We start from the raw sequence: 56,986 nt of genomic DNA on the forward strand, positions 1-56,986 counted from the left end.
GACCCGGTGACCGGACTCACCGCCTTCCAGACGTCACGGGCCAAGTTCGGTACGGACGGACTGACCTACGAGAAGTCCTTCGGCGCCTACGAGAAGCTCGTCCCGCTCCGGCAGCTCGAACTGGCCTTCGGCGACGACTTCTGGCCCCGGCTGCACCGACTCGTGCGCGAGGAGAACCCGCGGTCCGACTACACGGAGAACGCCAAGCGCTACCGGGCACTGGCCACCTACTCCAGCCGCGTCGCGGGCCACGACCTCACCGACTTCTTCATCGGCACCTGGGCGTTCCCGATCGACGCCACCGGGAAGGCCGAGCTGGCCGCGCTCAACCTGCCGAAGCCGCCCGTCGACCCGAGCGCCCTCAGCGACTGACCGCGCGGAAGAGAAGCGGACAAGGAACCAGCATGGACCTGAGCAGAAGAACTCTTCTCGCCGTCACCGGTGCCACGGCCGCCACCGCGCTCGTCGCGACGGCGGGCCCCGCCGCCGCCACCGGGCGCTCCGGCGGCACGGCGGCGGAGCCCGACTTCGGCGCCCTCCTCCAACGGGCCGAAACCCTCCTCACCGGCGGCGCGTTCGACCCGTCCGACCCCGATTTCGCCGCCGCGGTCACCGCGCTGGACACCACGGCGCGCGGCCTCTGGGACACCCTCGACCGCGCCTCCGGCCGTACCGCGCTGTGGCCGGACCTCGCCCCGGTCACCGACGCGGGCAACTTCGGCCAGAGCTACACCCGGCTGCGCACCCTCGCCACCGCCTGGGCCACCCCCGGCACCTCGCTGGCCGCCGACGCGGAGGTGGCCGACGCCCTCGTCGCCGCACTGCGCTTCGTCCACGACACCGCCTACAACCCCGCCAAGCCGGAGAAGGGCAACTGGTGGTTCTGGGAGATCGGTGCGCCGCGCGCCCTGATGGACTGCTGTGTGCTGCTGCGCGAGAGGCTGCCCGCCGCCGATCTGGCGGCCCATCTCGCGGTCGTCGACCGGTTCTGTCCGGACGCGGACCGGCGTACCAACTCCCCCGCGCTCGCCGAGACCGGCGCCAACCGCACCGACAAGGCCGTGATCGTCGCCCTGCGGGGACTGCTGGGGCAGAACGCGGACAAGCTGGTCTCGGCCCGGGACGCCCTGTCCGACGTACGCGACGGAGGCCGCAACAGCCTCTTCCGGTACGCCGCTTCGGGTGACGGGTTCTACGAGGACGGTTCGTTCGTCCAGCACGACGTGGTCGCGTACACCGGTTCGTACGGCACCGTGCTGCTGAGCGGCTCGGCCTGTCTGCTCGCGCTGCTGGCCGGTTCGCCGTGGGCCGTCGCCGATCCGTCGGTCTCGCTGATGTACGAGGCGGTCGAGCGGTCCTTCACTCCGGTGATCTTCGACGGGCTGATGATGGACGCGGTGCGCGGCCGGGCGGTGTCCCGGGAGCGGGCCGGTGACCACCGGGACGGGGCTTCGGCCGTGGCGGCGATCCTGCTGCTGGCCTCGGGTGCGCCCGAGGCGTACGCCGACCGCTGGCGCTCCGTCGCCAAGGGCTGGCTGACCCGCAACCGCACCGCGCCCTTCGCCTCCTTCGCTTCGCTGCCTCAACTCGCCCTGGCCAAAGCGGTCCTGAGTGACCGTGATGTGCCGACCGGGCCACGCACCACCGGCTCGTACGTCTTCGCCGACATGGACCGGGTGGTCCACCGGCGGCCGGGCTGGGCGTACACCCTGTCGCTGTCCTCGAAGCGGATCTCGGCCTACGAGGCGGGCAACGGCGAGAACCTGCACGGCTGGTACACCGGCGACGGCATGACCTATCTCTACGACGCCGATGACCTGGGGCAGTTCAACGACGGCTTCTGGCCCACCGTCGACCCGTACCGGCTGCCCGGCACGACCGTCGACACCCGGCGGCGCACCGATCTCGGCACCGGCGCGGGCACATCCACCTACCGGCCCGCCAACGCCGTCTCGGGCGGCGCGGTCCTCCACGCCCGGTACGCCGCCGCGGCCATGGAGCTCGTCGGCGCCCCGGGCACGACGCTGCGGGCGAAGAAGTCGTGGTTCCTGCTCGACAACGCGGTGATCGCGCTCGGCGCGGGCATCACCTCGCGCGACGGGCAGCCGGTCGAGACGGTCGTCGAGAACCGCAACCTCGGTACGGACGGCCGGCAGCGGCTTGTCGTGGACGGCTTCCGGCAACCCCTCACGCAGGGCTGGTCCAAGAAGTTCGGCCGGGCCCGCTGGGCGCACATCGAGGGCGTGGGCGGCTATGTGCTGCCCGACGGCGCCGCGCTGCACACCCTGCGCGAGGAACGCACCGGCACCTGGCGCGCCCTCAACACGGGTGCGGACACCGGAGGTTCGACCACGCCGGTCACCCGTCGCTATCTCACGCTGTGGGTCGATCACGGGGCCTCCCCCACCGACGCGGGGTACGCCCATGTCCTGCTGCCCGGGGCGTCGTCAGCCGCCACAGCCGTCTGGTCGCACTCCCGGCCGGTGCGGGTCCTCGCCAACAACGCCACCGCGCAAGCGGTGGAGGTGCGCCGGCAGGGACTGACGGCGGTGAACTTCTGGGCCGCGGGCAGCGCGGGCGGGATCACCTCGTCCGGTCCCGCGTCGGTCCTGGTGCAGCGCCACGGCTCCCGTATCTCGGTCGCCGTCGCGGACCCGGGCCGTACGCTCACCGGCCTCACCATCGAACTGCCGCACCACGTACGTACGGTGGCGAGCGCCGATGACACCGTGAGCGTGGTGCCGGGCCGCCGTCCGGTCCTGACCGTGACGGTCGGTGGCTCCCGCGGCCATACCCACCGCGCCGAACTCGTCCAGTAGCCCACACCCGAGGAGCAGCACCACCATGTCCGTCGCCCCGCATCTGCGTCTGCCGCCGCCCGACCGGCTCCTGTCCTCCCGCACCGGCTGGACCCGGGCCCACTGGGAGGTGACGGCCGACCGGATGCTGGACGCGCTGGTGCCGTACGCGACACCCGGCTTCGCCCAGTACCGGCTGCCCGGCCGGTCCAGCTGGTCGGGTGTCGTGTCGGACGGTCTGGAGGGGTTCGCCCGCTCGTTCCTGCTCGCCGCGTTCCGGATCGCGGGTGCGGGCGGGGCGGTCGACCCGGCGCTGATCGACCGGTACGCGGCGGGACTCGCCGCGGGCACCGACCGCGCGAGCGGCGAGTCCTGGCCGGAACTGACGGACTGCTCGCAGCAGATGGTGGAGGCGGCCTCGATCGCGGTCGCGCTGCACGAGACCCGGCCGTGGATCTGGGACCGGCTGGACGCCCGGGTGCAGGAGCGGGTCGTCGACTGGTTCTCCGGGTTCGTCGGCGGGCGCACCTGGGACAACAACTGGCGGCTGTTCCAGGTGGTGTCCGAGCAGTTCCTCGCCTCGGTGGGCGCGCCGTACAGCCGCTCCGACATCGAGTCCAACCTCGACAGGATCGAGGACTGGTACGTCGGCGACGGCTGGTACACCGATGGGGACGGCCGGAATTTCGACTACTACATCGGCTGGGCGATGCATCTGTACCCGCTGCTGTGGTCTCGGATCGCGGGCCCGGACGACGGGGGCCGGACCGCGGTTCACCGGGAGCGGCTCAGCCGCTTCCTGGAGGACTATCCGCACTTCTTCGGTGCCGACGGCGCACCGGTGCACCAGGGGCGTTCGCTGACGTACCGGTTCGCCGCGCTCGCGCCGGTGTGGATGGGTGCGCTGGCGGACTGCACCCCGCTGGCGCCGGGCCTGACGCGCCGGCTCGCCTCCGGCACGATGCGGCATTTCGTCGAGCGCGGGGTGCCGGACGAGCGGGGGCTGCTGACGCTGGGCTGGTACGACACCTTCCTGCCGGTCACCCAGCCGTACTCGGGGCCCGCGTCCCCGTACTGGGCGAGCAAGGGTTTCCTCGGGCTGCTGCTCCCGGCGGACCACGCGGTGTGGACGGCGCGGGAGCTGCCACTGCCGATCGAGGAGTCCGACCAGTACACCGCGCTGCCCGCGCCCGGCTGGCTGCTGCACGGCACCCGGCACGACGGCATCGTCCGGCTGATCAACCACGGCAGCGACCACAATCCGCCGTACGACCCCGCCGATGATCCGGCCGACGGCGAGGAGGACCCGCACTACGCGAAACTCGCCTACTCCACGGCGACCGCACCGGAGTCGGCCCCGCACGCGATGGCCCGGGGAATCGACAACCACCTGGCGCTGCTCGCCCCGGACGGCACGCCCAGCCGCCGCGGCCGTGTCCACCCGCTGCACTGCGAGGGCCGCACGGCGGCCTCCTGGTACGCGGCCCGGCTGCCGGGCGACGAGCGGACGTACCGGATCGGGACGACGAGTGTGCTGCACGGCCCGTGGGAGATCCGCGTGCACCGGATCGACGCGCCCGAGGGGGCGGCGGCGCGGGAGGGCGGTCACGCGGTGGCGCACGCACAGGCTCCGGTCGCGACGTCCGGACCCGGGTGGGCCATGGCCCGTACGGCCGACGGGCTGAGCAGCGCCGTGGTCGCGCTGTACGGCTGGGGGGATGCGCCGGGCGCCGACGGGGCCGGCGGGGTCGCGGCGGAGGTGGCGGAGGTGGCCCGGGATGTGCAGTCCAACGCGTTCGGGCCGCATTCCGCGATCCCGTATCTGCGCCGGGACAGCCATCCGGGCGGCCGGAGCGTCCAGGTGTCCCTGGTCGCGCTGTCCCGCGACACGTTGCATCCGCAGGCGCTGCGGGATTCGGTCGCGGTGCGGGTGGCCGGCGGTGGGGCGTCGGTGGTGCTGACCTTCCTGGACGGCTCGACGGTCGAGGTGGCGGGCTGATCAGCGGCGCGCCCCTTGTCGGCGTCGAAGTGCCGGGAGCGTCGGCGGCGCGTCGAGGAGTTGAGACCGTCAGCCGCACTTCGAGGTGCGGGGGGAGCGTCAGCGGCGCGTCGAGGTGCCGGGGGCGTCAGCTGCGCGTCGAGGTGCCGGGGGCGTCAGCGGCGCGGGGCCTCCCTGCGGTCGATCTGGCCGATGAGTTCCTGGGCCAGCGACTTGATGGTGGCGAGCCCGGGGCGCCCCCAGGGACGTGGCACGGTGTCGACGGCGCAGACAGTGCCCAGGGCGACGCCCGTGCGGTCGATGAGCGGTGCCCCGAGGTAGGAGCGGATGCCTATTTCGTCGACGACCGGGTTCCCGGCGAAGCGCGGATAGTCGCAGACGTCCTCCAGGACGAGGGCCTTGCGCCGTACGAGGACATGCGGGCAGTAACCGTGGTCGCGGGCCATGTAGCGGCCGCTGCGGTGGCAGCTCGCCGCGGCCTCGCCGAGGTCGGCGCCGCTCCGGTTGCCCGCGGGGGTGTGCAGCCCCGCGAAGAACTGCCGGTTCTCGTCGATGAAGTTGACCATCGAGTAGGGGGTGGAGGTCACTTCGGCGACCCTGTCGGCGAAGGCGTCGAAGCTGTCGAACGAGGCGTCGGCCCGTTCGCCGAGGCCGAGTGTGCGCAGCCGTTCCGCGCGGACGTGGCCGTCCCGGTCGACGGGTGTCAGCAGCAGCCGGCCGGTGGCGTAGTGGGTCACGGATGGGCTCCGAAACTCTGCAGCGGAGCCGGGGCGGAGGTGGCGTTGATCAGGTGCTGGACGAGGGTGACCAGCGCGCCCGTGCCCGAGCTGGCGATCCGGGCGTCGCACAGGACGACCGGCACTTCGGGTCCGAGGTCGAGCGCGGCCCGGACCTCGTCGGGTTCGTAGCGGTAGGCCCCGTCGAACTCGTTGACGGCGACGATGAATCCGATGCCGCGCCGCTCGAAGAAGTCGACCGCGGCGAAGCATTCCGCCAGGCGGCGGGTGTCCGCCAGTACGACGGCCCCGAGCGCGCCTTTGGACAGTTCGTCCCACATGAACCAGAACCGTTCCTGGCCGGGGGTGCCGAACAGATAGAGCACATGCTGATCGGAGAGGGTGATCCGGCCGAAGTCCATCGCCACGGTGGTGGATGTCTTCGACTCGACGCCTTCGAGGTTGTCGGTCGCCATGCTGACCTGGGTCAGCAGTTCCTCCGTGCTCAGCGGGGCGATTTCGCTGACCGCGCCGACGAAGGTCGTCTTGCCGACGCCGAATCCTCCCGCGACCAGGACTTTGAGGGCGACGGGGAAGAACACGGAGGTTCCGGTGCTGTCAGAGCTGTCGTCGTAGACCATCGAGCACTGCCTCCAGCAGGTGTCGGTCGGTGGGCATGTCATGGAAAGCGGGGGCGTGGGCGGTGACCGCGCCGCAGTCGACCAGGTCGGAGAGAAGGACCTTGGTGACGACTGCGGGCAGCCGGAGGTGTGCGGCGATCTCGGCGACGGACATCGGGCCGTCGCACAGGCCCAGGGCCACGGTGTGTTCGGGGCCGAGGGGCGACTGCGGCTCGCTCCCGGTGGCCATGATCAGGGAGAGCAGATCGAGCATGGTGGACGGCCGGGTGCGGCCGTTGATCACGGTGTACGGGCGGATGAGCCGGCCGGCCGCGTCGTCGAGCAGGGGCCCGTCCTGCGGGGCCGGCATCCTCACAGCCCCGGAGTGAACGGCGCCCCGGCCGACTGCCGCAGCGGGGTCATCAGATAGGGCCGGACGCTCTTGACCAGCATGGCCATCTCGTAGCCGAGCACCGCGGCGTCCGCCTCGCGTCCGGCCAGGACGGCCAGGCAGGTGCCCGATCCGGCGGTGGAGACGAACAGCAGCGTGGAGTCCAGCTCGACGACCACCTGCCGGACGTCTCCGTTGTCGCCGAAGCGGGCCCCGGCGCTCCGGCCCAGTGAGTACAGCCCGGCGGCCAGGGCCGCCATGTGGTCGGCGCTGTCGGAGTCCATGCCGTGGACGGACTTCACCAGCCCGTCGGCGGAGAGCAGGACCGCGCTGCGCGTGTAGGGCACGCGTTGGACCAGCCCGCTCAGCAGCCAGTCCAGGTCCGAGACCTGACCGGACGGCATTTCGCTCGCCATGGTGCATCTACTCCTTGAAAGTGGTGTCGTCGCGGGGTTCCGGGACGGACGGACCCGGTACGGATCGGTCGGGGGCGGCGGGGTCGGGCGCGGGAGGCCCCGGTTCGGGGCTGAAGCGGCCCGGTTCGGCGAGGTAGGGCTCGGACGCCTGCCATACGGGCTGTTCCGGTAGGTGCCCTTCCTGCACGAACGTCTCCGGCACGGGCTCCGGCACGTACTGCTCCGGTACGTGCTGTTCCTGCACGTACTGCTCCGGCACGTACTGCTCCGGCACGTACTGCTCCTGGACGTGCTGTTCCGCTACGGCCGGTGCCGTGAGACCTCGGACGGGCAGCGGGGCCGGCGACTGCGGCGGAGCGTCCAGCGCGCTCGGCACCGCCGACCCGAATCCGGCGCCCTCGTCGTACGGGGCCGAGGCGGCTGCCTCCTCGGAGACTTGCGCCTCGGCGAGACCGACCCCCCGCCGGAAGGCCGCCATCAGCCCCGGGTCGTGCACGGCGTACTCGTCCTCGACACGCGGGACGGGTGCCTCCCTCAGCTGCGGGACCAGGTGTTCCTGGTTGGCCCGCCGGGGAAGCTCGGGGCGGGACGGGGCGGGCACGGGACCGTCAACGTGTTCGGCCGGCACCGGACGGTCGACGCGTTCGGCGCGCAGCGGCAGCGGTGGCGCCTGCTCCTCGCGCCGTGTCTGCTGCGGTGGCCGGTGCGAGTGGCTCGGCGTCGGCCCGGAGGGGAAGGACGGTGGCTGCGGCGTCCGTCCCCCGTCCTCGGCGGGTGGCCGGTGAACCGCCCCCGGTGGGGGGACGGGGGCGGCGTCGGCGGGTGCCGGGCCGTCGCCGTCGATGCCGAGCAGGCACTGCGGCAGGACCAGTACCGCCTGTGTCCCCCCGTAGATGTTGCTCTGGAGGCGGACCGCGATGCCGTGCCGGCGGGCCAGCGCCGAGACGACGAACAGGCCGATCCTGCCGTCCTGGAGCAAATGGCCGACATTGACCTGGTCGGGGTCGGCGAGCAGGGCGTTCATGCGTTTCTGTTCATGGCCCGGCATCCCGAGCCCGCGGTCCTCGACCTCCAGCGCGAGCCCGGCCGTGACGTGCTGGGCGCGCAGCAGGACTTGGGTGTGCGGAGCCGAGAACACCGTGGCGTTCTCCACGAGTTCGGCCAGCAGGTGGATCACGTCGGCCACGGCGTGCCCGCGCAGGGTGCCGTCGAGCGGCGGCACCAGTTTCACCCGGGGGTACTGCTCGACCTCGGCGATCGCCGAACGCAGCACCTCGGTGATGGTGACCGGGTTGCTCCACTGCCGACGGGAGACCGCCCCGCCGAGTACGGCCAGGTTCTCCGCGTGGCGGCGGATCCGGGTGGCCAGATGATCGACGTGGAAGAGGCCCTTGAGCAGGTCGGGGTCCTCGACCTCGTGCTCCAGCTCGTCGAGGATCTGGATCTCGCGGTGGACGAGTGACTGCAGTCGCCGGGCGAGGTTGACGAAGACCTCGACCTTCTGTTCGTTGCCCGCGTTGCTGAAGAGCTGGGACGCCTGGACGACGGCGGCCGCTGCCGCGTCGTGGGCCCGGCCCAGTTCCTGGCCGAGCAGGTCGAAGGCGTCGCCGCCGGGGGCGGCGGGCGGCTGGGGCCGTCGGGCGGGCACCGGATCCCCGTCGCGGAGCTGTTCCATCACCTGTTGCAGCTCGGCCTGCCCCTGGGCGCTGATGCGGCGGAGCACCAGCACCCGGTCGAGCACGCCGGAGGCCACCCGGTGGGCCCCCAGATAGGCGGCCGCGACGGCGGCGACGGCCAGCGCCGCGGATCCGCCGAGCGCTGCCCACAGGCTGCCGGACGGGCTGACCGCGCTGGAGCGGATGGTGAAGATGACGGCGGCGGCGCCGCTCAGCAGGGCGGCGACCGTCGGCAGCAGGGCGGTGCGCAGCAGTTGGGGGCGTATACGGACCTCGGGTGGCGGCTGCGCAGCGCGCGGCCTGCTCGCGGCCGAGTGGGAGCGTGCCCCGGGGCGGCCGTGCCGCCCGCCCTCTCGGCGTTCCGGTCGCGCGTCGGGTGCGCGAAGTTGAGACATCAGCGTCCTCGGTACATGGGGCACCAGGAATCGGCGTTCATGCGGTGGCACCTACGGTGGTCGGTCAGACTCGGGGATCGGTCGGGCAGGCTCACGGGATGGGAGCCCACTGTTGATCACCGGGCACACACGGTAGTCGTCAATCACTCATGTGCGACGGGCAGTTGTCGAACTTGCCCGCCATCCGTCCCGCTCTGGTATGACCTCTCGCACGAGCGACCGATTTACGCCGCATTGACACCCGACTCCCGGCACCCCACCCGGGGCCTCTGGCGCCGCCCCGGCAGCGCCCCCGTCCGGGGCCGCACCCACGTCCGGGGCCGCGCCCGCGGGTGCACCGGGTGCCCCTCACGCCGTACCCCCGGACCGAACGGCCACTGGGGTGCTGCCGGGCCTCACGACCTGAGCCGTGACGCCCGACAGCACCCCAGTGCCCGCTCTTCGCCCGTTACGCCGTCGGAGCGACCTCGGCATGTCCGGAATCCGCTTCGGCCGCGGAGGAGGCTCCCTCCGGCTGCCCTCCCGCACCGCCGGACGCCAGGGCGGGCACGCCCTCCGCCATCCGCGCCGCCCCTGCGGGCCGGTACTCGATCGGCTGCGGCGCCACCGCACGCCACCACGGCTCGGCGGGGACGTGTTGCCCGCCCGGCTCGAAGGGCTCACCCGGACGGGGCAGCGCCAACGGCTGACCCGCGTCGTCGGCCGCGGCGAGCGTCCCCTCGCCGGGCTCGGCCCACGGGTGCGGGGCGAGGTTGAAGGTGGCCCAGTGGATGGGCAGCACGACCCCGTGCGGGCGCCCGCCCTGGAGGTCCAGATGGGCGCGCATGCCCTCGGCGGGCGTCATGTGGATCTCGGGCCAGTACTCGCTGTACGCGCCGATCTGGATCATCGTCGCGTCGAACGGGCCGTGCTCCGCGCCGATGTCCTCGAAGCCCGGGAAGTAGCCGGTGTCGCCGCTGTGGTAGATCCGGTGCTCGGGCCCCGCGACGGCCCAGGACGCCCAGAGCGTGTGCTGCTGATTGCGCAGACCGCGGCCGCAGAAGTGGCGTGCGGGGGTGGCGGTCAGGCTGATCCCGGCGACCTTCGCGGTCTCGTTCCAGTCGAGCTCGTACATCCGGTCGGCGGGCACCCCCCACCGCTCCAGGTGGGCGCCGACGCCGAGCGGGACCGCGAAGACCGTGTCCGTGCCCGCCAGGGCCCGGATCGTGGGCAGGTCGAGATGGTCGTAGTGGTCGTGGGAGATCACGACCACGTCGACCGGTCCGAGCGCCGCCAGCGACAGCGGCACCGGGTGCAGCCGCTTCGGCCCCGCGAAGGCGAATGGGGAGCAGCGCTCGCCCCAGACCGGGTCGAACAGGACCCGGCGTCCGTCGATCTCGGCGAGGACGCTGGAGTGCCCCATCCAGGTCAGCCGCAGACCCGTGGCGGGCGGTGCGGCCAGATCGGCGAGGGTGGTGGCGTGGACCGGCACGGTGCCGGTCGGCGCCCGGTGGACCCGCTGCTGCTTGTGGAAGTAGATCTTCGCGAATTCCAGCGTGGACCCGGACGGCCTCGTCCGCGCTCCCACCGGGTTCTGGAACACTCCGTCGGCGAAATTCGGCGAGCGGCGGATGCGCTCCATCCGGGCTCCGGCCGGATCGGCACCGAAGGCGTCGGTGCGCAGGGAACGCAGTCTGGTACGGAGCGGAAGCAGATAATCGGCGCCGGTCACAACATCTCCTGAGGGAGTCGGTGTCGTCTCATTATGGTCGGGCAGTACGACAGGGCGAGAGCGGAGCGGTGAACGGAGCAGTGCGGCGCGCGGTACGGCGCGTACGGTGAGCGGCCGGTGATCCCTCAGGCACGCGGCTGCCCGTACACATGCTCGACGTGCAGGGTCAGCAGGACCCGGCCGTCCCTGACCATCGCCTGCCGGTAGTCGTCCCAGTCCGGGTGCTCACCGGCGACGTCGCGGTACAGCGTGATCAGCGCCTCCACCGTGGCGTCGTGCGGATCGGCGGCGGGCGGGGTCAGCTCGGCGGTGCCGTCCGCGACCGTCCAGGCCCAGCGGTCGGCGCTGGTGACGTGGTAGCTCGCGCGCGGGTCGCGGCGCAGGTTCCGGGTCTTGGCCCGGCCCTCGGTGATCGAGACCCGGATGAGGTGCTCGTCGGGGTAGTAGGCGTGATTGACGTTGGACAGCTGGGGCCTTCCGTCCCGCTTCAGCGTCACGAGCACTCCGCCGTCGTGCTCACCGATGAGCCGCAGCAGCGCTTCCTGTGCGGGTTCGAATTCCGTCATGCCGACTCCAACGTCCATGCGCGCCCGAGGATTCCGCTCGGTTCGCGCCCCGATGTCACATCCGCGGGACCGTCGTACGTCTCACCGGTGACGTGTCCGAGGCCGGCGCCCCGGGGCCCTGCGCCCCGCGCCGTGCCGCATCTCGCACCGGGAGACCGCCATGACCGCCCGTATTTCGCTCGACCCGCCGCACCCCGTCCTCTAGCGTGCCGTGTCCTGGTACTCCAACCGAACGTACGGCAAAGTCATCGACCCCGTACGGGCCACCGCCCACCACGCCGAGGTGCTGTGGGCGGGCCTGCGCTTCGAGCTGTCCGCGGGCCACTGGAAGGCCCCGGACCCGGATGACGGCCACCCCGCCGCAGGCCGGGGACGTGTTCGTCGACCGGTTGCCGGGCGCGGCGGCGCCGGTGGAACCGACGACCATGATCTCCGCCGAGAACATGCGCTCGCGCACCGATGCCGCGCCCGGCCCGACCGGCCAGGGCTTCGAGGACCACGGCGACAGCCCGTCCCGGCGGGGGACCGAACGGCCGGCCGTCGGTGGGCACGGTCGGCCGTTTATCGCTTTGACAGGGGCGCCGCCACCTCCCAATACTGAACGACGATTCAGTAGCGCGACGCGTTCGCGGAGGGAGGCAGCATGTTTGATCAGACCGGATGTACGTCGCTGACCGGCGGCGAGGCAGTGGTCCGCGCGCTGGCGGCACATGGCGTGACGCAGGCGTTCGGCATCCCCGGCACACACAATCTGGAGATCTACCGGCACCTCGGCCCGTACGGCATCGGCCATGTCGCACCCCGCCATGAGCAGGGCGCGGGCTACGCCGCCGACGCGTACGCGCGGGTCACCGGACGGCCCGGCGTCGCGATCACCACGACGGGCCCCGCCCTGCTCAATATCGCCGCGGCGGTCGGCCAGGCGTACTCCGACAGCGTTCCCCTGCTCGTCGTGTCGCCCGGCATGCCCCTGCGCCACCCCCGGCAGGCGACCGGACTGCTCCACGAGATGCGCAGCCAGACCGAGGCGCTGCGCGGGGTCGCGGCGTTCAGCCACCGGGTGTCGTCGGTCGAGGAGATCGGCTCCGCGGTGGCGCGGGCGTTCGCCCTGCTGCGCCACGAGCGCCCGCGCCCCGTCCATGTCGAAATGCCGCTCGATCTGCTGGAGGCCGTGGAACCCACAGGTCCGGTGCGGCTCGCCCCGCCCGTGGCCCGTCCGGGTGCGGAGGCGTCCGCGGTGCGCGAGGCGGCGCGGGTCCTGCGGTCGGCGAAGCGGCCCGCGCTGGTGCTCGGCGGCGGGGCCAGGCAGGCCGCTGCCGCGTGCCTGACGCTCGCCGAACTGCTCGGCGCCCCCGTCGTCACCACGGCCAATGGCAAGGGCATCGTCGACGAGACGCATCACCTGGCGCTCGGGGTGTCCCTGCACAGCCCCGCCGTCCAGCGGTGGCTGACCGGCTGCGACGCGGTGCTGGCGATCGGTACGGAACTGGCGGAGTCCGACCTCTGGTCCGCGCCGCCCGCCCTCACGGGCACCCTGATCCGGGTCGATCTGGACCCGGCCCAGATGTACGCGGGGCTGCCCGCCGGACAGCCCCTGGTCGGAGACGCGCGGACCACGCTCACGGCGTTGCTGACGGCGCTCACGGAGCCGCCGCCCGCAAACGATCCGGGGCCGGAGAACGGCACCGAGGACGGCCACAGGACCCGGGAAAGCAGCGCGGACAGGCCCGGGACCAGGACCGGCGGCACAGGCGCGGACACCAGCGCGGACAGGTGCGGGCCGCCGGACCGTGCCGGTTCCGTGGTGACCCTGCGCGCCGCGCGGGACGCCGAGACGGCCGTCCGCGACGCCCGGTGGCTGCCGTATCTGCGGGCGGTACGGAGCGTGCTCGCCCACGACGCGGTCCTCACCTCCGACAGTGCGCAGTGCTGCTACTACGGCGCGCTGCCGCACCTGCCCGTCGGCCCCGAGGGGCGCTACCTCCACCCGACCGGCTTCGGCACCCTCGGCTACGCCCTGCCCGCGGCCATCGGCGCGAAGACGGCGTACCCGCGACGTCAGGTCGTGGCGCTGAGCGGCGACGGCGGCCTGCAGTTCTCCGTGCAGGAGCTGGCCACGGCCGTGCAACTGGGGCTGCCGCTGCCCGTCGTCGTCTTCGACAACGGCGGCTACGGCGAGATCCGCGACGGAATGACGGCCCGCGGGGACCGGCCGGTCGCCGTCGACCTGCCCGCCGTCGACCTGCCCGCGCTGGCCCGCGCCTACGGCGGCCGGGGCAGCCACGCCGACTCGCCCGAGGCTCTCGCCCGCGCCCTTTCCCTGGCCCTGACCACCCCGGGGCCCACCGTGATCACCGTGACCGAGGAGCCTTCCCGATGACCGCCGCGAAGCCGCAGAGCCCGCTGATCTCCCTCACCTGGACGGACCATGTCACGGACCGCCGGGGCTACTTGGTCGTCGACCGGCTGGTGCGCGGCGTCTCCAGCGGCGGCCTGCGGATGCGGGAGGGGTGTACGCAGGCCGAAGTGGCGGGACTCGCCCGCGGCATGACGATGAAGGAGGCGCTGCACTACGACGCCGACCGTACCGAGGCCCGCTACATCCCGCTGGGCGGCGCCAAGGGGGGCATCGACTGCGACCCCCGTGACCCCGAGGCGTACGGCGTCCTCGTCCGCTTCCTGCGGGCGGTGCGCCCGTACATCGAGAACGTCTGGACGACCGGTGAGGATCTCGGGCTCACCCAGGAGCTGGTCGACCGGGCGGCGGCCGAGGCCGGGCTCGTCTCCTCCGTCCAGGCGGTCTACCCGCTCCTCGACGACGAGGCGGCGGCCCGCAAGCGGCTGGCCGACGCCTTCGAGGTGACCGTGGACGGCATCGGGCTCGACGCGCTGGTCGGCGGATGCGGCGTCGCCGAGTCGGCCCTCGCCGCCCTGGACCGCGCGGGTGTCCCGTACGAGAACGCCCGGGTGTCCGTCCAGGGGCTCGGCACGATGGGCGGGGCCACGGCACGTTTCCTCGCCCGAGCCGGTCTCAGGGTCGTCGCCGTCGCCGATGTGAAGGGCACGATCGCCAACCCGGCGGGGCTGGACATCGAGGCGCTCCTGAGCGCGCGGGACGCCCACGGGACGGTGGACCGGGGCGCGCTGCGCGAAGGGGACCGGGAACTGCCGGGCGACGCCTGGCTGACGACGGACGCGGAGGTGCTGGTCCCGGCCGCCGTGTCGTACGCCATCGACGCCACGAACCAGTCCGGCATCAGGGCGCGCTGGGTCGTGGAGGCGGCGAACATGCCGGTGCTCGCGGAGGCCGAGGAACTGCTGATGGCGCGCGGGATCACGGTACTGCCCGATGTCGTGGTCAACTCCGGTACGAACGCCTGGTGGTGGTGGACCCTCTTCGGAGACATCGAGGCCGACGCCGAAGAGGCGTTCGGACACACCCGCCGGGCGATGCGGGAGCTGATCGACCGGATACTGGCCCACGCGGAGGCCCATGGCACCACACCGAGGGCAGCGGCACACGCCCTTGTCGCCGAACGGCTGCCGGTGATGGCCGAGCGGTTCGGCTGGTACCGGTAACGGCTCCCCCCGCAGTCCCCGGCCGGGCGGACGGCGGCAGCTACGGCACAGCCCCGTACGTTGGTTAGGGTGGCTGTGTGGCGAGAGTGCGGTTGGGTGTGGCGGAACGGCGTGAGGAATTGCTGCGCGCCGCGGTGGAGCAGATCGAGGTGCGCGGGGTCTCCTCCGTACGGATCGCCGATGTGGCCTCCGTGCTGGGGGTGAGCAACGCCCTGGTGCTCTACCACTTCTCGACCAAGGAGAAGCTGGTCGCCGCCGCGTTCGCGTACGCGGCGGAGGCCGACCTCGCCCACCTGCGCAAGCTGCTGGCCCGCCGTACCAGCGCGGTGCGACGGCTGCGGGCGGCCGTCCGCTGGTACGCGCCCACCGGACAGGCCAAGGGCTGGCGCCTGTGGATCGAGGGCTGGGCCGCCTCCCTGCGCGAGCCCGCGCTGCGCGAGGTGGCGGGCGAACTCGACCAGCAGTGGAAGGCGGAGCTGGCCGCAGTCCTCGAAGAGGGCGCTGCCGCCGGTGAGTTCCGCTGCGAGGACCCGGTATCGACGGCCTGGCGCCTGACCGCCCTGCTGGACGGTCTTGCCGTGCAGATGATGTCGTACGCGGGTCCGCTCTCCCGCGCCACGATGCTGCGGTGGACCGACGAGGCTCTCGCCCGCGAACTCGGCATCGACCACCAGACCTTGATCGCCTGACACCTCTCCCCTCCGGCCGCCGTGCGCCTCTTCCCTCCGCCCTGCCCTTCCCCTTCCCCTGCCCTCGCCCCTCCCCCGCCCTCGTCCCTCCCCCGGGCCGTCGTGCCGGGTCAGGTCTGACGTACCGGTGCGTAGGCCGATCCGTCGATCCCGAAGGTCCAGGCCACCCCGTCCTTCGCCGTCCTCGTCGTGGGCGGCACCCGCAGCCAGTAGGTGCGGTGCGTGCCGTCCGGTTCCGGGGTGGAGTTGACCACTTCGACCATCACCACGTCCTCGTCCCCGTCCAGCGAGATCCGCCAGAGGATGCCCGTCTCGTCGCGGTGGACCGGTTCGGCGCGGGACTCGGTGAGGTAGCGGTCGTAGCCGTAGTACTCCAGCATCACGCGGCGCAGCTCCGCGTTCTCCTCGGCCCGTATCCGCTGTGGGGTCAGCGTCGCCAGTTCCGCCAGGAACGCCGCGGGAACCGGCATGCCGCGCCAGGCGTACAGCGCGAAGCCGTCCGCGTAGGCGAGCGCCGGGCCCTCCCCGTGGTCGAGCCGCCCCGCCTCGTCGCGGTGGAGCACCTCGGGCCGCTCGCTGATCACGACGGCGTGCTCGTAGGGCCACCACCAGCCGGCGTTGCGCGCTACCTCCGCCAGGCCGGTCAGCCGGTCGCCGCGCCCGTCGAAGGCGGCGAGCCAGGCGGCGTCGTGCTGCCCGAGGACGGCGTCGAGCAGTCGCAGCCGGATGGCGGACTCGTCCTCGGGCCGCGCGGCGAGGTCCGCGACGACACCCGTCCGTATCCGTTCGGCGAGGGCGCCCGTGGTCTCCCAGAGCTGGGCCCCCGTGGCGGACCAGAGCGCGGACCAGCCCGCGGCGCCCAACTCGTCGTACATGCGGCGCCGTTCCTCGGCCCAGGGCCGGGTGCGGATATCGTCGCGCACCGAGCGTCCGGCGTCGGTCAGCTTCGCCACCGCTTCGACCGCCGCGCGGGGCGAGTCGGCCCAGATGATGCGCTCCGGCTCGGCGAGACCGGCGCTGCGGTAGGCGAGCCGCACCCCGTCCTCGGCCGCGGCCCGGTCCGCCGCGCCCGTCGCCGCCGCCACGGCCCGCCAAGAGTTCACGTACTGCATCGGTTGTCCCGTCCCCTGTTTCTCGATCTCGGTCTCGGATCTCGGATGTGAGATCTCCGTGCTCGGATGCCTGCCGCGCCGCCCGGTCGTCGGCCGCGGCGGCCGGATCAGTCCGCGACGATACGGATCGCGCCCGGCGCGTACTCCCGCTGGCGCACCACGCGGAACCAGCCCTTCGGCAGCGAGATCGCCGCGTGCTCCTCGTGCACCACGCGCCCCCCGTCCGGGAGATGGAGCAGCATCGGCCCGAACTGCCCTGCCTCCCTTATCAGTCGGCCGGGACCCTGCACCGCATGGGCGTGTCCGGTGACCTCGCCCAGTGCGAGCACCAGGCGTCCCCGGCCGTCGCGCAACTCGCCCGTCGCCTTCAGGAAGTGGGTGGGCACGGCCGACTCCTCCACCGCCACGATCAGTACATCGCCCTGCCGGTACACAGACGTCTCCCCTCGGTCGCGGCACCCGCTGTGCCGAACACGAGGAAAACGCTACGGGGAGGGTCTGACATCGATACTCGTAGCGGGTTCCGGTGGTCGTGGCTCAGGGTCTGACCGACGTCCTGCTGGACTGTCCTGCGACTGTTCTGTCCGGCCGCCGGGATCCGTTCGGTCGACCGGCTGCGGTGCGTGTGCCAGGTCCCGGTCACCGCGTTGTCAGTGGGGCTTGATAGACCTTGCGGACAACAACCGTTCCCAGCCATCAGGAGCTCAGGGCCATGTCCGGTGTGGACCACCTCAGCGAGCTGTGCGGCCTTCCGGCCGTCGACTTCCAGCACAATGCCACCGAAACACCCCGTCCGGCCGCCGACGCCGCCGCGTGGCGCATCAGCGTCGATCCGTACGACGACGAGGAGGCGGACCGCACCTGGGAGCAGGAGTTCTCGGCGTTCCTGGAAGCCGTCGATCCGGCCGGGGTCCGCGCCCTGATCATCGGGCAGTGGGGCGAGTCGTACGAGGACAAGTCCGACGTCCCGATCGGTCTCGTCATCGCCGCGGCCGACCGGCTGACCTCGCTGGAGGCGGTGTTCGTCGGAGACCTGATGCTGGAGGAGGCGGAGATCTCCTGGATCGAGCAGTCGGACGTCACCAAGCTGCTCGCCGCGTTCCCCTCGCTGGTGGAGCTCGGGGTGCGCGGCGGCAGCGAACTGGAGTTCCCGGCGACCAAGCACGAGCGGCTGCGCTCGCTCACCATCGAGGCGGGCGGGCTGCCCGTGCAGGTGGTCCGCGGCGTGCTCGACAGTGAACTGCCCGCGCTGGAGAAGCTCGACCTGTGGCTGGGAGTCTCGGCGTACGGCGGCGATGCCGATGTGGCGGACCTGGCGCCGCTGCTCTCCGGCACCCGCTTCCCCCGGCTGCACCACCTGGGCCTGCGCAACAGCGAGGTGGAGAACGAGATCGCGGCGGCCGTCGCCTCGGCCCCGGTGGTCGCGCGGCTGCGCACGCTCGACCTGTCGAACGGCACGCTCGGGGACGAGGGCGCGGCGGCGCTGCTCGAAGGCCAGCCGCTCACCCATCTCGACGTGCTCGACCTTCACCACCACTTCCTGTCCGAGGCGATGGAGCGCCGGATCACCGAGTCGCTGGTGCCCCACGGGGTCCGGGTCGATCTGTCCGAGCGCAGCAAGCCGTGGGGCGACGGCGGCCCCGAGGGCCGGTACACGGCTGTGGCGGAGTGACACGGTGTCCGGCATCGCACACCCCGAGCTCTTCCACGACCTGCCGGTCCTCACCCTGCCCGGACCTGCCGCGGAGCAGCCCGAGGAGCTGCCGGCCGCGCACGCGGTCGCCTGGCGGCTGGACTGCGGCTGGGAGGGTTCGCTGACGTTCCCCGTCCTGTGGCAGCACTTCCTGGACTCGGTCGACAGCGAGCAGGTCGAGGCGCTGGTGATCGGTCCGTGGTGGCAGGGGCACTACAGCGAACTCAGCCCCGTGGTGGAGCTGATCGCCGCGGACGCGGACCGCTTCCCGGCGCTGCGCGCCCTGTTCCTCGCGGATGTGGAGCGCGAGGAGTGCGAGGTGTCCTGGCTGAAGATGTCGGACATCACTCCGGTGCTCACCGCTCTTCCCCTGCTGGAGGAGCTGGTGGTGCGCGGCGGCGGTGACTCCGCCGCCGATGAGGCGGGGCTGCGGTTGTCGCCGGTGCGGCACAGCGCTCTGCGGTCCCTCCGCTTCGAGTCCGGCGGTCTGCCGTCCCATGTCGTGCGGGCGGTCGCCGCATCCGAGCTCCCGGCGCTGGAGCGGCTGGAGATCTGGCTCGGGACCCGCTGGTACGGCGGCGACGCGCAGGTGGAGGACCTGGGCCCGCTCCTGTCGGGCGGCACGTTTCCGCGATTGCGGCATCTGGGTCTGCAGAACAGCGAGATCCAGGACGAGATCGCGGCGGCGCTGGCCTCGGCGCCCGTGGTGGCCCAGTTGACGTCGCTGTCGCTCGCCATGGGCACCCTCGGCGACACCGGTGCGCAGGCGCTGCTGGCGGGGCAGCCGCTGAGCCATCTGTCCACGCTCGACCTGCGACACCATTACCTGAGCGACGGGATGCTCGACCGTATCCGTCGGGCGTGCGCGCCGGCTTCGGTCAACGGTGAGGAACCGGTGGACTACGGGGACCCCGAGGAGGACGAAGAGCGCTATGTCGCGGTCAGCGAGTAGCCCCGCGCCGCGCTTCACGGTCGTCGGCAATCCGGACAACCGCCGCGTCGCCCTGTTCCAGGAGGCCGTGCGCGCGGCCGGGCTGCCGGACGCCCGTGTCGTGTCCTGGCTCCAGGTGCTCGCCGGTGAGGCGGCGTTCCGGCCTGCGGAGACCGTACGGATGGACTCGCCCGGCGAGGACCCCGAGGTGGAGCGGCTGCTGCGCGGGGTCGGCGATCCGACCCGGGTGGAGGGGTCGGCCCGTTGGTACGCCTCGTTCCTGACGGCCGTGCGGGAGGTGGCGCGGGCCGCTTCGGCGGCGGGCGCCGATCTGCTCGGCGCTCCTGGGGACATCGCGGCACTGTTCGACAAGCGGCTGTGTCATGCCGTGCTGGACGGTGCCGGGATTCCGGTGCCCGCGTCACCGACGTCCGGTGCGGGGGCGCCCGTGGTGCGGGGCTGGTCGGATGTGCGCGAGCTGATGGCCGAGCACGGCATGCCGCGGGTGTTCGTGAAGCTCGCCCACGGCTCGTCCGCCTCGGGGGTGCTGGCCGTGGAGACGGCCGGCCCCGGACGGCTCCGGGCGAGCACGTCGGTGGAGCGGGACGCGGAGGGGCGGCTGTTCAATTCGCTCCGGGTGCGCCGGTACACCACGGAGCGGGAAGTGGGCGCGATCATCGACACGCTCGCCCCGGACGGGCTGCACATCGAGCGCTGGCTGCCGAAGGCCGCGCAGCGGGGGCGGGCCGCGGATCTGCGGGTCGTGGTGGTCGGCGGACGTGCGACCCATGCCGTCGTGCGCACCAGCACTTCCCCGATGACGAATCTCCACCTCGGCGGCGCCCGCGGCGATCTCGACGAGGTCCGGGCCGCCGTCGCGGCGGCGGGCGGCAGTTGGCGGGACGCGCTCGCGATGTGCGAGCGGGCCGCCGCCTGTTTCCCCGGGACGTTGTGTGTGGGCGTGGATCTGCTGCCCGCGACCGGCTGGCGGCGGTTCGCCGTCGGCGAGGTCAATGCCTTCGGTGATCTGCTGCCGGGTCTGACCGGTCTGCCGGGCAGCGGCGCCGAGGGGCTGGACACCTATGCGGCGCAGGTCGCCGCCGTACTGGAACGAGCAAGGAACCACCGTGTCGTCGCTGCCCCCTGACCCCACCCACGTCAATCCCGTCCCCGCCGATCCCGTCCACGTCGATCCCGTCCACCGTGGCCAGGACGTCGGTGGCCAGGATGCCGGTGGCCAGGACACCGACGACCCGGACACCGACGGCCCGGACACGGGTGAACCCGACATGAGTGACATCGTCGGGAGTCACGATCTGCTGTTCGTCACTCTCGACACCCTGCGTTACGACGTCGCCGTGGAGCTGGCCGCCGCCGGACGCATCCCGCATCTGGCCCGGCACCTGCCCGGTGGTGTCTGGGAGAAGCGCCATGCGCCGGGGAGCTTCACCTATGCCTCGCACCAGGCGATGTTCGCCGGTTTCCTGCCGACACCCGCCACGCCGGGGCCGCACCCGCGGCTGTTCGCGGCACGTTTCGCGGGCAGCGAGACGACGGCGGACGGCACGTTCGTCTTCGACACCCCCGATCTGCTGTCCGGCCTCGCCGCCGTGGGCTACCGCACGGTGTGCGTCGGGGGCGTCGGCTTCTTCAACCGGCAGGGCCCGCTCGGCTCGGTACTGCCCGGCATGTTCCAGGAGAGCCACTGGGAGCCCGGTTTCGGTGTCGCCTCGCCCACCTCGTTCGAGGAGCAGGTGACCCGCGCCGAGGAAGTCGTCGCCGAACTCCCGCAGGACCAGCGGCTGTTCCTTTTCGTCAATGTGTCGGCGCTCCACCAGCCCAACTGGTTCCACCGGGCGGGCGCCACCCGTGAGGCGGGCGACTCCCGCGCCACGCACGCCGCCGCCCTGGAGTACGTCGACCGGCACATCGGCCGGCTCTTCGCGGCGGCGAGCAGCCGCCGCCGCTGCTTCGCCATCGTCTGTTCCGACCACGGCACGGCCTACGGCGACGACGGCTTCACCGGCCACCGGCTCGGTCACGAAGCCGTCTGGACCGTGCCGTACGCCCATTTCTTCCTTGAGCCCGGGGACGCAAGATGACCAGCACGACCCTTCCCTCGACCGCGGCGGCGACCGCCGCCGCAACCGCTGCCACGGCCCTTCCCGCAGTCAGGCCGTACGAGAGCTATGTCTACGCCTATCCGCACAAGACGGCCTACCGGCCGCTCACCGGCCGGCCCGCGCTGCGTGAGCTGTGGGCGGCGGAGCCCAAGGACGCGCTCTCCCTCTATCTCCACATACCGTTCTGCGAGGTCCGCTGCGGCTTCTGCAATCTGTTCACCCGGATCGGCGCTCCCGGGGAACTGACGACGCGCTATCTCGACGCGCTGGACCGGCAGGCCGTCGCTGTCCGGGACGCGCTGGGCGACCGGGAGCCGGTGCGGTTCGCCGCCGCCGCGTTCGGCGGTGGCACACCCACGTTCCTGACCGCCGCCGAGCTGGAGCGGCTCTGTGACATCGCGGAGAAGCGGATGGGGGCCGGGCTGCGTGCGGTGCCGCTGTCCGTGGAGACCTCGCCGTCGACCGCGACGGCGGACCGGCTGGCCGTGCTCGCCGACCGCGGGACGACCAGGATCAGCATCGGTGTGCAGAGCTTCGTGGACGACGAGGCGCGCGCCGCGGTGCGCCCGCAGCGCCGCGCCGAGGTGGAGGCGGCTCTCGGCCGGATCCGTGATGCCCGTATTCCGGTGCTCAACATCGACCTGATCTATGGCATCGACGGGCAGACGGAGGAGAGCTGGCGGACCTCGCTGGACGCCGCGCTGGTCTGGCGGCCCGAGGAGCTGTATCTCTACCCGCTGTACGTACGCCCGCTGACCGGACTCGGCCGTCTCGGTGCCGCGGAGCCGGCCGCCGAGGAGCTCGCGTCCGCCGCCTGGGACGAGCAGCGGCTGCGGCTCTACCGGGCGGGCCGCGACCATCTCCTGGCCCGGGGCTACGAGCAGGTGTCGATGCGGATGTTCCGCCGCGCGGACGCCCCGCAGGAGGGCCCCGACGACTACGCGTGCCAGACCGACGGCATGATCGGGCTCGGCTGCGGCGCCCGCTCGTACACGGCGTCCCTGCACTACTCCTTCGACTACGCGGTGGAGATGCGGGAGATCCGCGGCATCATCGACGGTTTCACCGCCACGGAGGACTTCTCCCGCGCCGAGGTCGGGCGGTACGTGGACGCCGGCGAGGCGCGCAGGCGCCACCTCCTCCAGTCGCTGCTCCAGGCCGCGGGGCTGCGGGCGGACGAGTACCGGCAGCGCTTCGGTACGGATCCGCGCGAGGACTTCCCGGCCGAGCTGGACCGTTTCGCGGCGCGCGGCTGGCTGGACGGAAGCGCGGGTGAGGGTCTGCTGCGGCTCTCCGCCGAAGGGCTGGCCCACTCCGACGCCGTGGGCCCGGAGCTGTTCTCCCCCGCGGTGCGGGCCGCGATGGCCTCGTACGAACGGAAGTAGCACCGCCATGGACCTGACGATTCTCTACCGGGGCCCGCTGGCCTCGTGCGACTACGACTGTCCGTACTGCCCGTTCGCCAAGCGGCGCGACAGCCGGGAGCAGCTGACGGCGGACCGGGCGGCACTGGAGCGGTTCACCGCGTGGGCGGCGGAGCAGACCGGTGACCGGCTGTCCGTGCTGTTCACTCCGTGGGGCGAGGGGCTGGTGCGGTCCTGGTACCGGCGCGCGCTGGTCGAGCTGTCGCTGCTTCCGCATGTCGGCCGGGTGGCCATCCAGACCAATCTGAGCGGCCGTACCGACTGGCTGGACGGGGCCGATACGGACCGGGTCGCACTGTGGTGCACCTACCACCCGGGTCAGACGCCCTTCGAGCGCTTCCTCGGCAAGTGCCGGGAGCTGACCGGGCGCGGGGTCCGCTACAGCGTGGGGGTGGTCGGTTTCGACGATCATCTCGACGAGGCGCGGCGGCTGCGGGCCGCGCTGCCCGACGAGGTATATCTCTGGGTCAACGCCGCCGAGGGGCACACCTACACGGACGAGGAGGCGGACCGCTGGACGGCGCTGGACCCGCTGTTCCCGTACAGCAGGCATCCACACCGATCGGCCGGGCTGCCCTGCCGGACAGGTGAGTCGGTCATCTCGGTGGACGGCGACGGCACGGTGCGGCGGTGTCACTTCGTCCGCGCGGAGCTGGGCAATCTGTACGACGGCAGCTATCGGCGGGCGCTGGGTCCGCGGGCCTGCCCGCTCGGCGTGTGCGACTGCCACATCGGCTATGTGCATCTGGAGACGCTGCCGCTGTACGACGTCTTCGCGGGCGGTGTGCTGGAGCGGATACCGGCTCCGGGCAGCGGGATCACGCCGCCGGACGGGCTCGTGGTGCCGAGCCCGTCCCGGCGTGCCCTTCCCCTGACGGTCCTGCGCGACGCCCCTTAGCGGGGAGACAGCTCCGGTCAGAGGGGAAGCAGGTCCGGGCGCTTCGCCTCGGCGTGGTCGCCGGAGGACTCGCCGCGCAGCCTTCGGCCGATCCACGGGACCAGGTAGTCGCGCGCCCAGTGGATGTCGTCGCGCCGTTCCTCGAAGGTGCCGCGCTGGGCCCGCGGCGGCCACGCCTGGTCCGGATCGGCCGGCACGTCGACGCCGAGGACCTGTGCCGCGCGCAGCGCGACCCGGGTGTGCCCCTCGGGCGACAGATGCAGCCGGTCGTCGTCCCAGGCACGCCTGTCCTGCACCGAGCGCAGGGACCACAGGTCCAGTACGGGGCAGTGGTAGCGGTCCGCGATGGCCCGCAGATGGATGTTGTACGTCGCGATCTTGCCGCGCATGTGCCGCAGTACCGGCACGCCCCGGGTGTCGAATCCGGTGGTGACCATGACGGTGCCGACCGCGTTGCTCAGATCGGCGACCGCGCGCTCGAAGCGCTCGGCCAGATCGTCGGGGTCGGTGCCCGGCCTGATGATGTCGTTGCCGCCCGCGCAGAAGCTGACCATGTCCGGGGCCAGTTCCTTGGCACGGGGTACCTGCTCCTCGACTATCTGGTCGAGAAGGCGTCCGCGTACGGCGAGATTGGCGTACCGGAAATTCCCGTGCGGGTAATCCTCCGGGCTCGTCGCTGCATCGGGGACCGGGAGCTGGTCCGCCAGCAGCACCGCGAAGCGGTCAGCCCAGCCGACAAAGGTCCCGTCGGGGCCGGGGTCTCCGACGCCTTCGGTGAAGCTGTCGCCAATCGCCGCGTACGACCCGATGGTGCCTGGTTGATTGATTCTCGAATCGTCTGCCACAAGCGCATATCCTGCACCTTCGAATGTGACCTACGCGACCGTAATACGGGGTTGACGGGTGGTGAGATAGACCACCCGGTCAGTTTTTGGTAAAGCCGGAATAAGTGCGGGGGCGGTGCGCTCGTGCGCACCGCCCCCGCGAAAACCGCTCGTTACCGCTCCATCAGATGGAGACGCCGTGCTGGCGCAGGTACGAGATCGGGTCGACGTCCGAGCCGTAGCTCGGGCCGGTGCGGACCTCGAAGTGCAGGTGCGGGCCGGTCGAGTTGCCGGTGGAGCCGGAGAGGCCGATCTGCTGGCCGCCGGTGACGGTCTCACCCACGGAGACGTTGAGCGAGGACTGGTGGGCGTACTGGGAGTACATGCCGTCGGTGTGCTTGATGACGACCTCGTTGCCGTACGAGCCGCTCCAGCCGGCCGAGACCACGGTGCCCGGACCGATGGCGCGGACGACGGTGCCCGAGGCGGCCTGGAAGTCCGAGCCGGTGTGGTAGCCGCTGGACCAGCTGGCGCCGGAGGCCCGGTACTGGGTGGTGACGTTGGCGTTGGCCACCGGGGTCGTCCAGCCGGAGCTGTTGCTCTGGGAGGCGCTGGTGTTCGTGGAGGTGGTGGACTTGCCGGCCGCGGCGGACGAGTCCGGGGAGGACGTGGTCTTCGGCGCGGGCTTCGCCTTCGGGGCGGCCGGGGCGGCCTTCTTCGGCTCGGCCTTCGAGGGGGCCGGCGCGGACTGCGCGGCGTCCGGGGCGGCGGCGGAGCCGGACGCCTTGGCGCCGAGGGTCAGCTTCATGCCGGGGAAGATCAGGCTCGGGTTCTCGCCGACGACGTCCCGGTTGTCCTGGTACAGCTTCTGCCAGCCACCCTTGAGCTTCTGCTCGGCGGCGATCTTCGACAGGTAGTCGCCGGAGACCACGGAGTAGGTCTTCGACGCGGTCTGCGTCTTCACCACGGCGGCACCGGGGGCGGTGTGCGCGGCGGCGACCGAGGCGGCGGCGGGCGCGACCTTCTCCGCAGCGTGCGCTCCGGTGGCACCGATCAGCGGGAGGGCGAGGACGGCGCCGCCGGTCCCTGCGGCGAGGACACCGCGGGCGATCGGGCCGGTCTTCGTACGACGGTGCTTACCCTGTGCGGGCATGGGGGAATTCCTCTCCGGCGCCTACGAGGTGAGCTGTCGGGTTCGGACTGGAGATGCCCGGTCGCTGGCTGCGACTTCACCCCGAGCCGGTCCGGATCTCTCCGGGCCGGCGGCTTACCTGGGTCCCCCGCTCCTGCCACGCGTATGTGGGTGGATGTGAATTCCGGGCGGCGGCAGGATTAGGCGGTCCGTCCGGATTGACGGTGACCGTAAACGAGTCAGGACGACGGGAACAAGCCATCGGTTGCGTACCGGAATCCCCAATTCAATTTCGGTTCGGATTTCCGGTGACACTCCGTGGATTACGGATCTTGAATTTCCGCGCGGCGCCCGGATTACCTCCGGGCGCCACCACCACACACCGTCACGGATATGATCCCGCTCACCAGCGGGCCACCATCTCCCCCACAAGTGGGGCATGTTCCACTAAATACACCAATACGGACATGTCATGGCCATCACCTCTGACGCAACCTCAGCACCCGCGCGTCGAGATCTCCCGTCAGCCCCGTGTGCAGCCCCCGGTGCAGCAGCACCGATCCCTCGTACACCGTCCCGGTGTCCTGGCAGACGTACGCCGCCGAGGGGTCCAGACCGCGCAGCCGCAGAGCCGGGGGGCGCTGCCCGTACCGCTGCGCTTCGAGCCACATCAGCACCACGGTCTCCTCGCCCCGCACGTACTGCACCGCGCTCAGCCCGCCGCGCGGAGCCGCGAGCCGGTGCAGGGCGCCGTGCTGCACGACCGGGCGGATCTCCTTGTACAGGGACACCCAGTCCCGCGCCTCGGCCAGCTCCCCCTCGCTCCACTCGGTGAGGTCGCCGCCGACCCCGAGCACCCCCGCCATGGCACTGACGAAGCGGAAGCGCAGCGAACTCGCCCGCCCGTTCATCTGCTCGTTCGGGCTGTCGGTGACCCAGGCGGCCATCACCCGCGCCGGGTGGATCTGACCGAAGCCCTCCTGGATGGCGAGCCGGTCCAGCGGGTCGGTGTTGTCGGAGGTCCACACCTGATCGGTCCGGGCGAGCACCCCGAGGTCGACCCGGCCCCCACCGCCCGAGCAGGACTCGAAGGCCACACCCGGGTGTGCGGCACGCAACCGGTCGAGCAGCGCGTACAGCGCGTCCACATGCTCGATCCAGAGCTTCTGCGGATACTCCTCGCCCGGCCAGCCCGCATCGGTGAAGCAGCGGTTGAAGTCCCACTTCACATAGTCGATCGGAGCACTGGAGAGCAGGGTGTCGAGCTGTTCCCACAGATATTCCTGCACGTCCGGCCGGGCCAGGTTGAGCACCAGCTGATGACGGAACTCCGTCCGCGTCCGCCCGGGGACATGCTGGACCCAGTCGGGATGGGCCCGGTAGAGATCACTGTCGGGGTTGACCATCTCCGGCTCGACCCAGATACCGAACTGCATGCCCAGTCCGCGCACCTCTTCGGCGAGCGGCCTCAGCCCACCGGGGAAACGGTCGGGGTTCGGCGTCCAGTCGCCGAGTCCGGCCCGGTCGCTGGTGCGCTGCCCGAACCAGGCGTCGTCCACCACGAACAGCTCGACACCCATCTCCGCGGCCCGCACCGCGAGCTCCCGCTGCTGCTCCTCGACGATGTCGAACCCGGTCGCCTCCCAGGAGTTGTAGAGCACCGGGCGCAGCGCCTGGGCATTCGGAATCACATGGGCCAGCTGCCAGGCGTGCCAGGCGCGGCTCGCCCCGCCGAATCCCTCGGGGCTCCACAGCCCGGCGAAGACGGGTGTGGTGTACGACTCCCCCGGCGCGAGCCGCAGCAGCCCGGACTCGTCGTAGCCCGCGCCGCCGGTGATCTGCACGAGGCCGTCGGGCAGCTGGTGCACGGCGATCCGCCAGGACCCGGACCAGCCCAGCGCGCAGCCGTACACCTCGCCGTGTTCCTCGGTCGCCGCGGCGTCCGCGTCCAGCGCCACCCAGGGCAGATGCTGGTGTCCGGTGTGTCCCCGGCGGCTGGAGAGGATCTTCTCGCCGTACGTCAGTTCCGACCGCACCAGCCGGGACTCGGCCGCCCAGCTGCCGTGGAGCTGGCTCAGCCGCCAGCCCTCACGGGCCGGCAGCGTCCAGGTCGCCGCGTCGGCGCGCAGCAGCTCCAGGGGCGGGCCGTCCGGCCCGGCATGCGTGACGGTGGCCCAGCGCTCGATCACGTCGGAGTCCCCGCGCATCCGGTAGTGCAGGGTCAGCGCGAGCCGGTGGACGGGGTCGGTGAAGCCGAGCCGGAGTTCGTCACCCCGCGTCTCGGCGTCCGCGAACGCCCACTGCGTACCTCTGACCTCGGCGGTCCGTACGGAGAGGGCCGGGCGGACGAATCGGGGTCCGCCCTCGACCGGGTACTCCTCGCGGCCGTCGAGCGGGGACTCGAAGCCCGGACCGGGCGGGAAGGGCTCGGCCGCCAGCGCCTCGGCCGCGGCCATCGTGAGTCGCGGCCCCCAGTGGAGATGGAGCAGCTCGTCGCGGTCCGTGAGGTGGAGCGCGTAGCTGCCCGTCGCGCCGCCGAGCACCCAGGTACGGCCCGTGACACCAGTCTCGATCATCATTCCCCCACGTTCGAACAGTTCCGCACATCATCAACCATTCACACCGTGCGGGGCAATGCCCTCACGGCACGACTGGCCGACATGTGGCGGACCGTCGCGCGGCAGAGCGCCGCACGGTCGAGACGATTGCCTGAGGAACCGATGTCGTATCGTCACGAGAGTGCCCTCGTCGGCGAGCAGCGCCGACGCCAGACACCCCAGGAGCCACCCGTGACGCAGCAGGTGCCGCAGGTCCCGCCGACAGAAGCCGAGCTGACCGGAGTGCGCAATTTCCGGGACGTGGGCGGGCTCCCGACGACGGACGGGCGCCGTGTGGCGTTCGGGCGGCTCTACCGCAGCGGTCACCTTGCGCACGCCACGGAGCAGGACACGGCGATCCTCGGCGGGCTGGGTCTGCACACCGTCTTCGACTTCCGCAACGCCGCCGACCGGAGGCTGGACGGCCATGACGTGGAACTGGCCGGGGTGCGCAATGTCAGCATCCCGCTCTCGGACCCGGCCGACGGCGCGGAGTTCTGGCGGCTGGTCCGCGACGGCGACATCGAGCAGCTGCGCTCGATCCTCTCCGGCACCAAGGGCGCGGACCGCATGATCACCTCGTACCGGTCGATCATCAGGGACCGCACCGCCGAGCACAGCCGGGTGCTGCACGCCCTGGCCGAGGACAGCGTCCCCGCCCTGATGCACTGTGCCGCGGGCAAGGACCGCGCCGGTCTCTCGATAGCCGTGTCGCTGCTCGCCGTCGGCGTGGAGCGCGACGCCATCGAGACCGACTACCTCAAGTCCAACGACGCGCACCGCCGCTACCGGGTGCGGCGCACCGACATGTCGGAGACGGGGATGTCCCAGGAGGTGCTGGAGCTCCTGAACCCGCTGTTCGGCGCGCACGCCGAGTACCTCGCCGCGGCCTTCACCGCCATCGAGGAGACCTGGGGAACCACGGACCGCTACCTCACCGAGGGCCTGAAGATCACCCCGGAGACCCGGGAGCGGCTGCGCGGACGCCTGCTGGACCCGGCGTAGGCGCGCCCCTCTCCTCAGCGGATGGCGTCGGGCGGCGGATCGCTCCGGACCGTGTCCGCGCATTTCCGCCCGGCGGGCAGGACTACTTGTTGCCGCCGGCCACGGCGAACAGCAGGTAGAGGAAGCCCGCGATGACGTGTCCGGCCACCAGATAAGCGAACAGCCGGATCACGACTCCGCGCGGCATCTTCCGCTCATGCGGGTCGTAGTTCTTGGGCCGCTGCGGGGTCAGGGGGTCGTAGTGCTCGGAATCGGACATGACAGTCCTCTCTGCCGGCCTCACGGCCGGTGAAGCGAAGGATGGAGCAGGTGCGGCGACGGGGCCGACGGCCCGGTCAGCGCCGATGGATCCCGTTGCCGAGACACAGCTCGGCGGCGGGGCTCTGCATCAGTGAGTGGACGAAGAGGAGCTCCGCGCCGCCGCGGTCGACGGCCGCGATCCGGTGCGGGGTGAGCGAATCGAAGTGCGCGCTGTCGCCGGGGTCGAGGTCGTGCACCGTCTCCCCCAGGACGACCCGCAGCCGGCCGTCCAGGACGTACAGCCACTCCTCGCCGGGGTGGACCCGCACGAGATCGCCCTGGGCGCCGTAGGGCACGCTCACCCACAGTGCCTGCATGGCACGGCCGGAGCCGCCCGCCTGCTGATACATCCAGCCGTCGGCCTCGGCGCCCTCGAAGCGGCTGCCGCGGACGATCGCGTCACGTTCGGGAGGTGTCTCGCCGAGCAGCTCGGAAACCGTCGTACCGTAGATACGGGCGAGCCCGAGCAGCATCGGCAGCGAGGGTTGCCTGCGGCCCGTTTCGAGCCGGGAGAGGTGGGCCGGGGAAAGCCCTGCCCGCTGGGCGGCGCTCTCCAGGGTGAGACCGCGACCGCGGCGCAGTTCGCGCAGGCGGGGTGCGACGCCGGGGAGCTCGTCCGCCACCCCTCCGTCCGGAGGATTCATACCTTCATTGGGCCAGGAACTTTCCTCCGAGGCAAATTTCTTACCTCCGAGGCAAATCCCCCGGACGTCGGCCCGGTGCCCATCAGCGGTGAGCCGTCCTCCGTCAGCGGCCGGCCGTTCTCGGCCAGCGACCGGCGGTCAGCGGTCAGCGGTTGACAGTCAGCGGTTGGCGACGGCCTGCTTCACCAGGGTCCGCCCGAAGTCCCACATCAGCCCGCCGCCGTTGTGCGCGTCGTCCATGACGGCGGTGAACGCCGCCACGAAGCGCTCCACCTCCGGCTCCCCGATGACCAGCGGCGGAATCAGCTTGATCACTTCCAGATGGTCGCCGGACACCTGTGTGAGGATGCGGTGCTTCCGCAGCAGCGGCACGACGACCATCTGCGCGAAGAGTCCCTTGCGGGCCGCCTGGAGCATGGTCCAGCGGCTGCGGAGCTTCAGCGAGGCCGGCCGGCCGAACTCGATGCCGATCATCAGCCCGCGCCCGCGCACCTCGTGCAGCAGCTCGTAGCGGTCGACGAGGGCGGCCAGCCGCTCCCGCAGGAGATCGCCGGTGCGCCGGGCGTTCGCGACGGTCTCCTCGTCCTCCATCACCGCGAGCACGGCGAGCCCCGCCGCCATCGCCTGGGCATTGGAGCCGAAACTCGCGGAGTGGACGAGGACCCGGTCCATGGACGAGTAGACGCGTTTGAAGATCCAGTCCTTGCCGAGGGTCGCCCCGACGGGCACATAGCCGCCGGAGAGCGCCTTGGCGACACAGACCAGATCGGGTTCGACGCCTTCCTCGTGCTGGTACGCGTAGAAGTCGCCGGTCCTGCCGAGCCCGGTCTGCACCTCGTCGGCGATGAGGAGCGCCTTGTGCCGGTGGAGCAGTTCCTGCGCGGCCCGCAGGAAGCCCGGCGGCGCGGCGTGCACGCCCTTGCCCTGGACGGGTTCCACCACCAGGGCCGCCACATCGCCGCGCTTCAGCTCGCGCCGCAGGGCGTCGAGGTCGCCGAGCTCGATCGCGGTATCGGGCAGCAACGGGGCGAAGCCGTCCCGGAATCCGTTCTCGCCGTTGACCGAGAGCGAACCGGTGGTGAGTCCATGGAAGGCGTGGGTGCAGTAGAGGACCCGCGGTTTCCCGGTGGCGTAGCGGGCGAACTTCAGCGCCGTCTCGACCGCCTCCGTGCCGCTGTTGCCGAAGAAGACCCGGTCCAGATGCGGGCTGTGGGTGAGCAGCTTCTCGGCCAGCAGTCCCGGCAGCGGCTGGCAGTCGAAGCGGGTGAGGTCGGCAAGCGAGGCGTCCAGGACGTCGTGCAGGGCCTTGCGGACGACGGGGTGGTGCCGTCCCAGGCCCATCACCCCGAATCCGGCGAGCATGTCGAGGTAGTCGTTGCCGTCGGCGTCCCAGAAGTACGCGCCCTCGGCCCGCTCGTACACCTTGTCGAAGCCGATGGTGTGCAGCATGCGCGGCAGTTGGTGGTTGAGGTGCCGTGCGTGCAGTTCGTAGCCTTCGGCGCCGCGTTCCGCGAGGAGCCGCGTGAGGTCGAAGCCCCCGGGTTCGCCGTCCTTCATTGCCCGTTCTCTCCTTCGGCAGGTCCAGCTGGGCCGCCGGCCCGGCCCGGACGCGCCACGAGGGGCGGCGCGTCGCGAGCGGCCGGGCCGGCGGGACAGGGAGAACCGGCGTCCCGGTTCTCCGGCGGTCAGGACGTCACCGGTTGCCGGTGACGGTCTCCCGTGCGGCCCTCAGGGACTCCTTCAGCGACCCCATGGTGGCGAGCACCGCCGTGGGCTCGTATCCGCAGTGCGCCATGCAGTTGGCACAGCGCGGGTCCTTGCCCCGGCCGTACTTCTCCCAGTCGGTCTCCTCGATGAGCTGACGGTACGTCGGGACGTATCCGTCGCTCATCAGGTAGCAGGGGCGCTGCCAGCCGAAGAGCGAGTAGTTCGGGATCGCCCACGCGGTGCAGGCGAAGTCCGCCTTGCCTTCCAGGAAGTCCAGGAAGAGCGGCGAGTGGTTCAGCCGCCAGCGGGCCCGGTTGCCGCCGGCGAAGGCCTTCTTGAACAGCTCGCGGGTCTGCTCGACGCCGAGGAAGTGCTCCTGGTCGGGTGCCTTCTCGTACGCGTAGGCGGGCGAGATCATCATCTCGTCGACCTTCAGATCGTCATTGAGGAAGTTGAGGACCTCGATGATGGTCTGCGGGGTATCGGTGTTGAAGAAGGTCGAGTTCGTGGTGACGCGGAATCCGCGGCTCTTGGCCTCCTTCATCGCCGCCACCGCCTCGTCGAAGACGCCTTCCTTGGCAACCGATTCGTCGTGCCGCTCACGCAGCCCGTCGATGTGCACGGCGAAGGCGAAGTAGGGCGACGGGGTGAATTTGTCGAGCTTCTTCCGCATGAGCATCGCGTTGGTGCAGAGGAAGACGTATTTCTTCTTCGCGACGAGCTGACGCACGATTTCATCGATCTGCGGGTGCATCAGTGGCTCACCACCCGCGATGGAGACCATCGGCGCGCCCGATTCGAGCACCGCGCCGACGGCCTGGGCGACCGGCATGCGCTGTTTCAGAACTCCGGCCGGATGCTGGATCTTCCCGCATCCCTCACAGGCCAGATTGCAGGCGAACAAGGGCTCCAGCTCGACAATGAGCGGGAACTTCTCTCGCCTGCGGAGCTTTTGTTCAATGAGGTACGTCGCAACCTTGATGGACTGACGAAGCGGCATGGCCATCTGGCTCACCTCCTGGGGAGCAGCAAAGATCGGTGCCATTCATAGAAAGCCGGCAGGACGGCACGAAGAACGCGGAAGGCTGATATTCCACCGCGGACCGTGCCGATGCGGACGAGCTCATGCTCTGGAGCGTCCACGACCACCCGTACGGCCGCAACCGGGCGTGGGCCGTGGCGCAGGGCGGTGCGCAGTGTGGCGGCGGACTCCATGTCCACCGCGATGGCGCCGGTGGCCCTCAGTTCGGCCCGCTCAGGTCCTCGTACGACATGGTCGGAGCCGAACAGCGGACCGGTGTGGACGGTGCGGCCGGGCACCGCCCTGGCGAGGGCCGCGACGAGCAGACCCGTGCCGGTGCAGACGGTGGAGCCGGTCGCGTCCCGGGTCTCCTCGGCGACGACCAGGTCCCCGGGGTGCATCCCGGGGGCCAGTCCGGCGCAGAAGCCGGAAGCGATGACCGCGGCGCCCCGCGCCCCGTCCCGGCCCAGCGAGTGCCCCATGGCCGTCTCGGCGGCCTTCGGGCCCATCCCGGTCCGGATGACGCTCACCGGGCCCGGGGCACCGCTGCCCCGGGCACTGCGCAGGGCGAACTGTTCGATGCCGAGGGCGCAGGCGATCAGCAGCGGTACGGCGGGCCCGGACGGCCTCGGTGCATCGCCCATCAGGCCCCCTCGCCGACGGACGTGCGGCCGGCGAACGGATCGCCGTACACATAGCGCCCCAGCGCGGTGAGCGGGAAGACCTGCCGGTAGAGGTGGTAGTTGATGGAGAAGTCCCAGGGGAAACCGGTCCCGGTGAAGTACGGCTCGTCCCAGGAGCCGTCGGCCTGCTGGGTCTCGGACAGCCAGGTGACGCCACGGGTCACCGAGCGGCTGTCGCGTTCGCCCGCGGCGAGGAGTGCCAGCAGCGCCCAGGCGGTCTGGGACGCGGTCGACTCACCGTGTCCGATCCACTTCTCCTCCTGGTAGGAGCGCAGGTCCTCGCCCCAGCCGCCGTCGTCGTTCTGGACGGACGTGAGCCAGCTCACGGCCCGGCGGATCGACGGGTGACCTGCGGGCAGTCCGGCGGCGACCAGCGCGGGCACCACGGACCCTGTCCCGTAGACGTAGTTGACGCCCCAGCGGCCGAACCAGGCGCCGCACGCCTCCTGTTCGGCGAGCAGCCACTCGATGCCCTGCCGGGTACGGGGGTGCCGGGCCCGGCCCTCCACGGCGAGCATCTCCACGACATGGCCGGTGACATCGGCCGACGGCGGATCGATGACCTCCCCGAAGTCGCAGAACGGCAGACGGTTGGGGAACGGGCTGGTGTTGTCCGCGTCGAAGGCGCCCCAGGCCCCGTTGCGGGACTGCATGCCGAGGTTCCAGCGCACTCCGCGCTCGATCGCGGCTTCGAGCCGGGCGGGATCGGGATGCGCGACCCGGCGCAGCGCCAGGACCACTTCGGCGGTGTCGTCGATATCCGGATAGTTGTCGTTGTGGAATTCGAACGCCCAGCCGCCCGGCTCAAGTTCGGGCTTGCGCACGGACCAGTCGCCGGGGCGTGCGATCTCCTCGCCGAGCATCCAGTCGGCGGCCTTCACGAGCGCGGGGTGGTCGGGCCGGAGCCCTGCGTCGGCGAGCGCGATGGTGGCGAGGCAGGTGTCCCAGACGGGCGACTGGCATGCCTCGATCATGCGGGCGCCGTCCTCGCGCCATACGGCGAACCGGTCCAGCGAGGCGAGCCCGGCCCGCATCACCGGGTGGTCCAGGTCGTAGCCGAGCAGATGGAGGGCGATGACGGAGTAGACCGCGGGTGGCTGGATGCCGCCCCAGCAACCGTCGTTCTCCTGGCGCTCGATGATCCAGCGGGCCGCCGCGTTCATCGCGATGCGTCTCAACGGACGCGGCGCGACCTTGTGGTAAAAGTGCATCCCCTTGTCGAGCCGCTGGAAGATCCCGTCCCAACTGGCCGCCGGTGCCATGCGCTTGGGAGGATTGGGGCACGCGGGGTCGGTGTGCAGCTCGTCGAGGGCGAACGGGGCGGGCCGGACCGGCCGCTTCGCCGAGACGACGGTCAGCGGAACAATGGTCTGCCGGGCCCAGCAGCCGAAGTCATAGATATTGAGTGGCAGCCACTTGGGAAAGAACATCAACTCGGGTGGCAGCTCAGGCAGGTCATCCCATTTCCACCAGCCGAAGAGGGCCAGCCAGATCCGGGTGAAGACCCGGGCGGCCGCGATGCCGCCCTGTTCTCTGACCCACCCGGCGGCACGCGCCATGTGCGGGTCCTCCGGCCGGTCCCCGGCCAGCCGCAGCGCCACGTACGCCTCGATGGTGGCGGAGAGGTCGCCCGGTCCGCCGTAAAATGTGGCCCAGGTGCCGTCACCGAGCTGTTCGCCACGGATGAACCGGGCCGATGCCTGGACCGTGGCCGGGTCCTGGATCCCGATGAACTGACGGAGCAGCAGGTCCTCGGCGTCCATCGTGACGTTGGTGGCGAGGTCGCCCTTCCACCAGCCCTGCTCGTCCTGTCTGCCGAGGAGATGCTCCACCGAGCGTTCCGCGGCCCGCCGCGCGACGGCGAGTACGCCGTCCGCGGCGATGTTGGATTCGGTCGGATCGCCGTCCGAGGCTGCGCGAGGGTTCGCGGCTCCGGTGCTTCCGTCGGTCGTCGCTGTCATGGCTTCCCCTTCGTGCAGTGTGGTCCTCTGCTGTGCTGGGGTCTCCGTCGGCCGGCGCCCGGTTACGGGCACCGGCCGGCGACTGCGAGTCATATGCGAATGGTGATCATCTCTTTCGTACGACGACGAAGTCGGCGAGCGCGGTGAGCTGCGCCCGTACGTGCTGCGGCATGTCGACACCGTGCAGCGCCTCGATGGCGACCGCATGCTGACGGCGGGCCTCCTGGGCGGTCCACTCGCGACCGCCCGCCTCCTCGATGAGTGCCGCGCGGGCGGCGAACTCCTCCTCGGAGAAACTCTCGAAGTCATTGCTCTTGGCATCGGCGGCGAGCAGCTCGCCGAGACGCTCGGAGGCGGGGCCGCCCGCGGCGAGCGCGGCGACGACCGGCAGGGACTTCTTGCGCTGACGCAGATCGCTCCAGGTCTGCTTGCCCGTGGAATCCGGGTCGCCCCAGATGCCGAGCAGATCGTCGACCGCCTGGAAGGCGAGGCCCAGGTGGTAGCCGTACGCCTCCAGGGTGTCGGCGGTGCGGTCGTCGGCACCGCCGAGGACCGCACCGATGGAGACGGCACAGGCGAGCAGGGCGCCGGTCTTGTTGCCCTCCATCTCCAGGCACTCCTCGACGGTGACCCGCTCGCGGTGCTCGTAGGAGATGTCCTGGGCCTGCCCGTCGATGAGCTTGCGGGAGGCGGTGGTCAGCCGACGGGCCGCCCGGCCCGCCTCGACGGTGCCCAGTTCCAGCAGGACTTCGTTGGCGAGCGCGAAGAGGGCGTCGCCCACCAGGATCGCCTGGGCGGGACCGTGCACCTTCCAGACGGTGTCGCGGTGGCGGCGCTGCTCGTCGCCGTCCATCAGGTCGTCGTGCAGCAGCGAGAAGTTGTGCACGAGTTCGACCGCCACCGCGCCGGGGATACCGGCCTCGGCCGGAGCGCCCGCGGCCTCGGCGGACAGCAGGGCGAGCGCGGGGCGCACGGCCTTGCCGCCGTCGCCGTCGGCGGGCCGGCCCTCGGCGTCGATCCAGCCGAAGTGGTAGGCGGCGACGGTGTCCATGGGCGGCGCGAGCCGGTCCACGGCAGCCCGCAGCACCGGCGCTGACAGGGCCCGTCCACGCTCCAGAAGCGCGGTGACGTCCGCGGTGTCTGCCACGGTGTCGAAAGCCGGATTCGCCGGGGTCACTGACTCTCCTCTTGTTCCGGTGGTACTGCTCATGCCGCCTCCTGAAGCGGATGTCCAAGGGTGCGACCGAGGTCCACGAGCGCGGCGTCGGCGGCGCTGACGCCACTGCGCACGGCGCCCTCCATCGTCGCGGGCCAGCCGGTGGCGGTCCACGCGCCCGCCAGGTGGAGGCCGGGGGCGCGGGTACGGGGTCCGGGCCGCAGCCGGCCGACTCCGGGCGTGGGCGCGAAGGTCGCGGTACGTTCGCGGGTGACGAAGAAGTCGCGGATACCGGCCCCCCGGGCGGCCGGCAGGAGCCGTTCCAGTTCGGGCAGATAGCGTCCGCGCAGTTCGGCGACGGGCAGGTCGATCTCGTCCTGGGCCGCGGACTGGGAGACCGCCAGATACTGTCCGCCGCCCGTGAGGCCGGAGGATTCGGTGCGGTCGAAGACCCACTGGACCGGGGAGCCGAGCGCGGCGAAGAACGGCCGGCGCAGGACCTTGCGGTCGTAGACGACGTGCACGTTGAGGATCGGCGCGGAGTCGATGTCGAGCAGCAGGTCCGGCTCGTCCAGCGCGCCTTCGGGCAGCAGGCCGTGGGTCTCGGTCTGCGGCACGGCCAGGACGACGGTGTCCGCCCCGATCCGCTCCCCGCCGCTCTCGACGGCCCAGCCGCCGTCCTCGGTGCGGCTCAGGGAGCCCACCTTGGCGCGCAGCTCGGTCCGTACGCCCGCGGAGTCGAGCGCCTTGCGGGCAAGGGTGTCGTGCAGTTCGCCGAGCGGCACGATGGCCCAGCCGATGTCGGCGGCGCCGGGTTCGGAGAGCAGACCGGTCTTGAAGACCTTCGCGGCGAGCGCCATGGAGGCGTTCGGCGCGGTCGCGTTCAAGGTGGCCACGCCGACGAGGTCCCAGAGCGCTTCGATGGTCCGCTTCGACTGGCCGTGCTGTCGCAGCCAGGTGGCGAAGTCGATCTCGTCGAGCGCGGGGTCGGCCGGATCCAGCCGCCCGAGCGCCAGCGCCGCCCGCCCGACGCTCGCCTTCTCGGCGAGCGAGAGGTGCGGGTAGGCCGCGAGCCCGGCGGCCAGGTGCAGGGGTACGGGGAGGTTGTTGCGGCGCAGCCGTCCCAGGCGGGGGCCTGCCGCCCGCCCGACATCGAGCACGGGCACGTCGAGCCGGTCCTGAAGGGGCGCCAGATGGGCACCCCCGACCCGGTCCAGGAACCAGCGGTAGCCGGTGCAGCAGCGCAGATAGACGTGCTGGCCGTTGTCGACGGTCAGCTCGCCGCGCTGGAAGGAGAAGGCGAGTCCGCCGAGCCGGGGCCGCCCTTCGAGCAGGGTCACGTCAAGTCCGGCGTCGGCCAGCCGGAGTGCCGCCGTGATCCCCGCGATGCCGCCGCCGACGACCACCGCGCGGGTGCGCGGGCTCTCGTCGCTCATGCGTCCCCCTTTCGTGACCTCGTCGCCGCATCGAGCGCCGTCGGCCGGAACATCGGCATCCAGATCGTCGCAGTCAGGGACGCGCCGGGCCACCGGAGGGTTGCCCGGCGGCCGGGCCCGGTGCGGTCCATCAGGTTCGCCCCCTGGCCGTGAGCTTCGAGATGTGGCGGGCGTCGAGGCCCGACAGACCGCGCACCGCGACATACGCCTTCTCATGGCCGGGCAGCGAGACCCGGCCGCGGAGCACGGCCTCGGGGTCGCGTTCGATCCGGTCCAGGAGGCGGCGGTAGATCCCGGCCATGGCGGCCACACAGGCTCCGCTGCGGCGGTCCAGCATCGGCAGCAGCCGGTAGCCCTCGGCGAACAGGGCGCGGGCCCGGCGGACCTCGAAGTGGATCAGACCCGCGAAGTCCGAGCCGGGCGGCGGGGTGGCCCGGTGGAATCCGGCGGAGCAGCCGAACTTGGCGAGATCGTCTGCGGGCAGGTAGGTGCGCCCGTTGCCGGCGTCCTCGCGCACGTCGCGCAGGATGTTGGTGAGCTGGAGGGCGAGACCGAGGGTGTCGGCGTACTCCGCGGCGCGGTCGGCGCCGGGTGCGCCCTGCTCGGTACCGAAGACACCCAGGCTGAGCCGCCCGATGGCGCCCGCGACACAGCGGCAGTAGATCTTCAGGTCGTCCCAGGTCTCGTACGTCGCGCCGCGCACATCCATCAGCACGCCGTCGATCAGCTCGTCGAGACCGCCCAGGGGCAGCGGGAAGCGACGGGCGGCGTCGGCGAGCGCGACGGCCACCGGGTCGGTGTCGTCCTCGTCGACGGCGCCGTCGCGGATCCGGTCGAGCAGCTCGCGGGTGCTCTCCAGCCGGGTCCGCTTGATCTCCGGGGCCAGCTCACCGTCGCCGATGTCGTCGACCCGACGGGAGAAGGCGTACAGCGCCGACATGGCCTGCCGCTTCTCGTACGGCAGCAGCCTGATGCCGTACGCGAAGTTACGCGCCTGCTGGCCGGTGACGGCCTCGCAGTAGCTGTATGCGGCCTGTACCGGTGCCGACATGTACGTCGTCTGTCCCTCCACGGTCCGGCTCATCCCTCTCCACGCGCTCTTCGCAAGACGACTCCCACTTCGCGCAGCAGGCTGGGCTTGGTGGGTCTGGGCGGTCCGGGCAGTACATCGAACCCGGCGGCCGAGATCGCCGTGAGGGCGGAGCGCCCTCCGGCGACGAATCCGGCGAGGAGCAGCTTGAGTCTGCCGTGGACGCTGCCCACCAGCGGGGCGCCCTCGTCCAGCAGTTCTCGCGCGCGTTCCGCTTCGTAGGCGACCAGGGCACGCACCGATGCGCCCCCGGAGGGCAGCGCCAGGTCGGATTCGCTGACATGGAACCGGGCCATGTCCTCGGCGGGCAGATAGATCCGGTCACGGCCGAGGTCCTCGGCGACGTCCTGGAGGTGTTCGACGATCTGCAGGGCGGTGCAGACGGCGTCGGAGCGGCGGATCCGTTCGGGACTGGCGGTTCCGGTGATCGCCAGGACCAGGCGGCCGACGGGGTTGGCGGAGAGCTCGCAGTAGGCGCTGAGCTCCTCGTACGTCCCGTAGCGGCGGATGTTCTGGTCCTGCCGGTTGGCCTCGATGAGGCCGAGGAAGGGCTCGGGGGTGAGCGTGCGGCGCCGCACGGTGGGGCGCAGGGCACGCAGCAGCGGGTGGCGCGGCCCGTCGCCCGTGGTGGCGAAGACCCGGTGCAGATCGGCCTCGAAGGCGTCGAGCATGGCGAGCCGGTCGTCGGTCCGCGCGGGGTCGAGGCCGAGGTGGCGGGCGTCGGCACCGCCGGGGGCGAGATCGCCGTCGCCGATGTCGTCGACGAGCCGGGCGTATCCGTAGACCGCCATCAGGTCGTCACGCCAGGCGCGGGGCAGGAAGAAGGGGGCCACGGGAAAGTTCTCGTCCGCGGCCTTGTCGAGGGTGCCGGTGGCGGCGGCGTCGTGGCGCGCCTGCCGGGTACGCGTCACCGCGTACCGCCCGGCGCGGAGACGGCCGAACCACGTCGGAGCTGGAGATCTTCCGTCATTGCCGTCACATCTCCCGTTCTACACTGCCGACCCAAAACATCCCTTTTCGGACACGCCGCTGCCTCTCCCGAGTGCACAGGCGCACCGCGGGTGTCGTGCCGAGGGGGTATCGCCCCACTTGCCACGAATCAGCACCGGTACAGCTTACGTTGCACAGCTCACAGAGCGGCGCCGGGGTACGGCGCGCCCGGCGAGTGCACCTCTCCGCCCGTCAACCTTCCCCGTACCCAAGGGAATTGACCTCATCCGGCGGGAGGAGATCGTCCGGGAACCGTACTGCGTACGGTCTCCCGGACCGGTGCGCATCACCGTACCGGCCACCGCGGACACCGCCGTGGCCTCCGCCGGAGTGTTCCGGCGGAGGCCACGGGGTGTGCGGGAGACTACTTGCCGGTCTCGCGCTCGTACGCCTTGAGGACTTCCTCGGTCGGGCCGTCCATCAGGAGCTCGCCCTTCTCCAGCCACAGCACCCGGTCGCAGGTGTCCCTGATCGACTTGTTGTTGTGGCTGACCAGGAAGACGGTGCCCGCCTCCTTGCGCAGTTCGCGGATCCGCTCCTCCGAACGGATCCGGAACTTGCGGTCACCGGTGGCCAGCGCCTCGTCGATCATGAGGACGTCGTGGTTCTTGGCGGCGGCGATCGAGAAGCGCAGCCGCGCGGCCATCCCGGAGGAGTACGTCCGCATCGGCAGGGTGATGAAGTCACCCTTCTCGTTGATGCCGGAGAAGTCCACGATGCTCCTGTAGCGCTCGCGGATCTCCTCGCGGCTCATGCCCATGGCGAGTCCGCCGAGCACCACGTTGCGCTCGCCGGTCAGGTCGCTCATCAGCGCCGCGTTCACACCGAGCAACGAGGGCTGACCGTCCGTGTACACCATGCCGGACTCGGTCGGCAGCAGTCCGGCGATGGCCCGCAGGAGGGTCGACTTGCCCGAACCGTTGGTGCCGATGAGCCCGATGGCCTCGCCCCGGTAGGCGGTGAAGGAGACACCGCGTACGGCGTGCACCTTCCTCACCCCGCGCGGCTCGCCCTTGCCGCGGCGCACCATGCGGCTGAGCGCGGCGGTGGCACTGCCCCTGCCGCCTCCCGCGCCGTTGACGCGGTACACGATGTGCACGTCGTCGGCGATGACGGTGGGAACATGACGTTCCTGCGTGTTGTCCTCAGCCACGGCCGTACCGTTCCTCTGCCTTCCAGAAGTACACGAAGCCCACGATGCCCACGAGCAGCGCCCAGCCGAGCCCGACCGCCCAGACGTGCTGCGGCAGGTTCTCGGAGCCGTACCCGTCGATCAGCGCGAAGCGGACCAGGTCCATATAGATGGCCGCCGGGTTGTACTGGAGCACGTCCGCGATCCACGCCGGCTTGTCTGCCAGCATCACGGGGATGGAGAACATGACGCCCGACGCGTACATCCACGTCCGCATGACGAAGGGCATCAGCTGCGCCAGATCGGGGGTCTTGCTGCCGAGCCTGGCCATCACCAGCGCCAGACCGGTGTTGAAGAAGAACTGCATGGCCAGCGCGGGAATGACCAGCAGCCAGGAGAGCGTGGGATAGCTGCCGAAGCCGACCGCCACGAGCACCAGGACGATCATCGAGTACAGCAGCTGCTGGAGCTGCTGGAGCGAGAAGGAGATGGGCAGCGAGGCACGGGGGAAGTGCAGGGCCCGGACCAGCCCGAGGTTGCCGGAAATGGACCGGACCCCCGCCATCACCGAGCTCTGGGTGAAGGTGAAGACGAAGACGCCGGTCACCAGGAACGGGATGAAGATCTCCTGGCTCATCCCCTTCCGGGTCCCCAGGATCAGGCCGAAGATCAGGAAGTAGACCAGGGCGTTCAGCAGAGGGGTCGCCACCTGCCACAGCTGGCCGAGTTTGGCCTGGCTGTACTGGGCGGTCAGCTTCGCCCTGGAGAAGGCCATGATGAAGTGGCGTCGGCCCCAGAGCTGCCTGATGTATTCGAACAGCCCAGGCCGGGCGCCGCTCACGGTCAGGCCGTACTTGGCGGCCGTCTGGGCCGCGCTCAGCCCCTCGTCGGCGGACGACAGGGTGCCGAGGGCTACCCCACCGTCGTGGGTTGTGTCACTCACAAGTTGAAACTCTCGTCTTCAAGATGCGCAGCCAGTCGCGGGCGCGGCTCAGGCGGACAGGTCCCGGAAAGAAGAAATACGCCTCATGCTCTCAGAGGAAAGCCTCTCAGATCACGGGAGGTCGGCCCAGCCTCGTCAGCCGCCATACCGTACGCCACTTCATGGGGCGCCGCGGCCCGCAGGGCTTCGCCCAGCCTTCCCGGAAACCGCCGATCCATGCCTTGAGCGCGGGCCCGGAAGGTCTGCGCAGCAGGGTCAGCAGCAGCCAGACCCCGACGTACACGGGGACCAGCGGCGCGGGCAGGTTCCGGCGGGCGAGCCAGACCCGGTTGCGGGCCACCATGCGGTGGTAGACCGCGTGCCGCGAAGGTGCGGTGGTCGGGTGGTTGAGCACCATGTCCGCGCGGTAGTCGATCATCCAGCCGGCGTCCAGCGCCCGCCAGGCCAGATCGGTCTCCTCATGGGCGTAGAAGAACTCGTCCGGCAGCGCGCCGACCTCGGCGATCACCTGGGTGCGTACGGCGTTGGCGCCGCCCAGGAAGGTCGTCACGCGCGAGGAGCGCATCGGGTCGGAGGCGCGCAGCCTGGGCACGTGCCGGCGCTGGGTGGCGCCGGTCTCCGGGTCGGCGATCCGGAAGGTGATGATGCCCAGCTTCGGGTCCGTGTCGAACGCCCGCCGGCACAGCTCGGCGGTGTCGGTGTTCGGCAGCAGGCCGTCGTCGTCGAGGAAGAGCAGGCCGTCCACGTCGGCGCCGGAGGGTCCGAACGCCTCGATGCCGACGTTGCGGCCGCCGGGGATGCCCAGATTCTCGGGCAGCTCCACCGTCCGTACACCGGCCGGGACGTCCGGGACCGGGGCGCCGTTGCCGACGACCACCACCTCGATCCGGTCGCCGTCCTGCGCGGTGACCGAATCCAGGAGGGCGCGCAGCTCGTCGGGGCGGTTGCCCATGGTGATGATGACCGCGCCGAGTTTCATGGGAGAGCTCACTTCAACCTGCTGGAAGCGAGCACGGACACGAGGTGGAGCAGGGTCTGCAGGAGAGCGATCCCGGCGAGGACGGCGACGCCGAGCCGCGAGAAGAACAGGTCGTCCCGGACGCTGTCCGCGATCGCCGCGGCGAGGATCAGCAGCGACGCCTCGACGCCGAGGACCAGCCGGTGGAACTTCAGCGCCGCGGCGGCCTTGCGGGCCAGCGCCATTCCGGACGAGCGGGGCTCGGACGCCGCCTCCTTCACCGGCGGCATCCCGCCCTGGTGACGGGCGACGCCGACCAGGTCGGTCTCGGCCTTGATCAGGATCGCGCCGAGCGCGGCCAGGGTTCCCAGGAAGGCCCACAGCCAGTCGATCCGCCCCTCGCCCCAGAGGTCGGCGGCGCGCAGGCCGAAGCCGACCAGGACCGCGGCGTCGCACAGATACGCGGCGACCCGGTCCAGGTACACCCCGGCGAGCGAGTACTGCTTCTTCCAGCGGGCGATCTCGCCGTCGACGCAGTCGAGCAGCAGATAGAGCTGGACCATCAGCACGCCGAGCAGGGCGCCCGTGATGCCCGGTACGAGCAGCGCCGGGGCGGCGAGGGCACCCGCGACCGTCATCACGTAGGTCAGCTGGTTGGGCGTGACCCGTGTGTTCACCAGATGCCGGTCGATGCGCAGGGAGACCTCGCGCATGTAGAGCCGGCCGGCCCAGTGCTCGCCGCTCCGCCGGTCCTTCACACCCGGGGGGTGAACGACCGGTCGAAGCTCAGCTACCGATGGCTTTTGCATAGTCTGCGTAAGCGTCCTTGATCTGGTCGGTGGACAGGTTGAGGTGTTCCAGGATCGTGAAGCGTCCCGGACGCGTCTGCGGGGCGTACTCGACGGCGGTCACGAACTCGTCCGCCGTGAAGCCGATCTCGTCCGGCAGGACCGGCAGGCCGTGGCGCCGCAGTACCGACGTCATCAGCAGCGCCTCCTGACGGGCGCCGCGCAGATGCATCGCGAAGCAGGCGCCGAGGCCGACCTGTTCGCCGTGGCTGGCCGCCCGCTGGGGGTACAGCAGGTCGAAGGCGTGGTTGATCTCGTGGCAGGCGCCGGAGGCCGGCCGGGAGTCCCCCGCGACCGACATCGAGATACCGGTCAGCACAAGCCCTTCGGCCAGCACCTTCAGGAAGGCGTCGTCGCCGACCCCGCCGGGGTGGCGCAGCACGGCCTCACCGGCCTGCCGCGCCATGGCTGCCGCCAGACCGTCTATCTCCTCGCCGTTGACCTCGTGGGCGAGCTCCCAGTCGGCGACGCAGGAGATGTTCGAGATCGCGTCGCCGATGCCGGAGCGGACGTAGCGGGCGGGCGCCTCACGGATGATGTCGAGGTCGATCACCACGGCGATCGGGGTGGGCACCCCGTAGGAGCCCCGCCCGTTGTCGTTGTCCAGCGTCGCCACCGGCGAGCACAGTCCGTCGTGCGAGAGGTTCGTCGCGACGGCGACCATCGGCAGTCCGACGCGCGCCGCGGCGTACTTCGCCACGTCGATGATCTTGCCGCCGCCGAGGCCGACCACGGCGTCGTACCGGTTGCCCTTGATGCCGTCGGCGAGCTTCACCGCCGAGTCGATCGTGCCGTCGGACACCGGGTACCAGTCGGCACCCGGCAGGACCGGAGCGAGCCTCTCGCGCAGGGCGCGCCCGGAACCGTCGCTGATCGCGACGGCGAGCTTGCCCGAGGAGGAGATCCGCTGGTCGGCCAGCAGGCCCGCCAGATCGTCCATGGCGCCGCGCCTGATGTCGACGACGACCGGGGACGGAATGAGCCGGGTCAGTACTGGCACGCGATCTCACGGCCCTTCGCGAGGTCGTCGTGGTTGTCGATCTCGACCCATGTCACTTCGCCGATGGGGGCCACGTCGACGGTGAAGCCGCGGTTGACGAGCTCCTGGTAGCCGTCCTCGTAGTACAGGTCGGGGTCGCGCTCGAACGTCGTCCGCAGCGCGTCGGCCAGCTCCTCGGCGGCCTCGGGCTCGATGAGCGTGACCCCGATGTACTCGCCGGTCGCGGTGGCCGGGTCCATCAGCTTGGTGATCCGGCGGACACCCTTGCCGTCCTCGGTGATGACCTTCATCTCCTCGTCGGCGAGGTTCTTCACCGTGTCGAGGGCGAGGATGATCTTCTGGCCCTTGCCGCGGGCGTCCAGGAGGGTCTTCTCGACGGAGACCGGGTGCACGGTGTCGCCGTTGGCGAGGATGACGCCCTGCTTCAGGACCTCACGGGCGCACCACAGGGAGTAGGCGTTGTTCCACTCCTCGGCCTTGTCGTTGTCGATGAGGGTGAGCGTCACGCCGTACTTCGCCTCAAGCTCCGCCTTGCGGTCGTAGACCGCCTCCTTGCGGTAGCCGACCACGATCGCGACCTCGGTGAGCCCGACCTCGGCGAAGTTGGCCAGCGTGAGGTCGAGGACCGTCTTGTCGCCGTCCACAGGGACCAGCGCCTTGGGCAGCGTGTCCGTGTAGGGGCGCAGACGTCGTCCTGCACCGGCTGCCAGTACGAGGCCGATCATGCGAGTTCTCCTTCGTCGTGTACGGCGGGGGCCGAGGAGGACACCCAGAAGCGGATGGACTCCACGAGCACCACCAGAGCCACGGCCACCGCGAGCGCGGTGAGAGCCGTGGTGAAACCTGAATGCTGAGTCAGTACGGCGGCGAGCACGGCCACCAGCGCGGTCCGGCCCTCGTGCCCACCGATCGTCCGCACCAGCCACTGGGGCGGCGCGCCGGTGCCGCCGCGGATGCGGTACACCGTGTCGTAGTGATGGTAGGCGACGGCCGACACCAGCCCGAAGGCCGCGGGAACGGCGTGCGGTACGTCGCTGCGGGCGGCCAGGATCAGGATCGTGCAGTACTCCGCGGCCCGGAAGACCGGCGGGACCAGCCAGTCGAGCACGCCCTTGAGCGGACGGGCGACGGCGATGCCGGAGAGGACCGTGTAGATCCCGGCGGCGGCGACGGTCAGCCAGCTGCCGAACGGGACGAAGAGGGCTCCGCCGACCATGACCAGCGCGCCGAGGAGGGCGAGCGCGGGAGCGGTGAAGGTGCCGCCCGGCCGGGGGATCACGGCGCCGACGGCCTGCGCGAGGGGCCCGGAGTCGGCCAGGTCGGCGAGGGCCCGCGCGGCGCGGTCGGTGCGCCGCGCCTTGCGGGTCAGCGAGCGCAGCAGCCGGCCGGCCGTGGTGTAGCAGGCGGCCAGGGCGCAGCCGATGAGCAGGGCGTAGAAGACGATCCGCGGGGTGGTGACGGCCGTGAGGACGGCGATCATCGCCCATCGCTCGCCGATCGGCAGGACTATCATCCGGCGCAGCCAGACGGTCCAGCCGACGCTGTCGAGCTTGTCGGACAGGGCGGCGGTGGGGCTCGTGTTGGAGACCGCGTCGTGATTGGCCTCGTTGAACGAGAAGTCGACGACATGCCTGCATGCCTGGAGCACCATCGCACCGAGTGCCAGTACCCAGACGTCGTCACCGCCGCGGGCCGCTCCGAGGGCGAGGCCCGCGTAGTACGCGTACTCCTTCGCCCGGTCGAACGTGGCGTCCAGCCAGGCGCCCATCGTCGAGTACTGGAGCGAGTAGCGGGCGAGCTGCCCGTCGGTGCAGTCCAGGACGAAGGAGAGGAGCAGCAGCACACCGGCGGCGACATAGCCGCCCCGGGTGCCGGTCGCCGCGCTGCCGGCCGCGATGAGCGCGGTGATCAGCGAGGCGGTGGTGACCTGGTTCGGGGTGAGGCCGCGGCGTGCGCACCAGCGGGCGATGTAGCGGGAGTACGGGCTGATGAAGAACGTGGTGAAGAAGCCGTCGTGGGCCTTCACCGCGTTGCGCAGCCGTACCGCCTCGTCGTCGACCGAGGCGACGGCGGCCTCGGCGGCCGTCCGCTGCTCGGGTCCGGTGGGGACGGCGGCGGCGAGCGAACCGAGTTCGGGGCGCTGTACGGCGATGCCTTCGGCGTCCAGCGCGACGGCGAGGCGGCCGGGCACGCTGCGGTCCTCGGCGGCCGGCCGGTCGTCGGGGGGCCCCACGGGGCTGCCCGCGCCGACCGCCGCGACGGTCCGGTGCAGGGCCCGGACGAGCGCGGCACGTGCCTCCGGCTGCGCGGTGAGCGCGCCGGGGACGGTGGCCGCGGCGAAGCGGGGGTCGGTCAGTCCGAGCCGGAGGGCGTGGCGGTGCCCGACGAAGCGGGGGTCGACGAGCGCGACGCGGCGGCTCGCGGGAACCGCCGCGAGCAGCTGGGCGGCGTTCGTGGCGTCGGTGGCTGTTTGTACCTCGAAGCCGAGTGACCGCAGATCGTCCGCGAGCGACGATCCGGGTACCGGCGCACCGGTGAGGATGGCGGTCGACAGACGAACTCACTCCTTGGTACTGGCGTGGACGGCGCGCGACAGTGCGGCCCTGAGGCGGACCGGCGGCGCGTCGGCTGAGGCTATCGGATGAACGGAAGACCGAGTTCACCGCCCGTTTGTGCTCCGTTCGGGGCGGACCCGCACCATGCGGCGCCGTTCGCGATCATCATTGTCGATCAGCGCCTCGCCCTACAAACCGCGCGGGGACCAGCGCATAGGCTGGCGGCCATGACGTGGCTGATCACAGGCGGAGCGGGGTACATCGGGGCACATGTGGCGAGGGCCATGGCCTCGGCGGGGGAACGGGTCGTCGCCCTCGACGACATTTCGACGGGGATCGCGGGGCGGCTTCCCGCGGACATCCCGCTGGTGCGCGGCTCGTTCGCGGACCGGGCGCTGCTGGACCGGGTGCTCACGGAGCACGCGGTGAGCGGTGTGGTGCATCTCGCGGCGCGGAAGCAGGTGGGTGAGTCCGTCGAGAAGCCGCTGCTGTACTACCGGGACAACGTCGCCGGGCTGACCGTTCTGCTGGAGGCCGTGGTCGCGGCGGGCGTGCGGCGCTTCCTCTTCTCCTCCTCGGCCGCCGTCTACGGCGTACCGGATGTCGACCTGATCACCGAGGAGACGCCGTGCTCCCCGATCAACCCGTACGGCGAGACCAAGCTCACCGGTGAGTGGCTGGTGCGGGCGACGGGCCGGGCGCACGGGATCTCGACCGCCTGTCTGCGGTACTTCAACGTGGCGGGGGCGGCCGAACCGGAGCTCTCGGACACCGGGGTCTCCAACGTCGTCCCGATGTTCTTCGACCGGCTGACGCGCGGTGAGGCTCCGCGGATCTTCGGCGCCGGCCATCCGACGCCGGACGGCACCTGCGTCCGTGACTACATCCATGTCGCCGATCTGGCCGAGGCGCATCTCGCCGTCGCGCGGCACCTGGACGCGCGGAGTCCGGGCGGGCCCGAGGGCGGCGATCTGACGGTGAACATCGGCCGGGGCGAGGGCGTCTCGGTACGGGAGCTCACCGCCCTGGTCGCGGAGGTCACCGGTCACCGGGTGGAGCCGGTGGTCGAACCGCCGCGGCCCGGCGACGCGGCGAGGGCCGTGGCCTCGGCCGCCCGGATGACCGAGGAGCTGGGGTGGACGGCGCGCCGCGGAGTGCGCGAGATGGTCGAGTCGGCCTGGGAGGGCTGGTGCCTGCGCCACCCGGAGGCCCGCGCCCAGTAACCCGCGAACGATCACGTCACGGCTCTGACCTGGGAAGCATTTGCGCAGGTCAGAGCATATGACAACGGTGTTCAGTCCCGTGTTGCCGGATACCCCCCACCCGTAGTTCACTGGCTTCACCGGGCGATCCGCGTCCGCGTCGCAGCACTGACCTGGAGGCATTTTCATGGGGGCTGCCCACGATCACGGACACACGCACGGCGGGCCGCCCCCGACGGGCACGGCGGCCGCCGCGTACCAGGGGCGGCTGCGGATCGCCCTGGGGATCACGCTGAGCGTGATGGTCATGGAAATCGTCGGCGGGGTGCTGTCCGACTCGCTCGCCCTGATCGCCGACGCGGCCCATATGGCGACCGACGCACTGGGCCTGGGCATGGCCCTGCTCGCGATCCACTTCGCCAACAAGCCGGCCGGTCTCAACCGCACCTTCGGCTTCGCCCGCGCCGAGATCCTGGCGGCGCTGGCCAACTGTCTGCTGCTGCTCGGCGTCGGCGGGTTCCTGGTCTTCGAGGCCGTCGAGCGGTTCATCACCCCGGCCGACACCAAGGGCGGCCTGGCCATCGCCTTCGCCGCGGTCGGCATGGTGGCCAACCTGATCTCCCTGTCCCTGCTGATGCGCGGACAACAGGAGAGCCTCAATGTGCGGGGCGCCTATCTGGAGGTCCTCGCCGACACCCTCGGTTCGGTCACGGTGCTCGTGTCCGCGGGCATCATCATGGCCACCGGCTGGCAGCCGGCCGACCCGATCGCCTCGCTCGTCATCGGCCTCATGATCGTCCCCCGTACGGTCAAACTGCTGCGGGAGACCCTGAACGTGCTGCTGGAAGCGGCCCCCAAGGGCGTGGACATGGGCGAGGTGCGCGCCCACATCACCGCGCTGCCCGGCGTACTGGGCGTCCATGACCTGCACGCCTGGACGATCACTTCGGGGATGCCGGTGCTCTCCGCGCATGTGGTGGTGCACCAGGAGATGCTGGACTCGATCGGACACGAGAAGCTGCTGCACGATCTGCAGGGCTGCCTCGGCGATCACTTCGACGTGGAGCACTGCACCTTCCAGCTGGAGCCGAGCGGGCATGCGGAGCACGAGGCGAAGCTCTGCCTCTGAAGTCTCTGAGGCCGCTGAGGCCGCTGAGGCCGCTGAGGCCGCTGAGGCCGCTGAGGCCGCTGAGGCCGCTGAGGCCGCTGAGGCCGCTGAGGCCGCCGCAGGGCCGGGGGCGGAGGCTGTCGCGGCCCCTCGGACCGCTCGGGTGCCCGGGGGCGGCGGTGCTACGGTTCCCGGGTGAGACGTTTCGAGTCTCGCATTCACGTTTTCGCAGTGGCGCGAAACCCTTTCCCGAGAGGAGCTGAGGTTGATGTCTGTCGCGACGACGGCTGCCCGGCGCAGCAATCGGTCCTTCCTCATCTCCCGGGTTCCCGGCTGACCCCGACGTCACCACGTCGCCGCGTCGGCCGGAGCCCCCTCACAAGGGTTTCCCACGTTGACCGACCACATCGACGCCTCGCACGATGACGCACGTACCGAGGCGTTCTTCTCCCTGCACCACCGTCTTCCCCGGCAGAGCCCCGGCTCCGACGCCACCACGCGCCGGCTCCTGGGCCTGGCCGGACCCCTGCCCGCCCGTCCGCGCGTCCTCGACCTGGGCTGCGGCCCCGGCCGGGCCGCCCTGCTGCTCGCCGCCGAGGCGGGCGCAGAGGTGACGGCGGTGGACCTGCACGAGCCGTTCCTCGACGAGCTGCGCACCGCGGCCGAGGCCCGCGGTCTCGGTGACCGTGTGCGTACCGTCAAGGCCGATATGGGCGACCTCACCGGTCCCGACTTCCCGGCCGGGTCGTTCGACCTGGTCTGGGCCGAGGGCTCGGCGTACTGCATCGGCTTCGACAACGCCGTACGCGACTGGCAGCGGCTGCTCGCCCCCGGCGGCACCCTGGTGATCTCCGAATGCGTCTGGACCACCGATACGCCCACCGAGCGGGCACGTGCCTTCTGGGAGCGGCACGGTGCGACGCTGCGCCCGGTGCCGGCCACCACGGCGGCGGCCGTCGACGCCGGCTGCCATGTCCTGGCGGCCCTCATCCAGCCCGAGAGCGACTGGGAGGAGTACTACGTCCCGCTCGCCGAGCGGGTCGCGGCCGCCGATTCCGCGGCTCCCGGCATGGCGTGGGCGCTGGCGTCCACCCGTGAGGAGCTGGACATGCGGCGCGAGCACGGCACGGAGTACGGCTATGCCGCCTATGTGCTGCGCCCCGCCGATCCGCGCTGGCCGGTCCGTCCCGAGTCGGCGGCGGACCGTGGAGCGGTGCACGCGGTCAACGCGGCGGCGTTCGAGACCCGGGCCGAGGCCGATCTGGTGGACGCCCTGCGGGCCGACGCCGACGCGTGGCTGCCGGGCCTGTCGTACGTCGCGCAGAGCCCGGACGGTCAGGTCGCCGCGTACGCCCTGCTGACCCGGTGCCGGGTCGGTGACGCTCCGGCGCTCGCGCTGGCCCCGGTCGCGACCTCGCCCGCGTACCAGCGGCAGGGCGCGGGCCGGGCCGTGGTGCGGGCGGTGCTGGACGCGGCCCGGGTGCGGGGTGAAGCGCTCGTGCTGGTGCTCGGCCATCCCGAGTACTACCCGGAGTTCGGTTTCGTACCGGCGTCCCGTCACGGGATCAGGCCGGCCTTCGAGGTGCCCGACGAGGCGATGATGGCCCTGGTCCTCGATGATGCGGTGCCCGTGCCGGCGGGCGCGATCCGGTACCCGGCGCCCTTCGGCGTCTGACGCCTCGTCCGCCCCCGCCGCGCCGTCCTGGCGCGGCGGGGGCGGACATGCGGGACCCGCAGTACGGACAAGCGGCTTTTGTGCGGCAGACTTGACCGGACTCCAGGGGTCCGGCGCACGAGGCCGGGGACCAAAGCGAAGGATGGGTATGCCGACCACACCAGCCACCGCGACGCACAGCTCGTCGAACGGCACAGCAGAAGCGATCATGCTCGAACTGGTCGACGAGAACGGCACCACCATCGGCACCGCGGAGAAGCTCGCCGCTCATCAGGCTCCCGGTCAGCTGCACCGCGCGTTCTCCGTGTTCCTCTTCGACGAGAAGGGGCGGCTGCTGCTCCAGCGCCGCGCGCTCGGCAAGTACCACTCCCCCGGTGTCTGGTCGAACACCTGCTGCGGCCATCCGTACCCGGGTGAGGCGCCGTTCGCGGCGGCCGCCCGGCGCACGTACGAGGAGCTGGGGATCTCGCCCTCGCTCCTCGCCGAGGCGGGCACCGTCCGCTACAACCACCCCGACCCGGCCTCGGGTCTGGTGGAGCAGGAGTTCAACCATCTCTTCGTGGGGATGGCCCAGGAGCCGCCGAAGCCGGATCCGGAGGAGGTCGGCGAGACGGCCTTCGTGACCGCCGCGGAGCTGACCGAACAGCATGCCGAGGCGCCGTTCTCGGCCTGGTTCATGACGGTGCTCGACGCGGCGCGGCCCGCGATCAGAGAGCTGACGGGGCCGTCCGCGGGCTGGTGACACCCCGCGCGCGGTACGGGGCGGTCAGAGCTGCGTCCTCAACGGCAGCGCCGCCCAGATGATCTTGCCGCCGCCCGCGGTGTGCTCCACGTCGCAGGTACCGCCCGCCTCCGCGGTGATCTCCCTGACCAGCAGCAGCCCCCGGCCGCCCGTCTGGGCGTGGTCGGTCTCCAGCGCGGTGGGCCGGTAGGGATGGTTGTCCTCCACCGACACCCTGATCCAGTCGGCGCCGATCGCCACCTCGACGGCCAGTTCGGGCGAGAGCAGCGCGGCGTGCTTGACCGCGTTGGTGACCAGTTCCGAGACGATGAGCAGCAGCCCCTGGAGGATGTCGTCGCCGAGCGGCACACCCTGCCGGTCCAGCAGGTCGCGCACGGCATGCCGGGACTGCGGCACGGACACGTCGACGGCGGGGGCGGTGAAACGCCACACCCCTTCGTACGACGCGGGATGGGCCGGGACACTCCCGCGGCTCTCCATAAGACCGGCACCCGCTCTCGACTCGCACATCACTGACCGTCGAGTAAAGAGTGTTCGGAATCGCACGGTCCGACCCATGCCACTGATCAGAAGTAGTCGACTATCGACGTCATTTGATCGAACAGGCAGGACAGTGACAGCTGCGGGACTATTTCTCATCTTTTTCTGATGTCTTGCCCGGACCGTCCCGGTCCGTCTCCGGCGCCATCCGCTCCGAGACCAGACCGACGATGCGCCGGCCGCCCACCCCGATGGCGATCAGGCCGAGACCGTCGAACAGCAGGGCCAGCGAGAAGAAACAGCCCAGCACGTACAGGCTGCTGTGCGGCCAGTCGAACAGCACCAGCAGCCCCAGCAGCAGTCCGAACGCGCCCTGCAGCAGCGTCCAGCCGAACTGCGGGCCGCGCACCACGACGCTGCCGACCAGCCGGAACACCCCGCCGGTCAGGAAGAGCAGCGCGGCGAACATGGTCAGCGCCTCGGCCGTGCCGTGCGGATGACGGATCACGACCACTCCGGCCGCGAGGTTCAGCGCGGCCACCACGACACCCAGCCAGAAGTAGTTGGTGCCGCGGGACTGGACCGCGTGCAGCAGTCCGACCAGACCGCCGACGAGCAGCAGCCAGCCGAAGAGCAGCATCGAGGTGAGGGTGGCGACGCCGGTGTAGACGAGGCCGACGATCCCCGCGACGACGAGCACGGCCCCGAGCAGGGCGAGCCCGCTGAAACTCCGGCTGAGCCTCTTGCCTTCGACTCCGGGACCGGCCATCGACAGCTCCCTACGGTGCGTGCCCGCTTCGTGACCCCTTCCTTGATCATAGATTCGAACGGTACGGATAGCATCCGGCGCATGGACCGTATGGACAGCGGGGAACGCGGGACCCGGCCGGAGGCGCGGCTGGAACACGGTGTCGCCGACGGCGTCGCCACCGTCGTCATCAGCAACCCCGCCAAGCGCAATGCGATGACGGCCGCCATGTGGCAGGCCCTGCCGGATCTGCTGGGGCGGCTGGCGGCCGATCCCGCCGTGCGCGTCCTGGTGCTGACGGGGGCCGGGGACACCTTCTGCGCCGGAGCGGACATCTCCTCGCTCCGGGACTCCTCCGGTGATCCGCAGGTGCTCGCCGTGGCGGCCGAGGAGGCGCTGGCCGCGTTCCCGCTGCCGACGCTCGCCGCGGTGCGCGGGTACTGCGTGGGGGGCGGCAGTCAGCTGGCGGCCGCCTGCGACCTGCGGTTCGCCGAGGAGGGCGCGTCGTTCGGGGTCACCCCGGCCAAGCTCGGAATCGTCTACCCCGCGTCGTCCACGCGACGGCTGGTCTCCCTGATCGGCCCGGCGGCCACCAAGCACCTGCTGTTCTCCGGCGAACTGATCGATACGCGGAGGGCGCTGCGGTGCGGTCTCCTGGACGAGGTGCTGCCGCCCGGCGGGCTGGACCGGCGGGTCGAGGCGTACGTACGGATCCTGGCGTCCCGCTCGCGGCTGACGCAGGCGGCGGCGAAGGAGTTCGCCGCGGGGCGCGAGGACCGGGACGGGTACTGGGCGGAGCAGGCACGCGGAAGCGGCGACACCGCGGAGGGGGTCGCCGCCTTCCTGGAACGCCGCGCGCCCCGGTTCACCTGGACGACAGGGGCTGCCGGAGGTGCTCCTACCGGAAGGTGAACCGGCTGTTGGCGCGGAACTCCGCGACCAGCGCGGCCGGGGCCTTGTCCGGCGATCCGGCGTCGTAGGGCGGTTGCGGGTCGTACTCGGTGAGCAGCTGTACGGCCTGGGCGTGCTCGTCGCCCGCGATCCGGCCGAGCAGGGTGAGGCCCATGTCGATCCCGGAGGAGACCCCCGCGGCGGTGACGTACTTGCCGTCGAGGACGACGCGTTCACCGGTCGGCTCGACGCCGAACTCCTTCAGGATGTCCAGGGCGAGCCAGTGCGAGGTGGCCCGCCGGCCCGTCAGCAGACCGGCCGCCGCCAGCAGCAGCGAGCCGGTGCACACGGAGGTCGTCCAGGTGCTGGTGGCATCGACGGCGCGCAGCCAGCCGAGCAGCGCCTCGTTCTCCATCTGGTCGCTCTGGCCGGGCCCGCCGGGCACGATCACGACATCGGGTGCGGGGACCTCGGCGAGGGTCTTCGCCGCGACGAGTTCGAGGCTTCCGCTGTCGTTGCGCACGGGACCGGTCCGTTCGGCGACGAACACGGTCTCGGCGCCGGGGGTGCGGCTGAGGATCTCGTACGGTCCCACCGCGTCCAGGGCGGTGAAGCGGTCGAAGAGCAGGATGGCGATCTGCACGGTCGTGGCCTTTCGTTCTGTCAGTCGGTGGCTGCTGAGGTGCGGAAGCGGCGGCGGTATTCGGACGGCGCCGTTCCGAGGGCTTTGACGAAGGCGCGGCGCATGGCCTCCGGGGTGCCGTACCCGCTGGCCCGCGAGACTCCGGTGACGCCTTCCGCGGTGTCCTCCAGGAGCCGTCGGGCGTGCTCCAGGCGCACTTGGTCGACGTACCGGCCCGGTGTCAGACCGGTCTCCGCCCGGAAGGCGCGGGCGAAGTGGCGGGGCGAGAGACTGGCCCGGTGCGCCAGCGCCTCCACGCAGAGATCGCCGTCGGGGTTCTCGGTGATCCAGTGCTGGACGTCCCGCAGGGGCTCGCGGCCGGCCGTCTGGGCGGTGAGCTGGGCGCTGAACTGGGCCTGATTGCCCGGTCGCCGCAGGAACACCACGAGATGGCGGGCGACGGTGAGCGCGACGTCGCGGCCGTGGTCCTCCTCGACCAGGGCGAGCGCGAGATCGATGCCCGCGGTGACGCCCGCCGATGTGGCCAGCTTCCCGTCGCGCACGAAGATCGGGTCCGGGTCCACCCGGACGGCCGGGAAGTCGCGGGCGAGCTGCTCGCAGTAGTTCCAGTGCGTGGTCACCCGGTGGCCGTCCAGCAGGCCCGCCCCGGCCAGCAGCAGGGCGCCGGTGCACACCGAGACGAGCCGCTCCGCGTGCGGTGCCGTCGTGCGCAGCCAGTCGGTCAGGGCCGGGTCGGCGCCGCGGGTGCCGTGTCCGCCGGGGACCAGGAGGGTGTGCGGCGCGGCGGCATCGGCGAGGCGGCTGTCGGGAAGGAGGGTGAGCCCGCTGGTGCAGCGGACCGGGCCGCCGTCGAGCGAGGCGGTGCGCAGCTCGTACGGAATCCCGGTGACGAGGGAGGCTCCGGCGAAGACCTCCACCGGGCCGCTCACATCGAGGCTCTGGACGCCGTCGAAGAGAACGACGAGTACGGATCGCTGCTTCATGGGTGCCATCCTGGGCGACGTGCGGGATGGCCGCAATGACGTGTTCCCCACCTTTCCTGCCACGGCGGAACGGCCCGCGCCGGGCGGCGGCGCCGGACTCTCCCGGGGGTTCCGCAACGTACTAACCAGTCGGTAACGTGCGGGCATGAGTACTCTGCCGCCCCGCGCCGGACGCCGCTGTCACCACGCGCTGAACCCGTTCCACTCGACCGTCTACTTCTCCCCCGACCTCGGCAAGGAGTTCGGGGAGCTCGGCATCGACGATGCGAGCGCCGCCTACTTCGCCGCCCGCGGCGCCGCGCTGGGAGCGGTCGGCGCGGGTACGGTCACGGCGACCTTCTACAACTTCAACCATGAGCTGGTGGCCCGTCATGTGCCCGCCGTCTGGTCGGCCGCCACGCCCGCGGCGGTCCTCGACGCCCGGCTGCGGGCCGTCGACTCGACGCTGCGCCGGCTGCTCGGGGAGGAGACCCTCGCCTCCGCCGAGCTGGCCGAGGCGGCCCGGCTCGCGCTGCGCGCCACCGAGGCGTGCACCCGACACGCCCGGCCGTTGTACGCCGCCCACGCGGATCTGCCGGTGCCCGAGCAGCCGCATCTGGCGTACTGGCACGCCGCGACCCTGCTGCGCGAACACCGCGGCGACGCCCATGTCGCCGCCCTGCTCGCCGCCGGTCTCGACCCGGTCGAGGCCCTGGTCAGCCACACCGCGACCGGCAAGGGCATGCCGCCGCGCTGGATCCTCGCCACCCGGGGCTGGCGCCGCGACGACTGGGACGCCGCGGCCGAGCGGCTGCG

The 56,986-nt window shown here is 71.4% G+C and carries 52 protein-coding genes and 1 riboswitch (2 of these 53 only partly in view); of the genes, 19 read left to right on the forward strand and 33 right to left on the reverse strand.

All coding sequences use genetic code 11. The features are described 5' to 3' along the window. The 3 genes in view from A6A29_RS10255 to A6A29_RS10265 are tightly spaced (at most 32 nt apart) and all read left to right on the forward strand, a layout consistent with a single transcriptional unit that may run on beyond the window. Positions 1–372, forward strand: the 3' portion of a protein-coding gene (locus tag A6A29_RS10255; RefSeq protein ID WP_073719711.1) for a M60 family metallopeptidase. The gene continues 1,047 nt to the left of window position 1, outside the view; 372 of the gene's 1,419 nt are visible here — the last part of the coding sequence; the start codon falls outside the window, past its left edge; its stop codon occupies positions 370–372. 32 nt (positions 373–404) lie between these two features. After that, positions 405–2,819, forward strand: a complete 2,415-nt coding sequence (locus A6A29_RS10260) for a polysaccharide lyase 8 family protein (RefSeq protein WP_073719712.1) — start codon at positions 405–407, stop codon at positions 2,817–2,819. A gap of 25 nt (positions 2,820–2,844) precedes the next feature. Beyond that, positions 2,845–4,797 carry a DUF2264 domain-containing protein gene (locus A6A29_RS10265; protein WP_073719713.1) on the forward strand — a complete coding sequence of 651 codons (1,953 nt, stop codon included), beginning with the start codon at positions 2,845–2,847 and terminating at the stop codon, positions 4,795–4,797. Between the two features lie 155 nt (positions 4,798–4,952). Here the strand turns inward: A6A29_RS10265 and A6A29_RS10270 are convergent, their stop codons facing one another. The 7 genes from A6A29_RS10270 to A6A29_RS10300 all read right to left on the reverse strand — a co-directional run bounded on the left by A6A29_RS10270 (position 4,953) and on the right by A6A29_RS10300 (position 11,288). Next, positions 4,953–5,534, reverse strand: coding sequence for a GAF domain-containing protein (locus tag A6A29_RS10270; RefSeq protein WP_073719714.1), 582 nt, complete (start codon positions 5,532–5,534; stop codon positions 4,953–4,955). Further along, entirely contained in the window at positions 5,531–6,154 is a 624-nt protein-coding gene (locus A6A29_RS10275; RefSeq protein ID WP_073719715.1) for a GTP-binding protein, read from the reverse strand. Before A6A29_RS10275 ends, A6A29_RS10270 begins: the two co-directional genes overlap by 4 nt. After that, positions 6,132–6,503, reverse strand: a complete 372-nt coding sequence (locus A6A29_RS10280; protein WP_073719716.1) for a DUF742 domain-containing protein — start codon at positions 6,501–6,503, stop codon at positions 6,132–6,134. The genes A6A29_RS10275 and A6A29_RS10280 overlap by 23 nt, the downstream gene beginning before the upstream one ends. A gap of 2 nt (positions 6,504–6,505) precedes the next feature. Further along, on the reverse strand, positions 6,506–6,940 hold the full coding sequence (locus A6A29_RS10285) for a roadblock/LC7 domain-containing protein (protein ID WP_073719717.1): 435 nt from the start codon (positions 6,938–6,940) through the stop codon (positions 6,506–6,508). A 7-nt stretch (positions 6,941–6,947) separates the two neighbouring features. Continuing rightward, complete coding sequence (locus tag A6A29_RS10290; protein WP_073719718.1) at positions 6,948–9,011, reverse strand: ATP-binding protein; 2,064 nt, start codon at positions 9,009–9,011, stop codon at positions 6,948–6,950. A gap of 448 nt (positions 9,012–9,459) precedes the next feature. Then, positions 9,460–10,722, reverse strand: coding sequence for an MBL fold metallo-hydrolase (locus A6A29_RS10295; protein ID WP_079182684.1), 1,263 nt, complete (start codon positions 10,720–10,722; stop codon positions 9,460–9,462). Between the two features lie 125 nt (positions 10,723–10,847). Further along, the gene (locus tag A6A29_RS10300; RefSeq protein WP_073719719.1) at positions 10,848–11,288 is read right to left on the reverse strand and encodes a PPOX class F420-dependent oxidoreductase; all 441 of its coding nucleotides are present in this window, start codon (positions 11,286–11,288) and stop codon (positions 10,848–10,850) included. A gap of 643 nt (positions 11,289–11,931) precedes the next feature. On the opposite strand from A6A29_RS10300, the gene A6A29_RS10305 reads away from it, so the two are divergent. From A6A29_RS10305 to A6A29_RS10315, 3 genes are all read left to right on the forward strand, one after another. Further along, positions 11,932–13,668, forward strand: a complete 1,737-nt coding sequence (locus tag A6A29_RS10305) for a thiamine pyrophosphate-dependent enzyme (RefSeq protein WP_073719720.1) — start codon at positions 11,932–11,934, stop codon at positions 13,666–13,668. Beyond that, positions 13,665–14,867, forward strand: a complete 1,203-nt coding sequence (locus A6A29_RS10310; protein ID WP_073719721.1) for a Glu/Leu/Phe/Val dehydrogenase dimerization domain-containing protein — start codon at positions 13,665–13,667, stop codon at positions 14,865–14,867. The genes A6A29_RS10305 and A6A29_RS10310 overlap by 4 nt, the downstream gene beginning before the upstream one ends. A 77-nt stretch (positions 14,868–14,944) precedes the next feature. Next, positions 14,945–15,556, forward strand: coding sequence for a TetR/AcrR family transcriptional regulator (locus A6A29_RS10315; protein ID WP_073719722.1), 612 nt, complete (start codon positions 14,945–14,947; stop codon positions 15,554–15,556). Positions 15,557–15,666: 110 nt separating this feature from the next. Here the strand turns inward: A6A29_RS10315 and A6A29_RS10320 are convergent, their stop codons facing one another. Beyond that, the gene (locus A6A29_RS10320; RefSeq protein WP_073719723.1) at positions 15,667–16,668 is read right to left on the reverse strand and encodes a DUF6745 domain-containing protein; all 1,002 of its coding nucleotides are present in this window, start codon (positions 16,666–16,668) and stop codon (positions 15,667–15,669) included. 107 nt (positions 16,669–16,775) lie between these two features. Further along, positions 16,776–17,102 carry a hypothetical protein gene (locus tag A6A29_RS10325; protein WP_073719724.1) on the reverse strand — a complete coding sequence of 109 codons (327 nt, stop codon included), beginning with the start codon at positions 17,100–17,102 and terminating at the stop codon, positions 16,776–16,778. A 278-nt stretch (positions 17,103–17,380) separates the two neighbouring features. On the opposite strand from A6A29_RS10325, the gene A6A29_RS10330 reads away from it, so the two are divergent. The 6 genes from A6A29_RS10330 (at position 17,381) to A6A29_RS10355 (ending at position 23,737) form a co-directional block, all read left to right on the forward strand. Then, complete coding sequence (locus A6A29_RS10330; RefSeq protein WP_073719725.1) at positions 17,381–18,340, forward strand: STM4015 family protein; 960 nt, start codon at positions 17,381–17,383, stop codon at positions 18,338–18,340. A gap of 4 nt (positions 18,341–18,344) precedes the next feature. Beyond that, a complete protein-coding gene (locus tag A6A29_RS10335; RefSeq protein WP_073719726.1) occupies positions 18,345–19,313 on the forward strand; it encodes an STM4015 family protein in 969 nt (322 codons plus the stop codon). Then, positions 19,294–20,439 (forward strand): STM4014 family protein, encoded by a 1,146-nt coding sequence (locus tag A6A29_RS10340; RefSeq protein ID WP_073719727.1) that lies wholly within the window; start codon positions 19,294–19,296, stop codon positions 20,437–20,439. Before A6A29_RS10335 ends, A6A29_RS10340 begins: the two co-directional genes overlap by 20 nt. A 142-nt stretch (positions 20,440–20,581) precedes the next feature. Beyond that, positions 20,582–21,394, forward strand: coding sequence for an STM4013/SEN3800 family hydrolase (locus A6A29_RS10345; RefSeq protein ID WP_073719928.1), 813 nt, complete (start codon positions 20,582–20,584; stop codon positions 21,392–21,394). Next, a complete protein-coding gene (locus A6A29_RS10350) occupies positions 21,391–22,800 on the forward strand; it encodes an STM4012 family radical SAM protein (protein ID WP_073719728.1) in 1,410 nt (469 codons plus the stop codon). The genes A6A29_RS10345 and A6A29_RS10350 overlap by 4 nt, the downstream gene beginning before the upstream one ends. A gap of 7 nt (positions 22,801–22,807) precedes the next feature. Next, on the forward strand, positions 22,808–23,737 hold the full coding sequence (locus A6A29_RS10355) for an STM4011 family radical SAM protein (protein ID WP_073719729.1): 930 nt from the start codon (positions 22,808–22,810) through the stop codon (positions 23,735–23,737). A gap of 17 nt (positions 23,738–23,754) precedes the next feature. Here A6A29_RS10355 and A6A29_RS10360 read toward each other — a convergent pair whose 3' ends face one another. The 3 genes from A6A29_RS10360 to A6A29_RS10370 all read right to left on the reverse strand — a co-directional run bounded on the left by A6A29_RS10360 (position 23,755) and on the right by A6A29_RS10370 (position 28,269). After that, on the reverse strand, positions 23,755–24,582 hold the full coding sequence (locus A6A29_RS10360) for an SGNH/GDSL hydrolase family protein (RefSeq protein WP_073719730.1): 828 nt from the start codon (positions 24,580–24,582) through the stop codon (positions 23,755–23,757). Between the two features lie 163 nt (positions 24,583–24,745). Continuing rightward, complete coding sequence (locus A6A29_RS10365; RefSeq protein ID WP_073719731.1) at positions 24,746–25,714, reverse strand: M23 family metallopeptidase; 969 nt, start codon at positions 25,712–25,714, stop codon at positions 24,746–24,748. Positions 25,715–25,719: 5 nt separating this feature from the next. Continuing rightward, a riboswitch (cyclic di-AMP (ydaO/yuaA leader) is annotated at positions 25,720–25,877 on the reverse strand. A 295-nt stretch (positions 25,878–26,172) separates the two neighbouring features. Further along, positions 26,173–28,269, reverse strand: coding sequence for an alpha-galactosidase (locus A6A29_RS10370; protein WP_073719929.1), 2,097 nt, complete (start codon positions 28,267–28,269; stop codon positions 26,173–26,175). 213 nt (positions 28,270–28,482) lie between these two features. Between A6A29_RS10370 and A6A29_RS10375 the strand changes: the two genes are divergently transcribed. Beyond that, complete coding sequence (locus A6A29_RS10375) at positions 28,483–29,295, forward strand: tyrosine-protein phosphatase (protein WP_073719732.1); 813 nt, start codon at positions 28,483–28,485, stop codon at positions 29,293–29,295. A gap of 82 nt (positions 29,296–29,377) precedes the next feature. On the opposite strand, the gene A6A29_RS45765 is transcribed toward A6A29_RS10375, so the two are convergent. The 17 genes from A6A29_RS45765 to A6A29_RS10455 form a co-directional block, all read right to left on the reverse strand. Next, positions 29,378–29,554: a DUF6126 family protein gene (locus A6A29_RS45765; RefSeq protein ID WP_198953040.1), complete on the reverse strand. Its 177-nt coding sequence runs from the start codon at positions 29,552–29,554 to the stop codon at positions 29,378–29,380. A gap of 76 nt (positions 29,555–29,630) precedes the next feature. Beyond that, the gene (locus tag A6A29_RS10380; RefSeq protein ID WP_073719733.1) at positions 29,631–30,239 is read right to left on the reverse strand and encodes a helix-turn-helix domain-containing protein; all 609 of its coding nucleotides are present in this window, start codon (positions 30,237–30,239) and stop codon (positions 29,631–29,633) included. 159 nt (positions 30,240–30,398) lie between these two features. Next, complete coding sequence (locus A6A29_RS10385) at positions 30,399–31,796, reverse strand: aspartate aminotransferase family protein (RefSeq protein WP_073719734.1); 1,398 nt, start codon at positions 31,794–31,796, stop codon at positions 30,399–30,401. A 136-nt stretch (positions 31,797–31,932) separates the two neighbouring features. After that, positions 31,933–32,952 (reverse strand): adenosyl-hopene transferase HpnH, encoded by a 1,020-nt coding sequence (gene hpnH / locus A6A29_RS10390; RefSeq protein ID WP_073719735.1) that lies wholly within the window; start codon positions 32,950–32,952, stop codon positions 31,933–31,935. 5 nt (positions 32,953–32,957) lie between these two features. Then, positions 32,958–33,611 (reverse strand): phosphorylase family protein, encoded by a 654-nt coding sequence (locus tag A6A29_RS10395; RefSeq protein ID WP_073719736.1) that lies wholly within the window; start codon positions 33,609–33,611, stop codon positions 32,958–32,960. Next, a complete protein-coding gene (gene shc / locus A6A29_RS10400; RefSeq protein WP_073719737.1) occupies positions 33,611–35,611 on the reverse strand; it encodes a squalene--hopene cyclase in 2,001 nt (666 codons plus the stop codon). Before shc ends, A6A29_RS10395 begins: the two co-directional genes overlap by 1 nt. Before the next feature lie 106 nt (positions 35,612–35,717). Further along, positions 35,718–36,821: a polyprenyl synthetase family protein gene (locus A6A29_RS10405; RefSeq protein ID WP_073719738.1), complete on the reverse strand. Its 1,104-nt coding sequence runs from the start codon at positions 36,819–36,821 to the stop codon at positions 35,718–35,720. Then, the gene (gene hpnE / locus A6A29_RS10410; RefSeq protein ID WP_385732501.1) at positions 36,818–38,296 is read right to left on the reverse strand and encodes a hydroxysqualene dehydroxylase HpnE; all 1,479 of its coding nucleotides are present in this window, start codon (positions 38,294–38,296) and stop codon (positions 36,818–36,820) included. The genes A6A29_RS10405 and hpnE overlap by 4 nt, the downstream gene beginning before the upstream one ends. Positions 38,297–38,333: 37 nt before the next feature. Further along, complete coding sequence (gene hpnD, locus A6A29_RS10415) at positions 38,334–39,287, reverse strand: presqualene diphosphate synthase HpnD (RefSeq protein WP_073719740.1); 954 nt, start codon at positions 39,285–39,287, stop codon at positions 38,334–38,336. After that, positions 39,284–40,204, reverse strand: coding sequence for a squalene synthase HpnC (gene hpnC, locus A6A29_RS10420; protein WP_073719741.1), 921 nt, complete (start codon positions 40,202–40,204; stop codon positions 39,284–39,286). The genes hpnD and hpnC overlap by 4 nt, the downstream gene beginning before the upstream one ends. Before the next feature lie 443 nt (positions 40,205–40,647). After that, entirely contained in the window at positions 40,648–41,436 is a 789-nt protein-coding gene (locus A6A29_RS10425) for an ABC transporter ATP-binding protein (RefSeq protein WP_073719742.1), read from the reverse strand. Next, on the reverse strand, positions 41,429–42,358 hold the full coding sequence (locus A6A29_RS10430) for an ABC transporter permease (protein ID WP_073719743.1): 930 nt from the start codon (positions 42,356–42,358) through the stop codon (positions 41,429–41,431). Before A6A29_RS10430 ends, A6A29_RS10425 begins: the two co-directional genes overlap by 8 nt. A gap of 106 nt (positions 42,359–42,464) precedes the next feature. Then, positions 42,465–43,337, reverse strand: coding sequence for a glycosyltransferase family 2 protein (locus A6A29_RS10435; RefSeq protein WP_198953041.1), 873 nt, complete (start codon positions 43,335–43,337; stop codon positions 42,465–42,467). An 8-nt stretch (positions 43,338–43,345) separates the two neighbouring features. After that, positions 43,346–44,125 (reverse strand): CDP-alcohol phosphatidyltransferase family protein, encoded by a 780-nt coding sequence (locus A6A29_RS10440; RefSeq protein WP_073719745.1) that lies wholly within the window; start codon positions 44,123–44,125, stop codon positions 43,346–43,348. After that, positions 44,103–45,164: an iron-containing alcohol dehydrogenase family protein gene (locus tag A6A29_RS10445; protein ID WP_073719746.1), complete on the reverse strand. Its 1,062-nt coding sequence runs from the start codon at positions 45,162–45,164 to the stop codon at positions 44,103–44,105. The genes A6A29_RS10440 and A6A29_RS10445 overlap by 23 nt, the downstream gene beginning before the upstream one ends. Then, positions 45,152–45,889 (reverse strand): phosphocholine cytidylyltransferase family protein, encoded by a 738-nt coding sequence (locus tag A6A29_RS10450; protein WP_073719747.1) that lies wholly within the window; start codon positions 45,887–45,889, stop codon positions 45,152–45,154. Before A6A29_RS10450 ends, A6A29_RS10445 begins: the two co-directional genes overlap by 13 nt. Next, positions 45,886–47,661 (reverse strand): DUF5941 domain-containing protein, encoded by a 1,776-nt coding sequence (locus tag A6A29_RS10455; RefSeq protein ID WP_073719748.1) that lies wholly within the window; start codon positions 47,659–47,661, stop codon positions 45,886–45,888. The genes A6A29_RS10450 and A6A29_RS10455 overlap by 4 nt, the downstream gene beginning before the upstream one ends. A 285-nt stretch (positions 47,662–47,946) precedes the next feature. Here A6A29_RS10455 and galE point away from each other — a divergent pair, with 285 nt between their 5' ends. From galE to idi, 4 genes are all read left to right on the forward strand, one after another. After that, the gene (gene galE, locus A6A29_RS10460) at positions 47,947–48,942 is read left to right on the forward strand and encodes a UDP-glucose 4-epimerase GalE (RefSeq protein ID WP_073719749.1); all 996 of its coding nucleotides are present in this window, start codon (positions 47,947–47,949) and stop codon (positions 48,940–48,942) included. A gap of 166 nt (positions 48,943–49,108) precedes the next feature. Further along, entirely contained in the window at positions 49,109–50,050 is a 942-nt protein-coding gene (locus A6A29_RS10465) for a cation diffusion facilitator family transporter (RefSeq protein WP_073719750.1), read from the forward strand. A 373-nt stretch (positions 50,051–50,423) separates the two neighbouring features. After that, complete coding sequence (locus tag A6A29_RS10470) at positions 50,424–51,704, forward strand: bifunctional class I SAM-dependent methyltransferase/N-acetyltransferase (RefSeq protein ID WP_073719751.1); 1,281 nt, start codon at positions 50,424–50,426, stop codon at positions 51,702–51,704. A 148-nt stretch (positions 51,705–51,852) separates the two neighbouring features. Then, entirely contained in the window at positions 51,853–52,446 is a 594-nt protein-coding gene (gene idi / locus A6A29_RS10475; RefSeq protein ID WP_073719752.1) for an isopentenyl-diphosphate Delta-isomerase, read from the forward strand. Positions 52,447–52,470: 24 nt separating this feature from the next. Here idi and A6A29_RS10480 read toward each other — a convergent pair whose 3' ends face one another. Both A6A29_RS10480 and A6A29_RS10485 read right to left on the reverse strand, forming a co-directional pair. After that, the gene (locus A6A29_RS10480) at positions 52,471–52,926 is read right to left on the reverse strand and encodes an ATP-binding protein (RefSeq protein ID WP_073719753.1); all 456 of its coding nucleotides are present in this window, start codon (positions 52,924–52,926) and stop codon (positions 52,471–52,473) included. Positions 52,927–53,074: 148 nt separating this feature from the next. Further along, positions 53,075–53,695 (reverse strand): HdeD family acid-resistance protein, encoded by a 621-nt coding sequence (locus A6A29_RS10485; protein ID WP_073719754.1) that lies wholly within the window; start codon positions 53,693–53,695, stop codon positions 53,075–53,077. A 90-nt stretch (positions 53,696–53,785) separates the two neighbouring features. On the opposite strand from A6A29_RS10485, the gene A6A29_RS10490 reads away from it, so the two are divergent. Then, positions 53,786–54,586, forward strand: a complete 801-nt coding sequence (locus A6A29_RS10490) for an enoyl-CoA hydratase/isomerase family protein (RefSeq protein WP_073719930.1) — start codon at positions 53,786–53,788, stop codon at positions 54,584–54,586. Here A6A29_RS10490 and A6A29_RS10495 read toward each other — a convergent pair. Together A6A29_RS10495 and A6A29_RS10500 are read right to left on the reverse strand one after the other, a co-directional pair. Further along, entirely contained in the window at positions 54,573–55,208 is a 636-nt protein-coding gene (locus A6A29_RS10495) for a DJ-1/PfpI family protein (protein ID WP_073719755.1), read from the reverse strand. The two genes, A6A29_RS10490 and A6A29_RS10495, sit on opposite strands and share 14 nt — an antisense overlap. Positions 55,209–55,228: 20 nt before the next feature. Continuing rightward, positions 55,229–56,191, reverse strand: coding sequence for a GlxA family transcriptional regulator (locus A6A29_RS10500; protein ID WP_073719756.1), 963 nt, complete (start codon positions 56,189–56,191; stop codon positions 55,229–55,231). Between the two features lie 145 nt (positions 56,192–56,336). On the opposite strand from A6A29_RS10500, the gene A6A29_RS10505 reads away from it, so the two are divergent. After that, positions 56,337–56,986, forward strand: partial view of an SCO6745 family protein gene (locus A6A29_RS10505; RefSeq protein WP_073719757.1) — the 5' portion only. Its footprint extends 214 nt past the window's final position; only the first 650 of its 864 coding nucleotides appear in the window; it begins with the start codon at positions 56,337–56,339; its stop codon lies beyond the right edge, outside the window.

The sequence above is a fragment of the Streptomyces sp. TSRI0281 genome, assembly GCF_001905125.1.
Taxonomy (GTDB): Bacteria; Actinomycetota; Actinomycetes; order Streptomycetales; family Streptomycetaceae; genus Streptomyces.

Bases quoted from the DNA above. Each gene is read 5' to 3' on its own strand.
- A6A29_RS10260 (WP_073719712.1), top strand. From the start codon at position 405: ATGGACCTGAGCAGAAGAACTCTTCTCGCCGTCACCGGTGCCACGGCC.
- A6A29_RS10265 (WP_073719713.1), top strand. From the start codon at position 2,845: ATGTCCGTCGCCCCGCATCTGCGTCTGCCGCCGCCCGACCGGCTCCTG.
- A6A29_RS10275 (WP_073719715.1), bottom strand. From the start codon at position 6,154: ATGGTCTACGACGACAGCTCTGACAGCACCGGAACCTCCGTGTTCTTC.
- A6A29_RS10280 (WP_073719716.1), bottom strand. From the start codon at position 6,503: ATGCCGGCCCCGCAGGACGGGCCCCTGCTCGACGACGCGGCCGGCCGG.
- A6A29_RS10285 (WP_073719717.1), bottom strand. From the start codon at position 6,940: ATGGCGAGCGAAATGCCGTCCGGTCAGGTCTCGGACCTGGACTGGCTG.
- A6A29_RS10290 (WP_073719718.1), bottom strand. From the start codon at position 9,011: ATGTCTCAACTTCGCGCACCCGACGCGCGACCGGAACGCCGAGAGGGC.
- A6A29_RS10300 (WP_073719719.1), bottom strand. From the start codon at position 11,288: ATGACGGAATTCGAACCCGCACAGGAAGCGCTGCTGCGGCTCATCGGT.
- A6A29_RS10305 (WP_073719720.1), top strand. From the start codon at position 11,932: ATGTTTGATCAGACCGGATGTACGTCGCTGACCGGCGGCGAGGCAGTG.
- A6A29_RS10310 (WP_073719721.1), top strand. From the start codon at position 13,665: ATGACCGCCGCGAAGCCGCAGAGCCCGCTGATCTCCCTCACCTGGACG.
- A6A29_RS10320 (WP_073719723.1), bottom strand. From the start codon at position 16,668: ATGCAGTACGTGAACTCTTGGCGGGCCGTGGCGGCGGCGACGGGCGCG.
- A6A29_RS10330 (WP_073719725.1), top strand. From the start codon at position 17,381: ATGTCCGGTGTGGACCACCTCAGCGAGCTGTGCGGCCTTCCGGCCGTC.
- A6A29_RS10340 (WP_073719727.1), top strand. From the start codon at position 19,294: ATGTCGCGGTCAGCGAGTAGCCCCGCGCCGCGCTTCACGGTCGTCGGC.
- A6A29_RS10345 (WP_073719928.1), top strand. From the start codon at position 20,582: ATGAGTGACATCGTCGGGAGTCACGATCTGCTGTTCGTCACTCTCGAC.
- A6A29_RS10350 (WP_073719728.1), top strand. From the start codon at position 21,391: ATGACCAGCACGACCCTTCCCTCGACCGCGGCGGCGACCGCCGCCGCA.
- A6A29_RS10355 (WP_073719729.1), top strand. From the start codon at position 22,808: ATGGACCTGACGATTCTCTACCGGGGCCCGCTGGCCTCGTGCGACTAC.
- A6A29_RS10365 (WP_073719731.1), bottom strand. From the start codon at position 25,714: ATGCCCGCACAGGGTAAGCACCGTCGTACGAAGACCGGCCCGATCGCC.
- A6A29_RS10370 (WP_073719929.1), bottom strand. From the start codon at position 28,269: ATGATCGAGACTGGTGTCACGGGCCGTACCTGGGTGCTCGGCGGCGCG.
- A6A29_RS45765 (WP_198953040.1), bottom strand. From the start codon at position 29,554: ATGTCCGATTCCGAGCACTACGACCCCCTGACCCCGCAGCGGCCCAAG.
- A6A29_RS10380 (WP_073719733.1), bottom strand. From the start codon at position 30,239: ATGAATCCTCCGGACGGAGGGGTGGCGGACGAGCTCCCCGGCGTCGCA.
- A6A29_RS10385 (WP_073719734.1), bottom strand. From the start codon at position 31,796: ATGAAGGACGGCGAACCCGGGGGCTTCGACCTCACGCGGCTCCTCGCG.
- hpnH (WP_073719735.1), bottom strand. From the start codon at position 32,952: ATGGCCATGCCGCTTCGTCAGTCCATCAAGGTTGCGACGTACCTCATT.
- A6A29_RS10395 (WP_073719736.1), bottom strand. From the start codon at position 33,611: ATGGGCGATGCACCGAGGCCGTCCGGGCCCGCCGTACCGCTGCTGATC.
- shc (WP_073719737.1), bottom strand. From the start codon at position 35,611: ATGACAGCGACGACCGACGGAAGCACCGGAGCCGCGAACCCTCGCGCA.
- A6A29_RS10405 (WP_073719738.1), bottom strand. From the start codon at position 36,821: ATGAGCAGTACCACCGGAACAAGAGGAGAGTCAGTGACCCCGGCGAAT.
- hpnD (WP_073719740.1), bottom strand. From the start codon at position 39,287: ATGAGCCGGACCGTGGAGGGACAGACGACGTACATGTCGGCACCGGTA.
- A6A29_RS10435 (WP_198953041.1), bottom strand. From the start codon at position 43,337: ATGAAACTCGGCGCGGTCATCATCACCATGGGCAACCGCCCCGACGAG.
- A6A29_RS10440 (WP_073719745.1), bottom strand. From the start codon at position 44,125: ATGCAAAAGCCATCGGTAGCTGAGCTTCGACCGGTCGTTCACCCCCCG.
- A6A29_RS10450 (WP_073719747.1), bottom strand. From the start codon at position 45,889: ATGATCGGCCTCGTACTGGCAGCCGGTGCAGGACGACGTCTGCGCCCC.
- galE (WP_073719749.1), top strand. From the start codon at position 47,947: ATGACGTGGCTGATCACAGGCGGAGCGGGGTACATCGGGGCACATGTG.
- A6A29_RS10465 (WP_073719750.1), top strand. From the start codon at position 49,109: ATGGGGGCTGCCCACGATCACGGACACACGCACGGCGGGCCGCCCCCG.
- idi (WP_073719752.1), top strand. From the start codon at position 51,853: ATGCCGACCACACCAGCCACCGCGACGCACAGCTCGTCGAACGGCACA.
- A6A29_RS10480 (WP_073719753.1), bottom strand. From the start codon at position 52,926: ATGGAGAGCCGCGGGAGTGTCCCGGCCCATCCCGCGTCGTACGAAGGG.
- A6A29_RS10485 (WP_073719754.1), bottom strand. From the start codon at position 53,695: ATGGCCGGTCCCGGAGTCGAAGGCAAGAGGCTCAGCCGGAGTTTCAGC.
- A6A29_RS10490 (WP_073719930.1), top strand. From the start codon at position 53,786: ATGGACAGCGGGGAACGCGGGACCCGGCCGGAGGCGCGGCTGGAACAC.
- A6A29_RS10500 (WP_073719756.1), bottom strand. From the start codon at position 56,191: ATGAAGCAGCGATCCGTACTCGTCGTTCTCTTCGACGGCGTCCAGAGC.